Below are 57,671 nucleotides of genomic sequence, written 5' to 3' on the forward strand. Positions count from 1 at the left end.
TGTTATTCACATTCATCCAGATCAGGGACACCAGACCCACCAGTAAAATCAGCAATAGCAAGACACTATTGATACGGCTCACAACGAAAAATAGTTTTTCCATTTTTTCAAGGCAAATAAGTTAAACAAATAATTTTTCACAACATGCTCACCACATAATGAATGTGTACCAGGTTTTATTCATCTGACTAAATTTTTTCAAACTCTTACATCAGACACATGCTATTGATGTGCCTTGAAAACAAAAAAGCCCCGTAAGTTTTTACGGGGCTTTGATGGGCAGCAATGCTGAGAAATCTAACCAGCCTTTGCTTTGCCAGTGCGTTCTACATAAGCCATCAATTCCCCCACAATCCCGCGCCTGAAAGCCAGTACGCAGACGATGAAGATCAGGCCAGTAACGATGGTGACTGAATCACCTATGGTGCGGAACCATTCTATCGTTGTGATGTTTGCCAGCAGGTTGCCGAGGTCGCCCAGTTTGTTTTCCAGCGCGATGATGATGATGGCACCAACTATAGGGCCCACCAGCGTGCCCAGACCGCCCACCAGGGTCATCAGGACTACCAGACCAGACATGGACCAGTGTACGTCAGTCAGCGTCTCAAAACCCAGTACCAGGGTTTTGGTGGCACCTGCCAGACCGGCCAGTGCAGCTGACAGCACGAAGGCCATGAGCTTGTAGCGGTCTACGTCATAACCCAGCGAGATCGCGCGTGGTTCGTTTTCCTTGACGGCTTTCAAGACCTGGCCAAACGGCGAATGCACCGTACGCATGACGATGGCAAAGCCGGCAATGGCAATTGCCAGCACAAAGTAATACAGCGTCAGGTCAGAACTCAGATCCACCGCGCCCAACAGTTTGCCGCGTGGCACACCTTGCAAACCATCTTCACCACCAGTGAACTTTGCTTGCAGGAAAACGAAGTACAACATCTGCGCCAGCGCCAGCGTGATCATGGTGAAGTATATGCCCTGGCGGCGTATCGCCAGTGCGCCCATCACCAGGCCTATCAAGGCTGCTGCCCCTACTCCCAGCAAGATGCCCAGCTCGGTAGGCAAACCGGCATCACGCAAGGCCCAGCCAGCGATATAACCGGCAGCACCAAAGAAGGCAGCATGGCCAAAGGACAGCAAGCCGGTGAAACCGATGAGCAAATTAAAGGCACAGGCAAACAGGGCGAAGCACAAGAGCTTCATCAGGAACACCGGATAGACAATAAACGGTGCCGCCAGTAACAGGGCAAAAGCAATGCCGTAACTGATTTTCTTATTCATGGTGGCTCCGTTTATTTTTCTTTACCGAACAAACCGGCAGGGCGGATCATCAGGACTATCGCCATGACAATGAACACGACCGTCGCCGACAGCTCAGGATAAAACACCCGCGTCAGACCCTCGATAATACCCAGGCCCAGACCTGTCAGTATCGACCCCAGGATAGAGCCCATGCCACCAATCACCACCACTGCAAACACCGTGATAATCAGGTTGGAGCCCATCAGCGGCGACACCTGTATGACGGGTGCTGCCAGCACACCGGCAAAGGCCGCCAGTGCCACACCAAAGCCATAAGTCAGCGTCACCATCAGCGGCACATTGACACCAAAGGCTTCGACCAGTTTGGGGTTTTCAGTACCGGCACGCAGATAGGCACCCAGCTTGGTTTTTTCGATGACGAACCAGGTGGCAAAGCACACCACCAGTGAAGCGACAACCACCCATGCACGGTAATTAGGTAGAATCATGAAGCCAAGATTGGTCGCCCCTGTCAGCGCTTCCGGCACCTGATACGGCTGGCCAGATACGCCATAAACCGAGCGGAACACACCTTCCAGCATCAGCGTAATACCAAAGGTCAGCAACAAGCCATACAGGTGATCAAGCTTGTACAGCCAGCGCAGCATGGTCTTTTCTATGATGATGCCAAACAGCCCCACCAGCAAAGGCGCAGCAAGCAGCATGACCCAGTAATTGATCCCAAAATAATTCATGCCCATCCATGCGAGGAAGGCACCCATCATATACAGGGCACCATGGGCAAAGTTAATCACATTCAGCAAGCCAAAAATCACAGCCAGCCCGAGAGACAGCATCGCGTAAAACGAGCCGTTGACCAAGCCCAGCAAAAGCTGGCTCAGCATCGCTTGCAGCGGAATACCAAATATTTCCATGGCACGCTAAATAAAAATGGATGGAAAGGTGAAGACCTCTCAACACAGAGGCACGGAGACACAGAGAAAATCAAGAGAAAAGCCGCTATTTCCTGGCTGATCAGTAAGCAATTTTCTCGTGAAAGCCCCTGAACTGAACGGCATTCATTTTTTCAAACAGGAAGGTCGCGACAAAGTCCGCGACCTTCCCCGTAAAACAACGGCAATGCTGAAATTCAATTATCGGGATGCAGAGCAAGGCGCAAAACGCAGCAATACATAAGTATTGCGAGGCTTTGCAACACAGCTATGCGCCCGAGAATTGGATTTCAATCATTTCCAGAGGGCGCACTTGGATTCGGATTTAGTCGTGAAAGCTTGCTCACCCGGAATAGTCTGCGCCACTTTGTAATAATCCCAAGGCTCTTTGGATTCAGCACTGGTTTTCACTTGCATGAGATACATGTCATGGATCATGCTGCCATCGCCGCGGATGTAACCGTTTTTCGCGTAGATGTCATTGATCTTGGCAGCCTTCAACTTGGCCATGACTTTATCTGTGTCATCACTACCTGCTGCCTTGACCGCATTCAGGTAAGCCAGGGTCGCAGAGTAATCAGCGGCTTGCAGGCTGGACGGCATTTTCTTCATTTTTTCGAAGTAGCGGCGTGACCATTTGCGCGCTTCTTCGTTCTGGTTCCAGTACCAGCTATCGGTCAGGTACATGCCTTGCGTGGCATTCAGGCCCAGCGAGTGGATGTCGTTGATAAACATCAGCAAGCCAGCCAGTTTCATGGTTTTGGTAACACCAAATTCATTCGCTGCTTTTACGGCATTGATGGTGTCGCCACCGGCATTTGCCAGACCCAGGATTTGTGCCTTGGAAGCTTGCGCCTGCAACAGGAAAGAAGAGAAATCAGATGCTGACAAAGGATGTTTGACGGACCCGGATACCGTGCCGCCGTTGGCTTTGACGACATTGGCAGTATCACTTTCCAGAGAAGCACCAAAGGCATAATCGGCCGTCAGGAAATACCAGCTTTTGCCACCCTGTTTGACGACGGCAGAACCCGTGCCCTTGGCCAGGGCCACGGTGTCATAGGCATAGTGAATTGTGTTTGCTGTGCATTCTTCATTGGTCAGGCGGGCAGTACCAGCACCGATGGAAATGAAGATACGTTTCTTTTCAGCAGCTACTTTGGACATGGACAAGGAAGTACCAGAATTGGTACCACCAATCAGCATGTCGACGCCATCGCGGTCAAACCATTCACGTGCGCGGCTGGCGGCAATATCTGCCTTGTTTTGATGGTCAGCTGTGACCAGTTCAATTTTCTTGCCCAGTACCGTGCCGCCAAAGTCGGCAATCGCCATCTTGATGGCTTCAGCACCACCCTGGCCATCGATATCTGAATACAAACCAGAAATATCGGTAATGAAACCGATCTTGACCGTGTCGCCAGACACTTGCGCATTTGCATTCAGCGCCAGGCCTGTCAGTGCAGCGGAAACAGCAAGACTTGCTACTTTTAATTTCGTGAATGTTGCTTTCATGCGTCTTCTCCAATCATATTTTTATTCAAACCTGCTTCGCCAAGACAGCGAGGCAGTTACTCATACATGCCAACCAAACACACTTAAATTACACACCCAATAATTCATTCAGAACCGGCATTTTTTCCTGCAACTGCGCAGACGCAAAACTCTCGACGATCTGCCCATGCTCCATGACATAAAACCTGTCCGCCAGCGGAGCAGCAAAGCGGAAATTTTGTTCAACCATGACGATGGTATAACCCTTGGATTTCAGCATCGTGATCATGCGTGCCAAAGCCTGCACGATGACCGGAGCCAGGCCTTCGGAAATTTCATCGAGCAGCAAGAGACGGGCGCCAGTGCGCAAGATACGCGCGACTGCCAGCATCTGTTGTTCACCACCAGACAGGCGTGTACCCTGGCTGTTTTTACGTTCTGCCAGATTGGGGAACATCTCGTAAATTTCAGCGACTGACATGCCCTGCTCATCTTTCGACACCGAGGGTGGCAGCATCAGGTTTTCTTCTGTGGACAAGGATGAAAATATCCCCCGTTCTTCCGGGCAATAGCCTACACCCAGATGAGCAACCTTATAAGTTGGCAGGTGGATAGCCTCTTGCCCATTGATCCTGATCGAGCCTTTGCGTGCACCAGTCAGGCCCATGATGGCGCGCATGGTCGTGGTACGCCCGGCACCATTGCGACCGAGTATGGTCACGACTTCACCCTGGTTCACTTTCAGGTTCACGTCATGCAGGATATGCGATTCACCATACCAGGCTTGCAGGCCGGTAATTTCCAGTGCAGGGTTTGTACTCGTATTTTTACTTGTGGCACTCATGCATGCGCCCCTTCCAGCTCGCCACTGGTGCTGCCCATATAGGCTTCCATGACTTTGGGATTGGTGGATACTTCCTTGTACGTACCTTCAGCCAGCATGGCACCACGCTGCAAGACCGAAATCTTGTCGCAAATACCCGACACCACGTTCATATTATGTTCCACCATGAGGATGGTGCGGCCCGCCGACACCTTCTTGATCAGCTCGGTCACGCGGTGCACATCTTCATGGCCCATGCCCTGAGTAGGTTCATCAAGCAGCATCATTTCAGGTTCCATCGCCAGAGTGGTGGCGATTTCCAGCGCACGCTTGCGGCCATAGGGCAGATCGACGGTGACGGTATCGGCAAAGGAAGTCAGATCAACTTCAGCCAGCAATTCCATGGCGCGTGCATTGAGCTGGTTCAGCGACTGTTCGCTTTTCCAGAAATGAAAGGATGTGCCCAGTTTTCTTTGCAAGCCTATACGCACATTTTCCATGACCGTCAGGTGCGGGAACACTGCTGAAATCTGGAAAGAACGTATGATGCCCTGACGCGCAATCTGAGCTGGTTTGGCCGAGGTGATGTCGCGGCCATTGAACAGGATTTGTCCCGAAGTCGGGACGAGAAATTTGGTCAGCAAATTGAAACAGGTAGTCTTGCCGGCACCGTTAGGGCCGATCAGGGCGTGGATATGCCCACGCTGTACCTGCAAATTAACATCGCTTACAGCGGTAAAGCCCTTGAACTCTTTGGTCAAGCGCTTAGTCTCCAGGATGACGTCGGTCATCTCTTCTCCTTATTGTCTGGCTTATGGTTTGTACCACTACGTCCAACGCGACAACACTCCCTTATTTTTTGAGAGTTTTTATATTAGCTTTTTATAGTACCCAGCAAAGCGATTTCTAAACAATACGGTATAACTACTGTATGGGGCGTGCTGACCTCTATTTTAGGATTGCGAATGGGTCTAAACAGGCACAGGGCTAGGCGCAGCACGCGCCGCAGTGCGAGCACTTCAAGCGGGTTGCAACAACGCCATGTACCTGTTTAGACCCATTCCCTCCGGGTTCACACTACCACGTGCGCTGGACTGCGTTGCGCGTCTTGTCAGGGGCACCAGCCCTGACTGCACCGCACGCCTTGCCAGCCCACGTGGTAGTGTGAACGCATTTCCTAAAATAGAGGTCAGCACGCCCCTGTACCACGCAAGAGCTGGAAGTTTTCATTTTCCCAATATACTCTGCGCCGCCTTTTCTGCAATCATCACAGTAGGAGAGTTGGTATTACCTGAGGTTATAGTCGGCATGATGGACGCGTCTGCCACGCGCAGGCCAGCGATGCCTATGACACGCAAGCTGCTGTCGACCACCGCCAGTGCGTCATCTGTACGTCCCATCTTGCAAGTGCCTACCGGGTGGAAAATCGTCGTGCCTATATCCCCTGCTGCTCTCGCCAGTTCTTCTTCCGTCTGGAACTGTACACCAGGCTTCATTTCCTCCGGCTGATATTTTTGCAGGGAGGGCGCGGCGATGATCTTGCGCGTCAGCTTCAGCGAGTCGGCAGCGATCTTGCGGTCTTCAGGCGTAGTCAGGTAGTTGGGCACTATCTTTGGTGCTGCTGAAGCATCATTGCTGGCTATGCGCACATGACCGCGTGAAGTAGGGCGCAGGTTGCAGACACTGGCGGTGAAAGCCGGAAAATCATGCAGCGGGTCACCAAATTTCTCCAGCGACAAGGGTTGCACATGATATTGCAGATTGGGTGTCGCCTGACTGGCGTCCGAGCGGGTAAATGCGCCCAGTTGCGAGGGTGCCATCGACATCGGACCACTCTGGAACATCGCGTATTCCAGCCCTATGCGCGCCTTGCCTATCAGGCTGTTGGCCATCTTGTTGAGCGTCCTGGCACCGGTGATTTTGAAGGCAGAACGTATCTGTAAATGATCTTGCAAATTGGCACCAACGCCGGGCAATTCGTGCACCACATCAACTCCAGTCTGTTGCAAATGTGCCGCATCACCTATGCCAGACAATTGCAGTATCTGTGGAGAGCCTATGGCTCCTGCGGCCAGCACGGTTTCTTTCATGGATTCGGCAAACCAGTTGCGGCCTCCGCCTGTGAATTCCACACCCGTGCAACGCTTGCCTTGTTCATCGTTCCGGATAACCAGCTTTTGCACATGACAACCCGTCATGATGGTCAGGTTCGGTCTGCCTGCTGCCGGTTTCAGAAAAGCCTTCGCAGCATTCCAGCGCACTCCACGTTTTTGATTCACATCAAAATAACCACAGCCTTCATTGTTGCCGCGGTTAAAGTCATCACTTTTAGGGATACCGACTTCGGCTGCTGCATTGCGGAAGGCATCGAGGATCTCCCAGGACAGTCTTTGTTTTTCCACCCGCCATTCACCGCCCTTGCCATGGAATTCTGCATCACCGCCATGGTGGTCTTCGCTCTTCTTGAACAGCGGTAAGACATGTTCCCAGCGCCAGCTATCGTCACCCGTCAGCTCTGCCCATTGCTGGTAATCCCTTTCCTGGCCACGCATATAAATCATGCCATTGATGGATGAACTGCCACCCAGCACCTTGCCACGCGGATAAATCAGGCTGCGGCCATTCAGGCCTGCTTCTGCCTCGGTACGTAACATCCAGTCTGTGCGCGGATTATTGATGCAATACAAGTAACCCACAGGGATATGTATCCACACATAATCATCCTTGCCGCCCGCTTCTATCAGCAAGACCCGGTTATCAGGATTCCTGCTGAGGCGGTTTGCCAGCACGCAACCTGCAGTACCGGCACCGATGACGATGTAATCAAACTGTCCTGCTACTTCCATACCATTTCCTTGTTATTTATTAAGCCTGCATTTCTGCAATCAATGCAGTCATCAGTTCTGCTACGCTCATATCCCTGGTCGCTGCCATACCCTGCCCGGCCCACATCGACATCAGTTCAGTATTTGCTGCCTTGGCTGCTGCTGCACGTATGGAACCCGTCAGTGCATTCTGTATCGGATAAGCAGGCACTTTGTCAGCCACTGCATCCATGGCTTGCATGAAATGATTGTCAAGGCCACGGGCAATACGGCCAGAAAAAGCACGGGTCTGGCGTGTGGTGTCGCTGCTGCTGTCCAGCAGGCGTTGTTTGTAAGCCGGGTGTATCGCTGATTCTTTCGTCGTCAGGAATGCAGTGCCCATCTGCACCATCTGCGCCCCCGACTGCAAGGCCTGTTTGATCTGCCTGCCATCCATAATGCCGCCAGCGACGATGATGGGCACCTGCATATGCGGCTTGCAGGTTTCCAGCAAGGCAAACAGGCCCAGGGTCGACTCTTTTTGCGCACCGATGAAAGTCCCACGGTGACCACCCGCCTCTACCCCTTGCAGGCAGACAGCATCTGCCCCCATGGCTTGCCAGACGATGGCCTCCTGTAAGTTGGTGGCTGTACCCACCACTTTTATTCCCGCGTCATGCAGGCGTTGTAGCTGGCTGCCGTGCAAGACATCAAAGGTAAAGCTGGCGACGGCAGGACGGGCCGTGATCAGGGCATCAAGCTGGGCTTCAAAGTCTTCACACCAGCGGGTTGGAGTCGGCAAGTTGTCCCAGCCCAGTTCTGCACATACGGACTGCAGCAAGAGCTTGGCCGCTTCAAGGGCAGCGAAATCGACTTGTGGGCGGGTTTGTACGAACAGGTTGATGGCGAAGGGTTTGTCCGTCAGTCTTCTGATGTGCTCAGCCTGTTCTATGATGGCCAGCGGGGTCAGCAAGGGGGCTGCCAGAGAGCCCAGGCCGCCTGCATTGGACACTGCGGCCACCAGTTCCGGGGTAGTGGCGCCACCGGCCATGGGGGCCTGGATGATGGGGTGGGGGCAGAGGGTTGGCAGGCCAGGCATATTGGGGCTCCAGTCAAAAAGTTTTTTAAGTGAATCGCTAGAAATAAGGAAATCAAACTTTCTTAAATTTTTGTGCTTGTACGCTAACTCATTTACTTACTTCTGTCACTGTATTGCGATTGCAGGTCGGGGGTAGCCCGACAGCTACATTCTTTTCTTGTCTCGCCAAGAAAAGAACGCAAAAGAAGGCGACCGAGGCGTCGCTGCCCCCTAAAGGGGGTTCCCGTTTGTGCGGTACAAAAAATGGGAAGGTCCGAAACTCGCTGCGCTCAGACAGCGGCCCTTCTTTTTCCATTTTCTGTACCGCACAAACGGCATCGACACATCGGAACGGCAAAATTCAAAAACAACGGCAACCCCAAAAACACGGGTTAATTGACCATGCACAACTGCATATGCATAACGGTCCCATTGACGTTGCTTTTGACTCTGTTTTTGATCTTCAACCGCTTGGGACGATGTAATTTGTGCGCCACAGAAAATGGATCAGAAAGCTTCGTTGTTTGAGGTGTAGCTGGGGTTTCGAGATGCATGCATCTCGCCAGCGTAACGGCAATCGCTTGCAAGCGATTGTGCGCCCTGCAAGGGGAGCGAGTTTCGAAGCTTTCCCATTTTTTGTGACGCACAAATTATGCTGGAGCGTAGCGTAAGCACCCGAAGGGCGAGTCTGCGGTCGCCTTTCTTTGAATACTTTCTTTGGCGAAGCAAAGAAAGTATTTCGGCCGCCGGGCCGAGACCCGGCTTGTGTCCACGAAGGGCGATCGTTTTAATAAAGACTCAAGCAACTGGACTTCAGCAAAAAAATAAATACGTACTTGGAAAGCCCAGTGTTGGGCTGATAAAACGTAGCCCAACCTACGCGATGACATGATTGCTGTTTATCGCCAGAACCCCATCCTCATCCCAACCTTCTCCTTGAAGGAGAAGGAGCCCGCTCGCCGCTACTTCGCCACCGGCATCGTAAACTCCGCCCCTTTATCTATGCTATCTGGCCACCTCTGCATGATGGATTTATAGCGGGTATAAAAACGTATACCCTCTTCGCCATAGGCATGTACATCACCAAATAAAGAACGTTTCCAGCCACCAAAAGAATGCCAGGCCATGGGTACGGGGATAGGCACATTGATGCCCACCATGCCTACCTGGATGCGACGTGAGAATTCGCGTGCAGTGTTGCCGTCCGAGGTAAACAAGGACACGCCGTTACCAAATTCATGGCGGTTGATGAGTTCGACAGCAGAGGCAAAATCAGGAACGCGGACTACGCACAAGACAGGGCCAAAAATTTCTTCGCGATGTATTTTCATGCCCTCTTTGACATGGTCAAACAAACAGCCTCCAAGGAAGAAACCGGACTCATGACCAGGCACTTTGAGGCCACGACCATCAACCAGCAATTGCGCGCCTTCGGCTATGCCTTCAGCGATATAAGATTCGATTTTTTCCTTGTGCTGGGCAGTTACTACCGGGCCCATTTCGGCATCAGACTCCATGCCGTTTTTGATCTTCAGGGCCTGCACGCGTGGTACTAAAGCTTCAACCAATTTATCAGCCACATTGCCAACGGCAACAGCAACCGAGATCGCCATGCAGCGTTCACCGGCAGAGCCGTAAGCTGCGCCCATCAGGGCGTCGACAGCTTGTTCGAGGTTGGCGTCGGGCATGACGACCAGGTGGTTTTTTGCACCGCCCAGAGCCTGAACGCGCTTGCCCATGCGGGTGCCTTCGCTATAGATGTATTCGGCAATCGGGGTAGAGCCAACGAAAGAAATTGCCGACACATCGGGATGCTGAAGCAGTGCATCGACAGCCACTTTATCGCCCTGCACGACATTGAATACTCCATCCGGCAAACCGGCTTTTTTGAGCAAGTCAGCTATCAGCAAAGAGCAGGAAGGGTCGCGCTCAGATGGTTTCAGGATGAAGGTATTGCCAGTCGCTATCGCCAGCGGTGCCATCCACATGGGCACCATGAAAGGGAAGTTGAAAGGCGTGATGCCAGCCGTCACACCCAGCGGTTGACGCAGATTGTAATTGTCTATGCCACCGCCGATATTGTCCGAAAATTGTGACTTCAACAGTTGTGGCATACCACAGGCAAATTCAACGATTTCTATGCCGCGGGTGACTTCACCCATGGCATCCGACAAAACCTTGCCATGCTCGCGGGTGATCAGGGTCGCCATTTCCTTGTGATGCTGGTCCAGCAATTCCTTGAACTTGAACATCACACGGGCGCGTTTAAGCGGCGCGGTTTCTGCCCAGGCGGGCGCGGCGGCCTTGGCGGCGGCGATGACAGCATGTACTTCTTCAATGCTGGCAAGGGCAACACTGCCCGTCACTTCGCCAGTCGCAGGATTGAATACATCTTGCTGGCGGCCACTTGCAGAAGCATAGGCCTGGCCATTCATATAATGTGCGATTGTGGATGTCATAAGTAAACCTTGTGGATAAGTTCCATCATATGGAAAGATGTGCACCACAATAATCGACTACCCACTTTAAATCCAATGAGTTATTATCAAGAGCAATATAAGGATTGCTAATAATGGACTTGACACAATTGCGTGCTTTTGTTGCTGTCGCCAGGGAAGCCAATCTGACCCGGGCGGCTGAGCGACTGCATGTAACCCAGCCCGCAGTCAGCCTGCAAATCAAATCCCTGCAAGAGAGCTTGCAACTGACTTTATTCACACGCAGTGCCAGCGGCATGCGCCTGAGCAATGACGGTGCCAGGCTATTACCCCTGGCAGAAAAAGTCATCGCCAGCATGGGTGAGTTTCGCCAGACGGCGCAAGCCTTGCACAGTACGGTTTCTGGTGAACTGGCGATAGGGACGATACTGGACCCGGAGTTCACCCGCCTGGGGGTATTGTTGAAGCGCCTGGTCGAGACTTATCCACAGTTATCCACAAAATTGCAACAAGGCATGTCGGGATCAGTCTTGCAGCAAGTGCGGGCTGGCAGCCTGGATGTGGGCTTTTACCTGGGCCAGCCCCCCGATGATGGCAAAACGCCCTGCCATAGCCTGGTGCTGACAGCATTTACCTATCGCGTGGTAGCACCAAATGGCTGGAAAAACCGGGTGGCAGGCCAGGGCTGGGCCAGTCTGGCAAAATTGCCGTGGTTGTGGACACCGGCAGAATCGGCACATCATCGCCTATTAAGCAAAATCTTCGCCGAACATGGCGTCATCCCCAATAAAGTTGCCCTGGTAGACCAGGAACCCAGCATGCTGGATCTGGTCAAGTCTGGTGTGGGCCTGAGCCTGATACGTGATTCCATCGCCATACGCGAAGCCCATGCCCATGGCCTGGTGATTGCGGATGCCGTCAGCGTCACTACTGAACTGAGTTTTATCTGCCAGGAAAAGCGTCAAAACGAAGCCATGATTGCGGCAAGTTTTGCCTTATTGAAAACGATCTGGGCTTAAACACCACTCTGCATGCGCCAGCATCAGAAATAACTGCCCTAATTGGAAATTCAGCGGTATATTTCCACAAATTATCTCTATCGGAAACCTGAGTCGTGAAATTCTTGAAATCCAGTTTAGTGTTATGTCTGGCCACCGTTCCTGCGCTTAGCCACGCAGAAACGATCAAACTGCTGATACAGGAATTTGCACCATTTACCCATACCGATGTCAGGAGCGGGGAAATCCAGGGCGCACTGACAGAAAAGATACAGGAAATCCTCAGGCGTGCGGGGGACAACTATACGATCAGCAGTACCTCGCTGGCACGCGGCCTCAACTCCACGCTGAATGACGACAATACCTGTTTATTTGGCTTTCGCCGTACACCTGAGCGTGAAAATTCGTATAAATGGGTAGGCCCCCTGGTCACCGATAACTGGGTGTTATATGGCCGCAAAACCGATACCCGGGTATTGAAAAATTTTGAAGATGCCAAGCCCTATTCCATAGGTTCGTATAAAAATGCGGCAACAGGCTTGCAACTCCATGAGCAGGGTTACAGGATAGAATTTTCCAACCAGGATGAGGATAATCCACGTTTGCTGATCAACAGCAGGCTGGATTACTGGATAGTTTCAGAATCACATGGCATGGCCATCGCCCAGCAGCAAGGCTATGCCAATGACATAGTGCGTGCCATCAAATGGAAAAGCATAGAACTGAATATGCTGTGCAATATCCGCATGGACAAGCAGCGTATAGAGCTCTATAACAAAATCAATAAAGAACTGGATAACGACGGTACCATGGAAAAAATCATGCGCAAATACGGGATTAAATAATGGCCAGATCAACCAAGGCCGCCCATGCCGTCAACCGCCTGCGCGAACGTAGCAATAATGCCCCCTATTCCATGGTCAGCCTGGCCGATGGCCGTTTTTCCCTGACCCTGGCCAATCTGGAACAGCCGGATGAATTACCTGCCAGCGTCAGCGAGGCCATGGAAATCGATGAATTTGTTGCCTACGTCAACAGCCTGCAAAAACTGGCTCCTAAAAAAGCCAGTAAACTGGATATAGCCTTCGAGAAAAAAATCCAGGCAGCCAAGCAAAAATAATCTGCACCACCCATAAGGAAACCGAATGAAATACAAAAGCATTACAGCACTGCTGGCCAGTGTCCTGTTCACCAGCATCTTGCCAGCTTCAACAGCCCTGGCCCAAACCAAGGCGCAGGCACCTGACAGCGTAGTGATCAGCAGACTCACAAAAATCGATGAAAAAGTGGGTACTGGCAAGGAAGCCATTGTAGGCAATACTGTCTATGTGCATTACACAGGCTGGTTGCATGATCCCTTTGCCTACAGGGAGCGCGGCAACAAGTTTGACAGCTCGGTAGGCCAGCAGCCCTTCTCGTTCTCCCTCGGTGCAGGCCGTGTCATCAAGGGTTGGGAACAAGGTGTGGCCGGCATGAAGGTAGGCGGCAAACGTACCCTGGTCATCCCCCCTGAACTGGCCTATGGTCCGGCAGGAGCTGGCAATGGCATGATACCGCCCAACTCTTATCTGATTTTTGATATTGAATTGCTGGATGTCCGATAGTTAAACTGAATTAGTCGAGCTGCATTAGTTGAGCTGCATTACTTAAACTGAATTAGTCGAACTTTATAAGCTGCATCCGCCCTGTTCAAAGCTGATTTTTGGCTTTGCTTTCCTGTGTTCCCATCCATGCGGCATCATAGGAATACATGGCATAAAAGAACACCGAGATCGCCAGCACCGTTGCCAGAGTCCCTGCAAAAAACAGGGCACTCAGGCCAGCCGGGAAGATGTATTCATACCAACCCAGCAGGCTGGCAGCAACCATGGCAAAAAAAGCCAGTATGAGCAAGCTGCGGCTTTTACGCATGGTGCCAAAAGCCATCAGCAGCAGTACCAGTAAAGACAAAGAAAAATTGATTAATCCTGGCACAGGTCACCTTTCTTGCATAGTAGTAAATATTAATTAATAATCTACTATAACAAATTCAACTTTGTTTATCAGTACGCTGCAGTCTTTATTTGTAACCAGACGTCAGTATCAGGCTGAATGTTTTTGACTCTGCCTCTTTTTCCAGCACGCATCAGGACTTTTTTATGACATATCTGCTTGCACTAGACCAGGGCACATCCAGTTCGCGCAGTATCATCTTCAATGAGCACGGTGAATTGATCGCCACCGCCCAGCAAGAATTCCGCCAGATTTTCCCCCAGCCGGGCTGGGTAGAGCATGATGCCCTGGAAATTTGGCAAAGCCAGTTTGCCACTTGCCAGCAAGTCATGGCGAAAGCCAGTTTGCAGGCAAAAGACATCGCCGCCATAGGCATTACCAACCAGCGCGAAACTACGGTATTGTGGGACAGAAAAACTGGCCAGCCGCTCTACCATGCCATCGTCTGGCAAGACCGCCGGACAGAAGCTTATTGTGATGAATTGCGCCAGCAAGGCTATGCCGGGCGCATACAGGCCAAGACCGGCCTGATACTCGACCCCTATTTTTCTGCCACCAAACTCAAATGGTTGCTCGATAACATCCCCGATGCACGCCGTCGCGCGCAGGCTGGTGAACTGGCTTTTGGCACCATCGATAGCTGGCTGGCCTGGCAACTCAGCGAAGGCGCGCTCCACGTCACTGATGTCAGCAATGCCTCGCGCACCATGCTGTACAACATCCACGATAACAAGTGGGATGAAGAATTACTGAGCTGGTTTGATATTCCGAAAACCTTGCTGCCCGAAGTTTTACCATCCAGCCACAAGTTTGGCCAAAGTACATTGCTGGGTACTGCCATACCCATCGCCGGCATAGCCGGTGACCAGCAAGCTGCCCTGTTTGGCCAGGCCTGCTTTACTCCTGGCATGGCTAAAAATACTTATGGCACGGGTTGCTTCATGCTCATGCATACCGGTGATCAGTGCCCGCATTCCCACAATGGCCTGATCAGCACGGCTGCCTGCCAGACTGATAGCCATGCCCAATATGCACTTGAGGGCAGTGTCTTCATTGGTGGTGCGGTGGTGCAATGGCTAAGGGATGGCTTGAAAGCCATACAGCATTCCACCGATGTTGAACAACTGGCAGCCAGCGTGCCGGATTCTGGCGGTGTGGTCTTTGTTCCTTCCTTCACCGGCCTGGGCGCACCTTACTGGGTACCTGGTGCCAAAGGTGCCATCCTGGGTCTGAGCCGTGGCAGCACGGTAGCGCATATTGCCCGCGCCGCACTGGAATCCATCGCTTTCCAGAGTACCGCCTTGCTGCAAGCCATGCAAAAGGATGCGGTATTCCCTATCCGGGAATTACGTGTCGATGGTGGTGCAGCAGCCAATAATATGTTGCTACAATTCCAGGCAGATTTGCTGGGCATACCCGTGATACGCCCCAAAGTCACAGAAACCACAGCCCTGGGAGCAGCTTATCTGGCTGGCCTGGGTGTTGGTGTCTATCAAAATATGCAAGAATGCGCAGCTCTATGGCAAATGGACAGAGAGTTTACGCCAGCCTTAAGCCGTGACGAAGCAAATAATCTCATGCAAAACTGGGAAGTCGCCATAGGAAAAGTAAGATAATTCGCAGTGGATATCCATTGTATTGATAGCTGAAAAAATAGCTGAATAAAAATAGCTGAATAAGACAGGAGAATAAAAATGAAAATCATCAAATGGTCAGCAGGCATACTGGTTACCGCAATTGCATTGATACTGGCAATTGCCTACTCTTTGCCCAATGAATATAAAGTCAGCCGCAGCGTGCTGATACGTTCTACCCCGGCGGTACTTTTCCCCCTTATCGCCACACCCAAGGAATGGAAAAACTGGTCAGTCTGGAATCAGCGCGATCCAAATATGAAGATGGAATTTTCCGGCCCTGAATTTGGCACGGGTGCAGCATGGGACTGGAAAAGTGCAAGCCAGGGCAATGGCGGCATGAAACTCACGCATGCAGGCCCAAACCGCCTGGTGGAATATGAACTGCATTTTGAAGGCATGGGCAAGCCATCGACTGGCAATTTCACTCTGGTAGCCGAGCCAAATGGCACGAAAGTGACCTGGAATATGGAAGGCAACAGTGAAGGTAATTTTATGATGAAGCTATTTGCCCCGTTTATGGATAAAATGGTGGGCCCCGATTTTGAAGCTGGCTTAAGTAATTTAAAACAACTGGCAGAGAAAAAATAATTGCCTGAATAAGCGCACAGGTGTCAGCCTATATTGAGCTGACACCTCGCGTTTCACCTGAAACATCACCCGATTGCATTAATGAAACTCAAGTATGTCCTGATCCTGGCTTTGCATGTGCTGACGGTATTGCCAACGTCTTCAGTCTTAGCCGCTGCGAGCAGCAGTGCCGCAGCCACTCCGGCCCAGGGTTCGCAGGCGGTATTTGTGGTTGCTCCACAAGACTTGCCCAAACAAAATGCTGGCGTGCAAATTGACACTCCCAAGCAGGCTGCCATTGAAAAAAGCAATAAGCCAGAAGTTGCCATACAAGTCTGGTCAGGGCCAGTGCCCCTGGCAGGTGGCTTGTGGATACTGGTAGCCTCTATGCCGGTACTGGCATCGCTGTATTTTGCTTATCAGTTACTCATGTTCATCAGAGCCAGACGCCGCCGCTTATCCACAGAGCACGCACGTTAATTGAACTCTGAATTTAAATAAGAAAAAAGACTACAAAAGGGGACTCATACAAACTCGTCCCAGCAAGGCCTTGCTGAGGAAAGCATCCTTGCAAGGATGCTTCGTTTCGGCGGCGGACAACATATTGTCCGAAACCCCGCCTACACCGTAGCGACGAAGACAGTACTTTAGTACCTAATTTTCAAACTACCGGAGCTGCAACGCAGCTGGGGCGAGTTTTTATAAGTCCTTATTTGTTTTTCATATAATCTTCATCAAACTGTCACCAAGCTGTCACCTCAGCGTCCTAAAGTCTCCCTTAACCTACAACACATAAGCGGAGACCAGCATGTCCAGCAAAGCCCTGATAGACAGCGCCGTTTTCAATTCCACCACGTCTGGCCGCAAGGGTCTGGCAGACAAATTGTTTGCCCACTGGTTCAGTCGCCTTGTGTATGCCCAGATCTGGGAAGATCCACAAGCTGACCTGGATGCTTTGCAACTCAAACCAGGCGCAAATATCCTGACCATTTCTTCCGGTGGCTGCAATGCCCTCGCTTATCTGTCTGCTGAGCCAGCTGCTGTCCATGCCGTGGATTTGAATGCTGCCCACCTCGCCATGCTCAATATCAAGCAAACCGCTATCAAACATTTGCCTGATTACGATGCGGTACTGGCTTTTCTGGGCAATGCCGACAAGCCTGATAATCTGAAACGCTATAAACGTCATATACGCATGCAGTTATCAGACGATGCCAGCAACTTCTGGGAAAGTCGCTCTTTGTCTGGCAAGCCGCGTTACCATTATTTTACCAACCAGGCTTATCAACATGGCTTGCTAGGTAACTTCATCAGCTTTGCGCATTTCTTTGTCCGCATGATGGGTGGAGACATGAGCAAACTCCTGCAGGCAAAAAATCTGCAGGAACAGGCGCAATTATTTGAGCAATATGTCGCCCCAGTCTTTGAAACTCGTTTGTTCCGCCTCATTGCCAGCCAGCCGCTGGCCCTGTATAGCCTGGGCATACCACCCTCACAATTCGCAGAATTGAAACACGAAGCCAAAGATGGCTTGCATCTCTTGTTCAAGGAGAGAATGCGTCACCTGGCCTGTGATTTTCCGCTGGAAGAAAACTGTTATGCGCAACAGGCATTTGGCCGTCGCTATGACACCAAAAAACAGGCTGCCTTGCCCATGTATTTGCAGCAAGAACATTTTCACACCCTGCGCCGCAATATAGACAGGTTGCATCCCCACCATCAAACCCTGACTGATTTTTTGCAGGGACAACCACGGGCTTCGATGGATGCCTATCTCTTCCTCGATGCCCAGGACTGGATGGACCAACAGCAATTGACCAAACTCTGGCAAGAAGTGAACCGCACCGCAGCGCCAGGGGCCAAGGTGGTTTTCCGTACAGGTGGCAGCAGCTCACCGCTGGAAGCCAAACTGGCACCAGAGATACTGGCGACCTGGCATACCGATACTGCCCATAACCGCAGCCTGTATGCCACTGACCGCTCAGCCATCTATGGCGGCATGCACCTGTACACCAAGATGTAAGTACCAAATTGCATACTTCTTTACCGCCTCGTGTGGTGGCAGACGCCCTGTGGCTGTTGACTGCGCGTTCGCGTGGTGGCCAGCACTGGCTTAACAATGCCACTTGCACTGTGAATGCCATAGAAATCGCCGGGCAAAGCCAGCCAGTGAGCCTATTGGAGCATCAAAGCAAATGGCAGGAAAGCTATGTTGCCAGCCCGCGTTCTACCTGGTTGCGCTATCCACGCCAGGAAATACTGCGTCAAGTAAGTCCTGCATGGGCGCAAGCCATCAAGCTAGGCAGTTGCGCCATACTCGGCCCACTTTCGGCCCTGCTCAAAGCCAGCAAACTGGACCAGGCTGCCATCGTCGCCAACCATCTGGTATCGACCAATCTTTATACTGACTGGTCTGCAAATGAGATCAGCACTGCCACCGATAAACTGCAGAGCACTTATCCACAGCATCCCTTAATGATGCGCAATATTTGTCCACAGGTGAACCCTGAACTGACAGAAAGCCTGCTCAGCACAGGCTGGCAATTATTTCCCAGCCGCATGATTTATCTCTGCGATCCACAGCAAGCCAGCGCCTGGAAACACAATCACGTCAGGCAGGATGCCCGCCTGCTGGACAATACAGAAGTCGAAGTACTGACCCACGAAGCATTGCAAATGCAGGATATTGCGGTATTACAAGAACTCTACCGCCAGTTGTTTATCGATAAACACTCATATCTCAATCCCGATTTCAGTGCCGCTTTCTTTGAACTTTGCCTGGAAACCCAGTTCCTGGAAATGCATGCCCTGCGCTGGCAAGGCCGTCTGGTAGGTGTCATAGGCATGTATACCCATCATGAAAATGGCTGGCTGACCACACCTCTGATAGGTTATGACACCAGCCTGCCCAAAGAACTGGGTTTATACAGACGTTTGATGGCTTTATTACTCAAGACAGCCAGAGAAAAGAAGCTGAAACTGCATTACAGCTCAGGTGCCAGCCAGTTCAAACGCGCCCGCGGTGGTACTCCTCACCTGGAATATACCGCTATCTATAATCGTCACTTATCCACAACTGCAGTACAAAGCGCCAGGATATTTGGCCGTTTACTGTCCACTTTTGCACCAGCCTTATTGAAAAAAGCTGACGGCATTTAAACTGGCAGTATGTAAATTCTCATAGCACAATAACCATACAATTCTCTGTGGATAAGCCTATGCATATCCACAGGATGAACTGTGCAAAACCATGCAAAGCTGTGGAAGAAGATTTTTTATCCCAAAACCGTCCTTTTTTCATACAGGACTTATCAGCACATCTATACATGAACTAAGTATTTGTTTTTGTGGATAAATTAAGACTTATCCACAAAAAATCGCGACGTTAACTACTATTACTATGTATATATAAACTAATTATTTAATTAAACCCTTTTCGGAAAATGCTGGAAAATTTCCTGAAAGACCTGGTTTTGATCGAAATAAAAAAATTTTGAAAAATATCCAAACTTCAAAAAAAGAAGCACGTGTTACAAACGAACTTTCCCAAAAAAAATCCATCCATCAAAACAGACGCTCGGTTTTTTTATTGCAAGCGCCGTTGAATTTTTTAAGATCACTCAGCTTAAAAAATCTCTTGCAAACTTTGTCTTAAAAAAATGAAGCTCATCCATCAACACAAGAATGCTTTTTTTTGATGCAAGCCATTTTGAATTTTTAAAGATGGCCTCAGGTTAAAAAGCAGCAGACTCTGGTTTGCCAGCCTTAAAAGCCAATTCTTTCCGTCTTTTCCTAAAAATTTTTATCTGCAAAGCTGAAAACAGGTGTTTTCCTGGGATTTTTCAGTGAAAAACAACATTTTTTAAAAAATCTTTGTGGATAAGTCTGCTGATATCCACTGTATCTATTGTGCGTAACTCAAAAATTACTCACGACAGCGTTTACTGTTCAGATTTTGTCCTGTGGATATACAGACTTTTATCACCGCCTTATCATTGGCCTAAATGCTTGATCCTGTGGATGTTTACTGACTTATCCACAGCGACATGCCTGCGTTAACAACTACTACTATTTATATATAAACTTATTCAATCTAAAGGTATCCACAGCTCAAAAAATGCAAAAAAACAAAAGCAAAAAACTGTCGTAGAATCCGTAACTCGTACAAAACCTGAGAGGAAATACCGATGAAGCTATGGTCAACTTTGCTGTTTGCGACCTTGCTGGCATGTGGTTCTGCACATGCAGAAAAACCTACGGCAGCCTCGGTTAAAGAATTGCTGGTGTTGACGAATAGTCAGCAAATGCTGAAAAGTACAGAAGTCCAAATGGAACGCGTCATGAAAGACATGATGAAAACAGCCATGAAGGACCAGCCTGTTAATGCAGAGCAGCAAAAAATCATGGATAAATTCCGGGATAAAGTCATGGATATCCACAGATCAGAAGTTACCTGGGAAAAACTCGAGCCTATTCTCGTTGAGGTTTATAGCAATTCCCTGAGCCAGGAAGACGTTGATGGCATCAGCGCTTTCTACAGATCTCCGGCTGGCAGGTCTTTTGTCAGCAAAATGCCTGTTGTCATGCAAGAAAGTATGAATGCCATGCAAAAAGTAATGACACCCATGATGGAAAAAATGTTTGAAGCAGCAAAAAAAATGGGTGAAGAACTACGCGAACTGGCGCAAAAAAAATAATCTTGCAAAGCAAACGCGGCTTCAGATAGCGCCATCTGGCTCTCCCTATCAGCAAAATGAGCAAAATCAGCAACTATGGAAAAATTTTGACGAAATTGCCTTTGCAAGCAAATAAAGCATCATGACCAAAGCCAGGCATTACATTTTTCTTGGCATGGGTACACTGGGAGATATATTCCCTTTCCTCAGCCTGGCAGTTGAAATGCAAAAGCGCGGACATGAAACCACCATGCTGCTGGCTCCGGTTCATGCCATTCATGCACAAAAAGCAGGTATTACCTACAAGATATTGGGGACCCAGGCTGACTATGATGCGGCCTTAAGCCATCCAGATATGTGGGATATACGCAAGGGCATGGGCGTCGTGCTTGAATCAAGTAAGTCAGTGCTTACTGAAATGCCAGGCTATATTGCTTCTTTACCTGTTGAACAGGATTACATCCTGGTCGCCCATCCACTGGGTTTGCCTGCAGCAGATATTGTGCGTAGTTTCAGGACTGATATCCCCATCGTCGCTGCTTATCTCGCGCCCTCTAATTTACGAACTGTGCATAACCCCCTGGTGATGGGGGATTTATTCATACCGCAATGGCTGCCAGTTTGGATGCGCAGATGGCTATGGACTTATGCAGACAAGAATTTTATTGATCCAGTTGCCGTACCCATCATCAATCAAGCCAGGCAGGCCAGGAATTTATCGACTATCAGCAGCCTGGCAGCGCATATGTATGCCGTCCCAGATTTAAGTATCAGTTTTTTCCCTGACTGGTTTGCACCAGCCCAGCCAGACTGGCCAGCTCCTTTGGCCATGGGCGAATTCCAGCTCTATGACAGCAGCACAATTACAGACTTATCCACAGAGCTGGAAGAATTTCTTGCTGCGGGCCCTGCACCAGTGATTTTTACGCCAGGATCAGGAAATATTCAGGCCGGTCATTATTTTCTATGCGCGCAACAGGCCGTGCAAAAACTGGGTTTGCGGGCGATATTCCTTACCAGCCATCGTGAACAGATCGCTGCAGCTTTACCTGCCAACATACTCTGGCAAAGTTATTTACCCCTGCGCAGTATTTTGCCGCGCGCATCTGTACTTGTTCACCACGGTGGCATAGGTACGACAGCAGAAGCATTGAGGGCAGGCACACCACAACTGATAACGCCGCTGGCATTTGACCAGTTTGATAATGCTGCACGCATTAAAAAATTGGGTACAGGTGATTTCATACGCATGTCGCGCCTGACTGGCGGCAGACTCACGCGCAGTCTGCAACAACTGCTGGCTTCAGAAGTTATAAAAAACAACTGCACGCAAGTTGCCGGGAAATTCAAGAAAACTGGCTATGCAGATTCTTTATGTGATGCTATCGAAGCACTGCAGTCAAAACAAAAAGCCTGAGCGATCAGCTCAGGCTTTAGAGCATTAATCAAAATAAAGAAACTTATCCACAGCTTATTATTGTCTTCAGGTTTTTGCACGCCTTAACATTCGCAAACTTCAGTTGAAACGCGAATATTTTGCGTGCCCATTCAGAAAAATAATAAAGAAATTCCAGCAAAGCCCCGTCCTGTATAGCTTTGCGGCCTGTCTTATATAGCCGCTATTACGCGACTATTCGATGTCAATGAAGACTTTTATCATATCCAGCATCAATTATTTTTTATGTCTGGAGTCTATCTGTGTCTTTATCTTCTCAATCTTCAGCGTCATTGCAGGCTGCAAATGCGGCAAATCCAGCAAAGGCCGTTAATGTTATTCTTAAGCTGCTGCCACTTACTCTGGCGGTTTTCATCGGTTTCCTGACCATGGGCATGCAGTTGCCGGTGCTGCCTCTTTACCTGCATGACAACCTCGGCATGAGTACCCTCGTCGTCGGTACGGTCATCGGTGCACAGTTTGCTGTTGCCCTGTTGTCACGCGCATGGGCTGGTAATTTTGCGGACAGCCGTGGTGCCAAACGGGCAGTAGTGGCTGGCCTGCTCATCATCGCAAGCTCAGGCCTGGCTTATCTTGCCTCGCTGCCTTTTGTTTCTGTACCAGTCACGTCAGTCTGGATATTGCTGAGCGGACGTGTCTTGCTGGCCATAGGTGAAAGCCTGGTCGTCACAGGGGCACTGGGCTGGGGCATAGGGCTGGTGGGGCCGCAAAATGCGGGCAAGGTCATGGCCTGGGTTGGCATCGCCCTTTACGGCGCAATGGCGCTGGGTGCACCAGCAGGTGTTGCCCTGAATACGCAATGGGGCTTTGCCGGTATTGCAGCCAGCACCATATGCATACCATTCCTGGCATTGCTGATCGCTTTGACTATCACTGCAATTCCACCCATGGGAAGTACCCGCATGCCTTTTTATAAAGTACTGGGCATGGTTGTGGCGCCTGGCATGGGTCTGGCACTGGCCAGCATAGGTTTTGGCGTGATTACGGCATTCGTTGCCTTATTGTTTGCCGCCAGGGGCTGGGGTAATTCTTCCATGGCATTTACTTCCTTTGGTTTGGCTTTCATCGCTGCGCGCATTTTCTTTGGACATTTGCCAGACAAGCTGGGTGGTGCCAGGGTGGCGCTTGTCAGCGTCATCATAGAAGCTGCCGGACTGCTGCTGATCTGGTGGGCGGATACTACAACGATGACTTATCTCGGCATCGCCTTCACAGGTTTTGGCTATTCGCTGGCCTTCCCTGGTTTTGGCGTCGAAGCCGCCAGACGTGCACCACCGCAAAGTCGCAGCGTAGCCATGGGGGCATACGTAGCTTTCCTGGATATCTCACTGGGTATTGCCAGCCCGCTGGCAGGTGTTATCGCCGGGCGCTGGAGTGTGGATACGGTATTTCTTGCCGGTGGCGTGGCCGTAGGTTTATCCATACTGGTGGCCATGCGTTTGCTGGGTAAAACCTCTCCTGCTGCATAAAGTCTAGAACAGGCTGGTCATCAAGCCTGTTCATTTCTGTTTTTCAGGCTGCTCAGATAAGCACAAAACATATCCGCCATGGCATTCGCATAATCATCTATCCTGGTCGCAGGATAAGTACTTGCCGAGACATGTTCACCGGCATTGCTGAGTGTAGTGGAGAGCAGTTCTTCGACGATGGAACGGCTTGCTGCCGAGGCTGCAGGCAGCAATTCTGCAATGAATACCTTGACGGTGTGGTCCCAGTATAGCCATGCCTCCTGTGCCTGCGGGTCATCGTTATATAGCGGAGCAATATCTGTCAGGGCACTACGGATTTGCGCCTCTTCACATTCTGAACGGATGAAGGCATGGACGAGGGTGCGCAGACGTTCCAGCGGTGCCTGCTGCGCATCCTGCAGTATCTCGCGCAACATTCCGCCCGTCTGCCGCCATTCATCGCTCTGCAGGCGGAACAGGATGGCTGCCTTGTTAGGGAAATACTGATACACAGATCCTACGCTGACACCTGCTCTTTCTGCCACCCGCGCCGTAGTAAATTTTTGCGCGCCTTCCCTTTGCAAAACCTGCAATGCAGCTTCCAGTATGATGGCCACCAGTTCTGCAGAACGGCTTTGCTGAGGCTGCTTTCTTGAAGAAATACTGAGATTCTGGCGTTTGCTCATGAGCGTGAAAAAGGGTGGTGAAAAAGGGCAATGAAAAAGGATAGTAAAAATAAGCACAAGCAAAAAATGAAATGGCAGGTGCTCTTGCAAGTATTTTAACCCGACCTTATTTTTCCAGGCATTCCTTCATGAGCACCTGGCCTGCAAGAAATGCACGGCTGGCTTTTGCGAAACAGCCAGGTGCTGTCCATAGTATGAAATGCGGGGCTTCTTTTACAGTGACGAGTGTCAGCTTGCCGGTTAGCTTGCCGGTTTTTTCCAGGCTGGCGATATGCTCTACTGCGCCTTCATAATGAGTTTTCGGATCCCATGTGCCTTGCAGTACCAGGCTGGGTGGCAAGTTCGCGGGCAGTTTTCCAAAGTACTGGTCTGGCTCATAGGCGGGTAAACCGGTATTGACGAGCAAGCCTGGCAAGGGGCTGGTAAACAACAGGCTGGCGTTCTCCTGCTGTATGACCTCATGCGTCAAGCCCGGGCGCAAATTGTTTTCTGACTGGCTGATGATGCTCACCAGTGGTATCGATGGCGGCAACTGTGGATAAGTACCAAATTCAGCATAGCTTTTACCCAGTATGCCCAGCACTTTTTGTAATTCGCCTGTCTGCTTGCCTTGTTCCATCTCTCTGATCAAGGCTGGCAAATGCTGGCGTGCTGCAGGTACATCCAGCAATCGGCCAAAAAACTGCCTGACTTCCCCTCCGGGGATATCTTTTGCCAGCGCAGGATTTGCTGCCAGCCTGGCCAGCAGATTTTTATAGGAGGTTTCGGCAGGACCAGCCAGCACTTTGCGGCCTATATCATCAAGCACAAAAGAACGCTGGCTAAGATCCCATTTACCTGCTGTCTGCAAGGGCACAAGAGAATCAAGGATAAGACCATCCAGCGGCAATTCGGCGATCTGCAGAGCGCGCAGTATTAATTGCGTGCCATACGATACTGCGTATACATAAACGGGTTTGCCATCCTGGTTTTGCAGGATTAAATGCCGCAAATCATGTGCTGCATTTGTCAGGCTGAACTGGCGCGCATAGTCAGGATGTTGCTGAAGATAGCTGAAGCAGCTTTGCCATTCCTGCGCCACCAGTGTCGTGCCGCCGGGGCTGTCCACGGCTTCTTCCTGCGGACACAGACGGCTGGAAAAACCCGTCCCACGATGATCGGGTACCAGCAAATCGAAGCCGGGAAAGCTGTCACGAAAGCGCTCAACAAAAGAATAAAGTGAAGCACCTGATTCTCCAGGGCCACCGGCTATCAGCCATAGCTGGCCTTTTGCTAGGCCTGTTGCTGGAAACTTGCGGACAAACAGGCTGATCACCATATCTGGCTGTTCAGTAACAGGCTTGCCTTGTGACAGTGGCATATTCACGCGTGCACACATGCTGCCTTTCAAATGTGCATCATTCCCGGCATCGCTACAAAGAGAAAACTCTGGCTGGTATTTGTTACCGTCTTGTCCTGAAATCACGGCAGCAAAACAACTGTCGTTGAAGCTGGTGGCGAGCAGAAATAATATAAGCAGAAAACGCATTTTTCTCCCTTGATGAAATCCATGGCATGCAAAAAATGCCAGCATATCCACAGCAATGACGAAGCTGTGGGGTGACGCGCCAGATTGAGAAAATAAGGGTGTGAAATGAGGATATGCGCACATCAAATCTGCTAGCTGCGGACTAACAAAAAAAAAGCCCCTCCGTTTCCGGAGGAGCTGATTCTGGTGCAGCTTAAAGATAATGAGTTTTAGTTAGCCAGTGTCATCAAGCTGGCATTGCCACCCGCAGCCGTGGTATTCACACACAGCGCACGTTCAGCCATCAAACGCCACAAAGGTATTTCTGCATGGTCATGGGTTTCGACGACAGAGACGATGGCTTCATCCATACCGGCAAACAAGAGTTTGTAATGCGACAGCAAACCACCTTCCACCAGGGCCAGCTGGGCACCGCAGTCTTCAGCTTCCGCGGCAATCAGCAGCTTGCTGACCTCGGCTGGCAAACCGGCAGGCAGGATAGCCATGGTTTGTGCAGGCAAAACTGGCAGGTTGCCGGTGGCCAGCGTTGCCGCCAGTTGATTGACGAGACAGTTGACCGTAGTCGCGGCGCAGAAGATACGGCCACGTGGCGCAAATGACAGGGTATTGCGTTCGCCTGTCGGGCCGGGCAAGACCTGGGTCACTTTATAAGGGCTGTTATGGGCATAGTGTTCACCCAGCTCGGCAATTTTTTGATGACCCTGTTTTTGTGCCCAGACCAGCAAGGCTTCCAGCGCTGGTGGTGACTGGCGTTCATACACAGTATGTCCACCCAGGCCGGTGACAGGCGTGCGTTGCAGGCGTTTCAGGTACAGCGGGCCGCCAGCTTTTGGGCCGGTACCGGATTTGCCTTCACCGCCAAAGGGCTGCACACCCACTACCGCACCGACGATATTGCGGTTCACATAGATATTGCCGACGTGAGCGCGCGAGATGATGAAATCGATGGTTTCATCAATGCGGGTATGGATGCCCAGCGTCAGGCCAAAACCGGTGCCATTGATCTGGTCTATCAATGCAGGCAAGTCGCTGCGCTTGTAGCGCAAGACATGCAGTACCGGGCCGAAGACTTCTTTTTTCAGGTCGGCCAGGTTGGCAATTTCCATGACAGTAGGCGCAACAAAAGTACCGGCACGGCAAGTGGCTGCCAGGTCCAGCGTATAGAAGGACTTGGCCTTGTTGCGCATGCCATTGATATGATTCATCAAATTGTTTTGTGCTTCAGCATCGATGACGGGGCCGATATCGATGGCCAGGCGGTCTGGCTGGCCTATGCGCAATTCCTGCATGGCACCGTGCAGCATTTCTATGGTCTTGTCGGCGATATCTTCTTGCAGACACAGTACGCGCAACGCTGAGCAACGCTGGCCTGCACTGTCAAAAGCTGAGGACATCACATCATTGACGACTTGTTCAGGCAATGCACTGCTGTCAACGATCATGGCATTCTGGCCGCCGGTTTCAGCAATCAGCGGGATATCGATGCCTTCCGCCACCGCACGTTTTGCCAGTGTGCGGTTGATGATTTGTGCAACTTCAGTCGAGCCAGTAAAGATCACACCCTTGACGCGGTGATCAGCTACCAGCTGAGCACCAACGACTTCACCCGTGCCGGGCAAGAATTGCAGGGCACCACGTGGCACACCTGCTTCATGCATCAGTTGTATGGCGCGATAAGCGATCAGCGGGGTTTGCTCTGCCGGTTTGGCCAGCACCACATTACCTGCGGCCAGCGCTGCACTGACTTCACCTATGAAGATGGCCAGAGGGAAATTCCATGGGCTGATACAGACGACAGGGCCCAGCGCCTGGGTATTTGCCTGGCTCTCTACCTGGGCGGCGTAATAGCGCAAAAAATCTACTGCTTCACGCACTTCTGCCAAGGCATTTGGCAGTGATTTGCCGGCTTCACGTATTGCCAGCGCCATGAAATCCAGGGTTTGCGCCTCCAGCAGATCAGCCGCTTTTTTCAAGGCTGCAGCACGTTCTACCGGTGCTGTAGTTTGCCAGTCCATGGCATATTGTTCTGCCGCATGCAGGGCAGTTTGCACATCCTGGGCATCGGCTTCTATCACTTCACCAACGATATCAAGCTGATTTGCCGGGTTATTCACAGGACGGGCTTGCGTTGCAGATACCTGGCCATGCAGGATAGGCGTGGCTGTCAGACTTTGCTGGCTGCTTTCGGCAAAATGGGCACTGATTTTTTGCAGTTCCAGCTCATTTGAAAAATCCAGTCCAGCAGAATTTTTTCTTTCCTTGCCAAACAAATCCTTGGGCAAGGCTATGGCTGCATGTGGTGCGCCACCCAGTTCACGCGAGACTGCAATAGGATCAGCCAGCATGGATTCTATAGACACGCTTTCATCAACGATCTGGTTGACGAAGGATGAGTTAGCACCATTTTCCAGCAGGCGGCGTACCAGGTAAGCCAGCAAGGTCTGGTGTGAGCCTACCGGGGCGTAGATGCGGCAAGGTTTGTCCAGCTTGTCTTTACCAACCACCTGGTCGTACAAGGTCTCACCCATGCCATGCAGGCACTGGAATTCATAATCAGTGATACCGGCTTTTTGTGCCCAGGTATAAATCGTGGACAGGGTCAGGGCGTTATGCGTGGCAAACTGTGGATAAATCACGTCCGTCGCGGCCAGCAGTTTTTGTGCGCAAGTCAGGTAAGACAAATCGGTGTAGACCTTGCGGGTGTAGACCGGGAAGCCACTCATGCCATCGACTTGCGAACGCTTGATTTCTGCATCCCAGTAAGCGCCCTTGACCAGGCGTATCATGAACTTGCTACCACTGCGGCGTGCCAGGTCAACCAGGTAATCGATCACAAACGGGCAACGTTTTTGATAGCCTTGCACCACGAAACCTATACCTTCAAAACCTTTGAGGTCAGCATCAAAAGCCAGTGCTTCCATCAGGTCCAGCGACAATTCCAGCCTGTCGGTTTCTTCTGCATCAATGTTCAAACCGATGTTGTATTGTTTCGCCAGCACCAGCAATTTTTTCAGCAGGGGCAGCAATTCATTCATCGTGCGTTCACGCTGGGCGCGTGAATAACGCGGGTGCAGGGCAGACAGTTTGACGGAAATACCAGGGCCATTCTTGATACCGCGGCCATTCGATGCCTTGCCTATCGCATGGATGGCAGTTTCATAGGCCTTGTAATAGAAGGCTGCATCCTTGGCAGTCAGTGCCGCTTCACCCAGCATGTCATATGAATAGCGATAGCCGCGCTTTTCATTATCCTGACTGTTTTTCAGTGCTTCTTCTATGGTTTGTCCAGTGACGAACTGGTTGCCCAGCATGCGCATGGCCATGTCAACGCCCTTGCGTATCAGTGGCTCACCGCCCTTGGCGATCAAACGTGTCAGGGCAGAACCCAGGCCTTGTTCGCTATTTGTGCTGACCAGCTTGCCCGTCACCAGCAAGCCCCAGGTGGCAGCATTGACGAACAACGAAGGTGATTCACCCAGATGCTTGCGCCAGTCACCCTTGCTGATCTTGTCGGCAATCAGGCGGTCGGCAGTTTGATGGTCGGGGATGCGCAGCAGGGCTTCGGCCAGGCACATCAAGGCTACGCCTTCTTCTGAAGACAAGGAGAATTCATGCATCAGGGCATCAACACCAGAAGCGCGGGTGCGTTGCTGGCGTACATTGCTGACCAGACGGTGTGCCAGTTCTGCAACACTCTTTTGCTGATCTTCCTGCGGATTGATATTTCCCAAGAGCCATTGCACAGCATCTGGCTCTGATCGGCGGTATGCTTCTGTAATTGCAGTCCTGAGAGGGCTGGCAGGGGCGAGCAGCTCTGCCTGCAGGGCAGAAAAAGGCGAGTTATTGGTTGGCACGGTGATCGCAATCATATAAAAATAATCAAAACAAATATGATTTCATTGTATAGATGCTCTTCGAGGATTAATTCTGGAAATCAGAACATATATCGAAATTTTCTATTTTGTGAGAAAATTATGCCGAATATTATTAACCACTACACTGACGATTTTTGACTTCTTATGCTCGACAAAATCAGTAAAAGAATTCTGGCCGAATTGCAAAACGATGGCCGTATCAGTAATGTAGAGCTGGCAACCAGGGTAAATCTCTCCCCTGCTGCCTGCCTGGAACGCGTGCGCAAGCTGCAAGAATCCGGCTACATACTAGGATACACAGCCCAGCTTAATCCTCATCTTTTAGATGTGGCTTTGCTGGTGTTCATTGAAGTTGTGCTCGACCGCACGACCCCAGACGTGTTCGACGCTTTCCGGCGTGGCGTACAAGCCATCCCTGAAGTGCTGGAATGCCATATGGTGGCGGGTGGTTTTGACTACCTCGTCAAGGCGCGTGTCAAAGACATGAATGCCTATCGCGATTTCCTCGGTAAATCGCTGCTGCAATTGAATGGCGTGCGCGAAACGCATACCTATGCAGTGATGGAAGAAGTCAAGAATACCAGCTGTCTGCCTATTAAATAAACCTGCTGTCGATATCTCCCTGGGGAGTTGGTCATGGAAGCGCGCCTGGAACGCCTTGAAGCCGTTCAATCCATGGTGCTGGAAATCAGCCAGATTTCTGTTTCTTCCCGCGATGTCACAGGATTCCTGCAAGCAGTGCATCAGGCATTGGGCCGCATCATGTATGCGGCCAATTTCTATGTCGCCCTCTACGATAAACAGCAGCACGCCGTACGCTATGCCTACCGGGTTGATGAAATTGACGCGCCCGTGGATCCGGCTGCCTGGTTTGTGCTGGCCTCGCCCGACCAGTCGCCTACAGCCTGGATCATACTGAATCGCAAGCCCTTGCTGATGACGGCGGAAGAAGATGCCGCCAGAGAAAACGCCGTCATCGCTGCCGGTGGCGAAGCCTGGGGCACAGGCGCCCGCGCTGAGCACTGGATGGGCTACCCGCTGCTGGATCAGCAAAAGCAGCCGCTGGGAGCGATGGTCATACAAAGCTATGAGGTATCGCATACCTATAGCGAAGAAGACCAGGCCTTGTTTGCCCTCATCGCCAATCATATTTCCACCTCCTTGCAGGCCGTGCAAAGTCTGGACCGCCTGGAACAGGCCGTGGCCGACAGGACTGCTCTGCTGGAACATGAAGTGCAGGAAAGACGCCGTGCCGAAACCCTGCAAAGAGTCTTGTATGAAATCGCCGAGCTATCCATCACCGTCACTGAAACCGAGCTGAAATTCTCGCGTCTGCATGACATCGTCAGCCAGCTATTGCAGGTGCCAAATTTCATGGTGGCCCTGTACCTGCCTGAAGAAGATGAATTCAGCATACAGTATATGCGGGATGAAAAAGACGCCGACCTGAAGGGCCAGCGTTTCCCCATGGGGGCAGGCATGACTTCCTATGTGGTTCATCAGCGCCGTGCGCAACTGATAGACCAGCAGCGTTTGCAACAGCTGGTCAGTGATGGTGACATACAGGTACTGGGCAGCAGCGACCTGGTCAGCTGGATGGGGGCACCCATGCTTGCCGATGATTGCATACTTGGCGTTATCATCGTCCAGAGCTACAAGGCCGACATCATCTATACCGAGGCCGATCTTGACCTGCTGGCCTTCGTTGCCAACCATGTTGCCTCTGCCCTGGCGCGTATCAAGGCCGACAGTGACATACGCGAGGCCTATGCCAGGCTGGCACAACAAAACGAAACCCTGAACCATACCCTGGCGGCCCTGCAAACTGCACAGGCTGAACTCATCAGCCAGGAAAAACTGGCTTCGCTGGGACGCCTGGTGGCAGGCGTTGCACACGAAATCAATACCCCGGTAGGCATATGCGTGACAGCCACGAGCCATATGGTCGAAGAGCTGGCCTTGATACGCAAGGACTTTGAGGCAGGTCATCTGAGCAAGGATGGCTTGCAGCAATTTTTCGATATCATGGACCAGTCCCTGCGCATCATGACAAGCAACTGCCAGCGCAGCGCTACCCTGATACGCAGCTTCAAGCAGGTGGCGGTAGACCAGTCTTCAGAAAGCATGCGCGAATTTGACCTGCGTACTTATCTCGAAGAAATCCTGCTGTCTTTGCATCCCAAGATCAAGAATAAAAACATCAGCGTCAAGCTGGAATGTGGCAAGGGCGTGCTGGTCAGGAATTACCCCGGTGCGCTATCGCAGATCATCACCAATATGCTGATGAATGCTATCCATCATGGCTTTGACGGACGTGAGCAGGGCTTAGTGACTATCCGCGTGCAAGTTGTGCAGGATCAGGTGGAGCTGGAATTTGCCGATGATGGCATAGGCATGGATGAAGCTGCCCTGAAAAAATTGTTTGAGCCATTTTTTACGACCAAGCGTGGCCAGGGTGGCAGCGGGCTGGGGGCGCATATTGTGTATAACCTGGTGACTGGGGCTTTGCATGGCACGGTCAGGGCGACCAGTGTACTGGGGGAAGGGTTGCGGTATCAGTTGCGGTTTCCGCAGAGGAGGAGTTTGCCAGTGAAGGAGGGATAGTTTGTCACCCTTCTCAATATGCTTTTGGACATGATTTGAGATAGCAGGCTGGTGATAGGTGGGTTATTAAACTCGTATACTTAACAACGTCATTCCACTGGGCTGGCGCTCCAGCGTGTTTTTGGCTGAAATCCAGGGGCGTTCTTGGTATGCTGTCAGAGATATTAATTTCAGATTCGTATCGTGTTACGTGCTTGATTTTCAAATACCTGTACACGTAAATTGAGATTGCCGGCCGGTGGTAGACCGGCAGCTACATCCCTTTTTGCTTCGCCAAAAAGGGATGCCAAAAAGGCGACCGAGGCGTCGCTGCCCCCTAAAGGGGGTCCCCTTTGCTGCAAGTCAAAAAATGGGAAAGCCCGAAAACTCGCTGCGCTCAAACATCGGTCTTTCTATTTCCATTTTCTGCCTTGCAGCAAAGGCATCGACACATCGGAACTGCAAAGATCAACAACAACCCCCAAAGTCAAAAGCAACGTCAATGCAACCGGGATTCATATTGCATTAAACGTGGTTGATCAACGAGATGTGGTGTTGCTTTTGACTTTGGGTTTGCCGTTGCTGTTGTTGTTTTTGACTTTGGCAGTTCCCATGTGTAGCCGCCGTTTGTGCAGTACAGAAAATGGATTAGAAATGCCCGTGTCTGAGGTGTAGCAGGGGTTTCGAAGTGCATGCACTTCGCCTGCGTAACGGCAATCGCTTGCAAGCGATTGTGCGCCCTGCAAGGGAAGCGAGTTTCGGGCATTTCCCATTTTTTGTACAAACAAACGGGTACCCCGTAGGGGCGGCTACGCCTGGGTCGCCTTCTTTGGCTTACTTTTCTTGGCGAGACAAGAAAAGTGAGTAGCCGCCGGGCTACCCCCGGCCTGCAATCTCAAATGACGTGTATAGGTAACGAATAATATGACTTAAAACAAGGTCGACGATATGTTGAGAAACACCTGCTAAAATCTCAATCCGGAAACCTCGCATTCACCATCAGCGCCTCATCCACATTGGCAATCATCAAATCCACATAACGCGGATCAAGGTGGCTGCCGCTGATGCTTTGCAGGTGGGTGAGGACGGCGTCGAGTTCCCAGGCGGGTTTGTAGCAACGGGCGTGCATGAGGGCGTCGAACACGTCGGCGACGGCGACGATGCGGGCGTAGACGTGGATGTTTTCTCCGCTCAGGCCCTGTGGATAACCACTGCCATCATATTTTTCATGATGCTGGTGGGCGATAATGGCGGCGGCTTTGAGTATCGGTCTTTGTGAACCTTCCAGTATCGATGCACCTACATCGGGATGCTGCTTCATGATTTCCCATTCAGCGACATCAAGCTTGCCGGGTTTCAGCAAGACGGCGTCAGGTGTCGCTATTTTTCCTATGTCATGCATGGGGGCGGCTTGCCGCAGAATATTCGCTTCATCCCTGGGCATGCCGGAGGCAACTGCCAGCAGATACGAAACTTCAGCCATGCGCTGGACATGGTTGCTGGCTTCATGCGAGCGCGATTCCACCACGTCGCCAAGGCGCAGTATCATTTCACTCTGGGTATCGGTGATTTCCTGGTTGAGTAAAATATTATCGAAGGCGATGGCTACGCCAGAAGAAAATACTTCCAGCAATTTTGCATCGATCTCGGCAACATCATGCACGCCCCGGAGTATCAGTAAAGAGGCCTTGCCGCTGCTGTTCGGGAAATAGCCTACATAGGTATCACCATTCAGGAGCGAGATGCGATTGGCGCAGGCTTCGTGTAATTGCTGGACCAGTTCATCGGTAAAAATCTGGCTGTCATCGTCGAACTCGCCTATCTTGGCCAGCACTTCATAACTGTCGGCACCCGAGATGCCACTGGCACCGCGCAGGCGCACCAGCAGGCTTTGTTCCAGCCGCAACAGGGCGACTACCTGCTGTAGCAAGCCATTGGCAAAATCATGCAGGTTACGTTGCTTGAAGATATGGGCAGAGGCTTCGATGACACGTTCCAGGCCTTCGCGATAAGTAGCCTGGAAACGTCTGGCCTTTTCCACATCCATGATATCGCGGTAGGCACGCAGGGCGGCGAACGTGGTGGTGAATAATTTCTTGCGGTCGAGTTCGGTTTTTTCCTTGTAATCATTGATATCGTAATCAACGATGACATTTTCTTCCGGTGCCTGGCCGGGCTGGCCTGTGCGCAAGACGATGCGGGTGAACTGATTGCCCTGTTCCTGACGCAACCAGCGGGCTACTTCGAGGCCGCTGTCTTCTTTTTCCATGACCACATCAAGAAATACCAGAGCAATATCCTGATGGCTGGCCAGCATGGTTTTGGCTTCTGCACCACTGTAGGCATCCAGAAACAGCAGCGGTCGCCCATCCATGCGAAAGCGGCTCAGCGTCAGCTTGGTGACATCATGGATATCAGGCTCATCATCAACCAGCAAGACTTTCCAGGGTGGCAGTGGCTTAGTGCTTGATGACAAGAAAGACATGACGTATATCCCCTCAAAAGCTGCGTGGATGAGTCTGAATTAATTCGGTCTGCTTATGCTCATTATGTATGTATTTTTGTTATCTGTCACAAGAGGTATTTTTCTTGTTTTCAATTTTTATTCGACAAGGCCAGCTTGATACCAAAAGAGACAAACATCAAACCAATGAAGCGGTTCAGCCACAGCGTGACAGCCTGGTTGACTGCCACGCGCTGTCTCGCAAATGCCGTCGACACTGCGAGGATATGACACCAGATCATGCCATTGAAATTAAAAATGCAACCCAGGAAGATCAGGGCCAGCGGCTTGTTGCTGGCATCAGCAGCAATAAACTGCGGCACAAAAGCCAGGAAGAAAATCGCGACCTTGGGGTTGAGTACATTCGTCAAAAAGCCCTGCATGAAAATCTTGCGGTGGCTGAGCAAGGGCTGGCTGGTCGTGCCAGCCTGAACTTGTTCAGCAGATTTTGCCCGGCTTAACAGCATGGATACGCCGACGTACAGCAGATAGGCAGCACCAGCCAGTTTAACGATGGTGAAAGCAGTTGCAGAAGTTGCCAGCAAGGCCGACAAACCCAGTGCCGCCGCCATGATATGTACCATGGTGCCCGCACCTACACCCAGCGCCGCTGCCGACCCGGCACGCCAGCCCTGCGTTGCACTACGCGTCATGATGAGGATGGAATCAGGACCAGGGGCGATATTGAGTAAGATGCCTGCGATGATGAACTGGATGAGGTCTTGCGTGCCTAGCATATATACTCCGGTATGGGATGGGGCGGACAAGGCCTACATTATAATTGGTAATTGGAAAGTGATTATCTCTTGCAAGTTTGAGCCGACTTTTCAGGACGAAAATTTTATAGATACTGCTTAAGCATTACTAATGCCAATACACCCCAGTGTAAAAAAACTTTTGTTGAACATCATGAAGACCTTTCCTGATGTTGCCATACATATGTTGCGGCTGGCCAGGACGCACCGCAGCATCGCACTTTGTACAACAGAAATGGTAGGAGAATTTGCCAGGCTGACTACCCAGGCCATGCGTGATGGCAATCAGGCAGTCGTGCAATCGCATCTGAAGTTCATGTCCGGCTTACTCAGAGTTGCAGACGAAAAAACCAGAGAATATATAGATGTCTATTATGTCGAAGAGTTATTTTTTGGGTTGACTCTCAAGCAAAAGAAAACGGCCTGGTCATGGTTGCCAGCGAATTTGAAACAATTATATGTTGCGATGTGGGGCGAGCTTGAGTGAGACGAATTCCCACGCGCTCATTGAATGCAGCTGTTGAGGATTTTTACAAATGAAGCAGTTTTGGAATAACTTATCCCCCATTTGGAAAACAGTGCTCGCATGCCTGGCGATGGAAACAGGTTTGTTTCTCTTGCTACTCATATTCAGCCGTTCATTGATCATTTCACTGATGGTACAGATAGTGTTATTTGGTCCACCTACCCTGTTCTTCGCTCCCTTTCTCTATAAAAAATATAAGAAACTGGCAGAGAAGAAAAAAGGCTTATTGAGTGAATAGCAAAAAAATCGACTATGACTGGGTCTGTCATGCCTGCTCAGCAGAAAACAGCAAGCAAATCCAGCAGTGCCAGGTTTGTGGCTGCGAAGCTTTTGCCAGCGTGAAGACTATGCAAAAACACACGAACCAGCAGCCCAAAGTTGAATTTCAATTCTCACGTGAGATTGTGGTGGAAGCCTTATCCTGGATAGTGGGAGGCGTTCTTGCGCTTTTATTTAAATATGCTCTCTTAGTGTGGATGTGAAACGAGCATTTTGTGCCCTCGCAATAGCTTATTCCCTATTTGTTGCATAATGACGCTTTTAGTCGGCATATTCGTGTAAATACGAACCAAGTTTTCCCGGGTCCGGTTGAAAACTTGCTGCTGGCTTGTTTAATTTTGCTTCGCATTTCATGTCTATCTCTGCCCAAACAGTAACAACTTCTGACTTATCCACAGTGCAAACCCTGGCAGAATTATTTGCCTGGCGGGTAGCACAAACCCCTGATGCAGAAGCCTACCGGCAATTCGATGATGCCCAGGGCCTGTGGATATCTTATTCATGGCAACAGACGCAAGAGCGCGTCCAGGGTTTTATCAAGGCCTTGTCACCATTGGCGCTGGAGCATGGTTCTCGCATCGCTATTTTGCTGCCAAATGGCTTGCATGCAGTCTGCATGGACCAGGCCGTGCAGGCTTGCGGCTTTGTGCCTGTGCCCATGCATGCGATGGATAACCCGGCCAGTATTGCCTACATCCTCAGTGACAGCGATGCTGCATTCTTAATCGCCGCAAGCGACAGACAATGGAAAGACATCGCCAATGCTGGTCTGGAATTGCCAGCCCTGCGTCAGGTCGTTGTGCTGGAAAAAGAGCTGGATGCTGCAGTCTTGCCAGCCAGTGTTCCTGTCATACAAATCGATGAATGGCTGGCCAGCGCAGCACATCTGCAAGCCAGTGCAAAAGGCCCGGCAGCCGATGATCTGGCGGCGCTGGTCTACACTTCGGGCACGACAGGCAAACCCAAGGGTGTCATGCTGACGCATACCAATGTGGTGTCTAACGTCAAGGCAGTTGTCCACAGGGTGTCGCCGGTTATTAGTGATGTGTTTTTATCCTTCCTGCCCTTGTCGCATACCTTTGAGCGTACTGCAGGTTATTACCTGCCGATAGCTGCTGGTGCCTGCGTCGCCTTCTCGCGCTCGGTCAAGCAATTGCCACAGGATTTGCTGGAAGTGCAGCCTACGATTTTGATTTCTGTGCCGCGCATTTATGAGCGTGTGTATGGTGTGATTCAGACCAAGCTCTCGGCATCAAAATTGCAGGCGAATTTGTTCAATCTGGCGATTGCTACCGGCTGGCGTCGTTTCAGTCGTGAGCAGGGTTTGCTCAAGGGTGATGGCATGACCGCCTTGCTGGACAGCCTGCGCTGGCTGGTGCTGGAACCACTGATCGCCAGCAAGCTCAAGAACCAGTTTGGTGGTCGCTTGCGGGTGGCTGTCAGTGGTGGTGCGGCTTTGTCGCAGGCAATTTCGCAATGCTTCCTGGGCTTGGGCATACCTATCGTCCAGGGTTATGGCATGACCGAGACCGCCCCTGTGGTTTCCTTCAATGCGCCTGATGATAATGATCCCGCCACGGTAGGCCGCGCTGTGGAAAAGGTAGAAGTGCGCATAGGCGAAAATGCAGAATTGCAGGTTCGTGGCCCGAATGTCATGCGTGGTTACTGGAAGCGGGAAGAAGATACCGCCAAGACTTTTATTGATGGCTGGCTGCGTACCGGTGACCAGGCATCCATCGTTGACGGGCGCGTGCGCATCCTGGGCCGCGTCAAGGAAATCATCGTCACCTCTACCGGTGAAAAAATTGCTCCTGTAGACCTGGAACTGGCGATCATGAATGATGCCGTGTTTGAGCAGGCATATGCCTTTGGCGAGAACGCCCCCTTCATCGCCTGTGCCGTGGTGCTAAGCCGTGCCTACTGGCTGGATCTGTCCAGCTCACTGTGCCTGAACCCGGATGATGCAGCCAGCCTGAAATCACCGCAGGCGCAAAAAGCGGTAGTGCAGCGTATCAAGGGCCTGACAAAAGGCTTTCCTTACTATGCACAACCACGCGCGGCGATTCTGACACTGGAACCATGGACGGTGGAAAACACCCTGATCACCCCTACCCTGAAACTCAAGCGCAATAATTTGCTCGCGCATTTTGCTGCGGATATCGAGGCTGTGTATAAGCGCTAACTTATGCACAGAGCTTGGCCAGGTGCTGCAAACTTGCAGCACCTGTGACTTTGTTTAGCCGAACGGAATGAAATCTATGCCGTTCTGTATCTTGGCAACCACCTGTACCTGGTTCTCGGTACTCTCGCTAAAACTGGCGAGTATGTCGGCTCTTGTCATGCCCTTGCTGACTTGCCCATTCCAGTAATCAAAGCCTGCCTGGTCTGGTGTCCGGTGCAGCACATTACTGTACAGGGCAGTCAGGAAGGCATTGTCAGAGATATTTGCCCCATACAATTGCTTGAACTCGGCGGAAATGACAAAGCTGGCAGCAACCTGGTTCAGTGTTGATCCCTTGTCCATCTGCCCTATCCAGTAACCCAGGCCAGGCAAATCCGGGGTGCGGTTGAAGGCAGCCTGGTAGATACGGTAAGCTACACCCGCCGTGCTATTGATATCCAGTGCCACGCTCATGTCAGCAAATTGCAGTCGTTCTACCTGATTGACAGTATCCGTACCCTCAGCCCCGGTTTTATCCTGGACAGTAAAATTGGCACCGGATGCAGTGATGTTGAAGTCACTGCGCTTGCCAGCATAGATGGCAATGTCCAGGCCTGCGCCACCATTGATGATGTCATTTCCGGCCAGTCCATTGAAACTGTCATTACCTGCAGTACCGCTGAGGCTGTCGTTACCCGCCGTACCGACGATGCCACCCGGTACCGCCTTGACGGCGGTAGTGAAAGAATAGCTGCTCGTGCCTATGTAGTTGTTGCCAGCAATATCCTTGATGGCGCCTGAAGGGATATTGAGCTTGTAAGTGCTGCCATTATTGAGGTCATTGGTCGGGTTGATGGTGACCGTATTGCCGCTGATAGTGACATTGCTGCTTTGAGCAATATTGTAGCTGGCGACTGTACTGCCATCGGCGTTTTGCAGGCTGATGGTGCCGCTGCCAGCCTTGACCGGTTCGCTGAAGGTCAGCACGATATCGCTATTGGTGGCAACGCTGCCAGCCAGCGTTGCCGGGCTGAAACTGATTACTGTAGGCGGTGTGGTATCGCCAAAAAAACTCAGCAAATCCAGCGTATCCTGGCCATTATTGAATACCAGTCTTTCCATGTTGAACAGGGTGGCATGCAATTCGCCGCTTGCTCCGGACAGAGTATCGATGTGCACAGAGCCATCAGCTGCCTTGGTAATGGTATAACTGGAGCGCAGTGAAGTACCCAGATTGAGGGTGTCTATACCGCCCTTGCCATCGAGTGTAAAAGTCGATGGATTAATGACGGTCCAGGTATTATTGCCATCGTCGCCGACTACGGTAGTCATGATAGATACTCCTTAAATTCTCTGTTCAGGCTGTAGCCTGAGTATGTACTCTGCCCTGCTGGTCAATCGCCAGGAAGCGCAAGCCGGTTTGCTGTAAATATGCCAGCGCATTTGCTTCTTTCAACATGCCTATGGTGGTGCAACTGCCAGCCAGCGCGGCCACAGGTGCCAGTACGCTGATACTGCGCCACTGCCTGACCGGCATGCCGGTCTGCGGGTTCAGGATATGGCAATAACGTTGTCCAGCCACTTCCATATACTTTTCATAATCACCACTGGTTGCCAGCGCCCCTGTCGTCAGGGGAATGCTGGCAATAATCTTGTCTGGCTGGCGTGGGTCTTGTATGCCCATGATCCAGGCCTGGCCATCCGGCTTGGGGCCCAGCACCCGTATATCACCACCCAGATTGACATAGCCATGCGTGACGCCTGCTACCTGTAATACGGATGCTGCCCGGTCTGCTGCATATTCCTTGCCAAAGCCACCAAAATCAATCTCCATGCCTGCCAGCGGCAATCTCAGCTTGTTATCTGCTCTCTCCACCTTGTGCCAGCCTATACGCTGGCACAAAGCCTGCACTTCATCTTCTGCCGGCAAGCGCTGGTTCTTGAAGTCCCAGGCCTGGCGCAGTATGCCTGCCGTGATATCGAACAAGCCATCGCTGGCCTGGTACAAGGCCTGGGCATAATCAAACAAGGCCACAGTCTCTTCATCACAGGCTATTGCATCCCCGCCCGCCTGAGCATTGATGCGTGAGACTATGCTGTCCGGTCTATAACGCGAATACTTGACTTCTATCCTTCTGACTTCCGCAATCGCTTCCTGTGCTTTGGCAAACATCGCCTGTTCATCATCGTCTGCAATGACAACTTCACAAGTGCTGGCCATGGCCTTGAAAGGGATGCGGTAAATCTGCATAAATCTATCAGTACACCAGCACTAAAATTGCCGTGACAAACCCAGCTGTACAGTCCTGGCATCAAAGGGCAACAGCCCCGGGCTGCCGCTGCCAAACAAACGCCATGAAGCGCGTTGCTGGTATTGCTCATACTTCACATCGACTTGCCAGTCTTCATTGATTTGCTTCGCCAGTTTGATACCCACGGTACGTGCGCCATACGCCGACACGCGCTGGTCCTCAGAATAATGCTGCGCACCATCAGGCGGGTTGGGGGCAAACGGATACATTTCCGGCCTGGCATCAACGTAGAAACTGGCGGCACTCTGGCTATAGATGCGCAATATCGGCGTGACACTCCAGCCCAGGCCTAAGGGCTGGGTATATTCCAGACCGAAGGTATGCGACCTGATCTTCCAGCTATCACCAAAATAGCGGTAACTGAGACGGGCACTGCCGCCTGTTGCATCGAAATGATGGTTCCAGCGCGTCAACAAGGTATAGCTGTTGCGTTCATCCGGGCGCTTGTCAAAAGCCTTATAGGGGTCAGACAAATAACCTTTGGCATGGGCCAGGCCCAGATTGACCTGCACGATATCATTTATGCTCATGACCTGGGTCAGGCCCAGCAAGGCATCGCTCACCTGCTTGTTTTCACCTTTGATCCTGCCGGTCGAGGCACTGACGGTATCATTGGCAAACCCCAGGCCCGCTGTCCATGTGGTATTTTTATCTTCGCTGAACTGGCTGCCCTGTACTGACATGCCGCGCGAAATATAGTCTGCCTCGCTGGATGCCGTAGCACCCAGGGTCAGTGTGTGATGCGGGAAATAACGGGTGACTTCGGCATCCAGTGCCCGGCGAAAATCCCTGAGCTTGACCAGGCCATAACTATGAAAGGCGGGCGAGGCACCAGAAATACTATCGGTGACATAAGTCGCACCAACTGACCATTCATCCGACAGCGGTGCCATGATCTTGAGGGCGCTGGCCTGTACCTTGACGCGTTCTTCGCCTGGCTGGCTGTCCTTGTAATCAAGTAATTTCAGGCTGATCAGGCCCTTGTCCGGTGCTGACTCCGCATGTGCAGCCTGCATCATGGGCAGTGCCAGTGCAGCAGCCAGCAAAGTGCTGGCCAGATTGTCAGGGGTCTTGGGGATGACTGGTTTCATGCTTTTTCCTGAGCCTTGTCCTTACTTATTCATGCTTTTACTTACGCTTGTTTTAATCTTTAGTTGCAGCCACAACCGCCGCCACCCACACCTGTGCCACCAAAGGCAGATTCCTTGCTGGAATAAGTATGTTCGGCGAATTTGTTTTCCAGCGCATCATGGGTAAAGGTCATTTCCTTCTTGGCCAGCTTGCCTTTTTCCCAGGGCTGTACGGCCTGCACCAGTTGCATATTGCCGCAAGCACTGCAGGAAAGCACCAGGCCCAGCAAAACCAGTTTGCGCACATATGTACCATGTATGAATTGCATCATCATTTATTCCCCAGGCCTGCCTGTATGGCTTGTTCAATTTTTGTCTTGCTGGCTTCAGTAAAGCCTGCGTGCTGGTACAGTACCTTGCCATCCCGGTCTATCAGTATGCTGCTGGGCATGCCCTTGATTTCATACTGACGCGGCATGACTCCCTTGGGATCATAGGCGATATGAAAATTGCCGGGTGTGGATTTCAGGAATTCCTGCGCTTCTTCCGGCTTGCTGTCGAGGTTGATGGCTACTACCTGGAAACCTTGCGCACCGTACTTGCTTTGCATGGCATTCATCCACGGGAAGGATTGTTTGCATGGCCCACACCAGGATGCCCAGAAATCCAGATAAACGACTTTGCCGCGATAATCAGCCAGCTGTATATTGCCCTTGCTGCTCTGGGCGCTGAACTCAGGTGCGGGTTTGCCAGTTTCCAATGCAAGGGCAGGCATGTTCCAGCCTGCCAGAACGATCAAGGCAGTCGCCAACGACTTTAGCTTCAGATTCAGAAATACCATGTTCTAGCCTTGCAGGAAAAATGATTGCCAGCCTTGCATCAGCAAAAAGTAGCTCGCGTTTTACATCCATCATAAGCCCTGTGCAGCGCAAATAAATCCCGGCTTTAGTAAAGATAGCGCGTTTTCTGTAAAGAACTGTAACCAATAAAGTGTGAAAGACAAGTCTGCACTCAAACAAGTTGTCTTATAAATATATTTCTCCTGGAAAAGGGTAATGCAACCTAAAAACAACAAATCGCTTTGCTGTTTTGACCCTCCCGCACTATCTGGCTAGCATGCCTTAACAGAAAAATCACATTGAGTCTAACTGAGCTTAACAAGGAGTCTATATCGCAATGGATAAGCAAACCGACCAGCAATTTCAGGATGGCCTGCATATACGCAAACAAGTCATGGGTGATGCCTTTGTAGAAAAGGCCTTCAGCAATACCGATGCCTTTACCGCACCGTTGCAGGAATTTGTCACCCGCAATGCCTGGGGTACGGTCTGGTGCCGTGATGGTCTGGATTTAAAGACGCGCAGCCTGATCACCCTGTCCATGCTGACCGCTTTGGGACGGGCTCACGAGATCAAGGGCCATGTTCGTGGTGCTGTCAATAACGGCGCCAGCATGAAAGAAATACAAGAAGTACTATTACATGCCAGCGTGTATTGCGGTATGCCGCTGGCCATCGACGCCTATCGCTCTGCTCATGAAGTCTTGCTGGAGATGGGCAAGATAGACATAGCCTAAATAATAGCCACCTGATATTTCCAAGGAAGCAGATATGACAGAGAAAAGAAAAGCCATCGCACTCACGGAGGACGGGATAACCCGTCCGTTTGTGGTGGAGGATGTACCCTGGGATGAATATTCCCACGGCCAGAGTTTTGGTTCACGTTACCGTCAGTTAGGCCAGTATGGCGGTTGCCAGCACATAGGCGTCAGCATGGAAGAACTGTCACCCGGCAAACTTGCCTGCCCCAACCATTATCATTATCTGGAAGAAGAACAATTGATGCTGCTCGATGGCAGCCTGACCCTGCGCATGGGTGAGCAGACCTATATCATGAAAGCGGGCGATTACATGGTATTCCCGGCCGGACAAAAGGTGGGGCACAGTCTGTACAATCATACCGATGCGGTATGCCGCTACCTGATCATAGGCGAGCGTAATCCGCATGACGTGATTGTCTATCCCGACACCAATCGCATCAGTGTCGTGCTGGCCGGCGAGGGCTATGACAAGGCAGCCACGCTGCAATACTGGGAACGTGAGAAAGATTGAAAGGGGCTGTAAGGTATCAGGCAGCGGTACAGGCTTTGCAATTAAGTCCTCTAATTCCTCATTTGGTGTCATCACAGTGGCTGTCCGGCAAAAATTGCCGGATACTCTGCATGGTCTTGATTGAATGAAAGGATAAGTGATGCGCCGCTTGTGGCTTTTTTATACCCTGGCCTGGCTAGCGTATTCCATCTTGATTGCGATGGCGATACAGGTCGACGGCTTGTCCAAAGGCCAATTTGACTTGCAACTGGCGCTGTATTCTGAAATCAATACTTTGCCGGCGGCGCTGACCCTGGCCTTTATCTGGCCCCTGACTGGCGTGATGGAACGCAAGGCTTTGCGCCCCATCACTATCGTGTTTGTCCACATCCTGTTGTCAGTGGTATTCGGCTTTTTCTGGCACTACATGGTCAGTGGATTCATGCAATTGATAGTGCATATCAAAGAAATCATAGAAGTACGCCCCCTGAGTGCCTATATCTGGCCCTTCCTGTACAGCCTGATGATGTATGGCGTGGTTGCCGCTATTTTTCATTCCGTGCGTTCCAGCGAGGCGCGTCGCATGCAGGCCCTGGCTGCATCCCAGGCTCAGGGTTTGCTGGTGGTGGCCGAGCTGGCCAGCCTGCGCAATAAACTCAATCCCCACTTCCTGTTCAATACCCTGCATTCCATCATTGCCCTCATGCGCAAGGATGGCAAGGCGGCTGAGGCGGCCCTGTTCCGCTTCTCTGACATGTTGCGCTATGTGCTGGATGCAGAAAAAAATGGCACTACCCATGTTGCCCTGGAAGATGAACTCAATTTCGTGCGTGACTACCTCAACCTGGAAGCGCTGCGCCTGGGTCACAGGCTGAATGTGGACTGGCAGCTTGATGAAATGGCAGGTGGCTTTGGCCTGCCGCCGCTGACAGTCCAGCCATTGGTGGAAAACAGTATCAAACATGCCTTCAACCCACGCGCCCAGCCTGGCAAGCTGCTCATCAAGACCAGGCTCAAGGCCTTGCATGGCGAGCTGGAAATCACTATCCGCGATGATGGCCCCGGTGCTGAACTGGCCGATGTACATGCTTCCAGCGGTATAGGCGTGAAAACCGTAGAACGACGCCTGCATCTGGAATATGGCGGGCGTTCCAGTTTCAGCATAGATACTGCACCCGGACAGGGTTTTCAAATATGTTTGACCATACCTATTTCTTCAGTCTGATCTGGCAGCCAACATGACTAAAATTAAAACCGCCTTTATTGCAGAAGATGAACCACTGGCACGCGAAGTCTTGCGCGATGCCATCAGTGACAGGCCAGAGCTCAGCCTCATCGGTGAAGCTGCCGATGGTGTCACGGCTCTGGCGCAAATCAATTTGCTGAAACCTGACGTGGTGTTCATGGATATACAAATGCCCGAGATGACTGGCCTGGAAGTCTTGCGCCGTCTCAGCCATTTGCCTGACATAGTCTTCACGACGGCGTATGACCAGTATGCGGTGACGGCCTTTGAATTGCATGCAGTGGATTATCTGCTCAAGCCTTTTTCACGCGAGCGTTTTGATGCGGCGGTAGACCGATTGCTGGATGCGCCGCCTTCCATGCAGGCGATGGAACATGCCTTGAACCTGGCGGCAGGCCGTGACACCGGGCGGCTGGAACGCATACTGGTGCGTGACCGTGGCCATATCTTCCCGGTCAATGTGAATGACATCGCCTACCTGAAGGCCGATGCCAAATACACCGCCATCATCGTTGGCGACAGAACCCACCTGGTCAGGCTGGGCATTACTGAACTGGAAACCAGGCTGGACCCGGCGCGCTTTATACGGATACACCGCTCCTTGCTGGTGAACCTGGATTTCGTCGAATCCATGAAAGCCGATGAGCAATCGCAATTGCGTCTGCATATGCGCGATGGCAGTGTCTTGCTGGCAAACCGCGAAGCATCCAGGATGCTGCGCGATATGTCGATCTGATCAATATTGAACCTGCAGATTTATTGCACTTGTGGATTGCTGAAGGTATATTCAAAATACGCAAACACTTCACGTGTCAGCGAATAGGCATCCCGTATTTCGTAGTCGGTGGAATGCACGTGCCCCACGGGTTCGACACCAAATTTTTTCATCGCCAGTTGAAAGCGCGCTATATGAAAAAACTGGCTGACCAGCATGCTGGACTTCCAGTTTTTCTCGTGCATCAGCGTGGCCGCTGCTCTGGCTGTGGCAAAAGTATTGATGCCCTGATTATCGGTATACACAGCCGCCACCGGTACGCCGTGCTCAACCAGGTAATTTTTCATGACTTCGGCTTCATCATGGCCTTCTTCACCTGTACCACCGCTGACCAGGATAGCCTTGCACTTTTGTGCCATATACAGGCGCAAGGCGGCGTTCAGGCGGCCACGCAAGCGGTCGGATGGTTTGCCATCAGGGTTGACAGTATTGCCCGGCACGATGGCCAGATCGGCCACCACGATCTGGTCACGCAAACCCAGGGTGGAAATGGCTGCCGCCATGAACAGGAGGCAGATCAGCAGCGCCAGGCTGAACTGTTTTATTTTCTTTTGCAGTGTATAAGGCATGTAAGCATGGCGAATAATGAAGAGGAACCCGCATGCTAAGCCTTTTCAGGTATGAATGCAAAATCATGCTCAGGCTAGCTGCATTCTTCCGGTCTCAGGCAGATAACATGGCACGCCGGTTGATCTGCCAGGACCTGGCCCATTGGCTGAAGACATCGGCAGGCATGGGTTTGCAGAAATAATAGCCCTGGCCAGTATCACAGCCCATCTCCTGCAGTTGCTGCTCGGTTTTGGCACTTTCTATGCCTTCGGCTACTACCTTGAGGTTGAGGTTATGCGCCAGTTGTATGGCTGACAGCACAATGGCACGGCAACTGGCATCAATCGCCATGGTGCGCATGAAACTCTGGTCTATTTTGAGTTCATCTATCTTCAGGTTTTTCAGGTACGACAGTGAAGAGTGACCCACACCAAAATCATCAATAGACAGACGGAAGCCCAGTTTATGCAAACCCAGTATGGTTTGCGTGGCAACTTCTGTTGAATCGACAAAGCCGGTCTCGGTCAGTTCCAGCACCACATATTCTGCGGGCAAGTTGAATTCTTTCAGTAGTCCGTGCAGATTATTCACAAGCTCACCATCCATCAGGCATCTGGCGGAGAGATTGATGGAGACGTTGAGGTTCAGGCCCTCGCCACGCCATCTGGCCAGCTGACCAAAGGCTTCGCGCATGACCCACAGGGTAAAGGGTTTGATAAGGCCGGATTTTTCTGCAATCGGTATGAATTCAGCAGGAGCGATAGGGCCAGCTACCGGGTCTATCCACCTTGCCAGGGCTTCGGCGCCGGTGACGGCACCGGTTTTTAAATCGATCTGAGCCTGGTAATGCAGGCTGAGCCCGCCTTTTTGCAGGGCCTCATGCAATTGTATGAAGAGCTGTTGCTGGCGGCTGAATTGCTGTTCTTGTCTTTCATCAAAAAAGGCCAGGTTGTGATTGGCAAACTGGGCTTGCAGCATGGCCTGGGTTGCCTTGCGTAGCAGGGTATCAGCATCTTCGCCATGTCTGGGGAAGCTGGCGATACCTATCGTATGATCGATGTGGATGGCATAGTCATTGATTTTATACTCAAGACGAAAAGCCAGGATTTCCCTGATGATGTCAGTGGCAGTGATATCTTCAGAATGCTTGCGGTAGATACAGACAAATTCATCACGCCGTATGCGTGCAAAGATGCCACGTGAACCTACTGCGGCTGTCATGGTGTTGGCAATATTGCGTATCAGTTTGTCACTGGCATCGGTACCGATGATATTGCTGGTCTCAAACATTTTTTTGAGACGTATATGCGCTACCAGCAGGGTATGCCCGCGTTCCTGGGCCAGGCTGATTTCGCGGTTGAGTATGTCCAGCAGACGCAGGCGATTAGGCAAGCCAGTGACGGTATCCTGGTATGCAGCCTGTTCCAGTTTGTTGGTGTAGTCGCGGTTTCTGGCCTGTATGCCTTGTTCGCTGACATACAGTTTTTCTTTCAACAGACTGTGACTGAAGTTGTAGGCCAGGGCGATGCCGGTATACAACAGCATGGCCACACTGGCCTGCACCATGAATTTTTCATCATAGACATAAGCGAAGGAAAATTCGCGGACGCCCCAGATGCTGAGCAACATGGACATCAGCCACAGCAAACTCCAGCGCGCACCCTGGCGCTGACCCTTGAGCCACAAGGCCAGGAAGGGGAAAGCATATATCCACACTACCCCGCTGCCAGCGATGCCACCCAGCACCACCAGTGCCACGCAACTTCCCAGGCCAAACAGCAAGAGCAAGGATTCAGCCATGGTCAGCAACTGGTCCTTGCCTGACAACAGGAATGCCGCACCCAGTACCAGCACGGCGCTGAGTGCCAGGATCAGGCCAGGCAGGCGGTAGCCAGACTGCAGGTAATTCGCCAGGCCTAGCAGCAAAGCGCAGGGTAAAGCCACATACACCAGTTGCCGCACATGGGGTTTGCGTTCACTGGCACTCATCTCATGTGCTGCCAGCATGCCCAGCATGCCTTTCAGAAATCCGGAATGTAGCATCTGTTGTCTCATCGCAAAGCTCTCCTCTGCAATCAATACCGTCCATATTGACGCAGCTATCAGGTGATAGAGGCAATGCCAGTTTCAGGATTTATTAATGGGCGGCAAATATTGGCAGAAAGTCTGCGTCAGGAAAATCTGCCATTTACGTGACAGCGCCCTTGCCTGCTGGCTATGAGATTAAAGTTTAGTGCATTTTTTACAAAGTTAAAGTATTTGCAATGTTATTTTTGAAATAATTTTTCACCTGTTGGAAAATGCACACCTTTCCTTTAATTTTCTTTAATGAAATGCGTGAGATGTGATTTGGCTACATGCAGCCTGGGTTTAAGTTGCCTGCAATATGTTTTGCGGATTGCCATTAGCAAAATCGACGATGTTCTGGAAAGCAATGCGGAAATACAGTTCATAGCTACCTTGCTCTACATAACCCAGATGCGGGGTGGCCAGGACATTTTCCCTGTGCAGCAAGGGATGATCCCTGGCAACGGGTTCGCTCTCGAAAACATCAATCGCAGCAAAGCCGGGGCGGCCAGCATCGAGTGCTGCTTCCAGGGCACCTTGCTGCACCAGTTCGGCACGGCTGGTATTGACGAACAGGGCATCCGGCTTCATCAGTGCCAGGTCAGTCTGGCTGACGATGCCACGGGTAGCATCGTTGAGGCGCAGATGCATGCTGATGATGTCGCATTCAGCAAAAAAGGCTTCTTTGGAGTTTGCTACCAGCAAACCATCTGCGGCTGCCTGCGTAAGGCTTGGTTCACGTCCCCACACCATGACCTGCATGCCAAAGGCCCTGGCATAGCCAGCGATCATCTTGCCTATCTTGCCATAGCCCCAGATACCCAGAGTACGTTTCTTCAGGACACGGCCCAACTGGTTGTGTGCTGGATCGAGGGAAGAGGTTTGCCAGACACCATCCTGCAACAGTTGAGCGTAACTGGTCAGCTTGCGTGACGCCGCCATGATCAGGGTCCAGGTCAGCTCAGCTGGCGCAGTAGGGTCACCTATGCCTTCGGCGATGGCAATACCCAGTTCATGGGCGGCGGCAATGTCGATGTTGCCTGCGACTTTGCCAGTCTGGGAAATGAGCTTCAGATTCGGCAGCTTTTGCATCAGGGCACGGTTCAGGCGGGTGCGTTCACGTATAAGTACGACAGCGTCAAAAGCCTGCAGACGTATCGCCAGCTGGCCTGTACCCACGGCAGTATTGTTGAAGACTTTGACTTCATGGTCCTTCAATAATTCAAAGCAAGGCAGTTGCCGGACTACGTCCTGGTAATCATCAAGTATGGCTATTTTCATGGTTTATCCTCATTCGTCCTTATACATTCTTTAAAATCCGGGAAAATTCGTATTCCTGCTTTTATTCAGATTTGCGTTGAAAAATCTTCACTTTCATAAAACGTAAAACAATGATAATGAAACTGAGGCAAAATTCGCTTCCTGCCAGACTCGCGTGTACAATGTCCGCCTACGTAGCTTTTAGATTCTTCCGCCCCGCGCCATCCTGCCGGGCGCAAGCCAGGAGCCAAGACACCCTCTTGTCTTCGTATTATCCGACAGAACCGCCGCTATGGTGTTCGCCTTGCTTGAGCGCTCCTGCGATCGCATCGCCACAATCTAACGACGATCCTGCCGTGCCGCTACACCGGTTTTTTTATTGAAATGGCATTGGAGGTAGTATCGTGAATCAACCCATCATGAAAGGTGTGGCTGCATTAAACGCACCCGCTTACGTGAAACATCAGAAATTGATCAACTGGATCGCCGAAATGGCGGCCTTGACCAAACCTGACAATATCTATTGGTGTGACGGCTCGCAAGAAGAGTATGACCGTCTGTGCGCACAAATGGTTGCCGCTGGCACCATGAAGAAGCTCAATGAAGCCAAGCGCCCGAATAGTTACCTGGCCTGCTCCGACCCATCGGACGTGGCCCGTGTCGAAGACCGCACCTATATCTGTTCGACCAATAAGGAAGACGCAGGCCCGACCAATAACTGGATGGCCCCCGCAGAAATGCGCGCCACCCTGAACCCCATGTTTGATGGCTGCATGCGTGGCCGCACCATGTATGTCGTGCCTTTTTCCATGGGCCCGCTGGGCTCACCTATCGCCCATATAGGCGTGGAATTGTCTGATTCCCCTTACGTTGCCGTCAACATGCGCATCATGACGCGCATGGGCCAGGCGGTATATGACGTACTGGGTACGGACGGTGATTTCGTTCCTTGCGTACACACAGTAGGCGCACCATTGGCAGAAGGCCAGGCCGATGTGGCATGGCCATGCAATAACACCAAATACATCGTGCATTATCCAGAAACGCGCGAAATCTGGTCTTTTGGTTCCGGTTACGGTGGCAATGCACTGCTGGGCAAGAAATGTTTTGCCCTGCGTATCGCCTCCACCATGGGCCGTGACCAGGGCTGGCTGGCAGAACATATGCTGATCCTCGGTGTAGAGTCGCCAGAGGGCAAAAAGCATTATGTCGCAGCAGCCTTCCCGTCTGCCTGCGGCAAGACCAATTTCGCCATGCTGATCCCCGCCATCAAAGGCTGGAAAGTCACAACGATTGGTGACGACATCGCCTGGATCAAACCTGGTGCAGATGGCCGTTTGTATGCCATCAACCCGGAAGCCGGTTATTTTGGCGTGGCACCTGGTACCAATACTGCCACCAATTCCAACTGCATGGCATCTCTTACAGCCAACACCATTTTCACCAATGTCGGCCTGACCGATGATGGCGATGTCTGGTGGGAAGGCATGAGCAAGGAAGCCCCAGCGCACCTGATAGACTGGCAAGGTAAGGACTGGACACCAGAAATCGCCAAGGAGACTGGCCGTAAAGCCGCCCATCCAAATGCGCGTTTCACGGTGGCTGCAACACAAAACCCTGTCATTGATGCAGCATGGGATGACCCGGCTGGCGTGCCTATCTCTGCCTTCATCTTTGGTGGCCGTCGCTCAACGACCGTGCCTCTGGTGACCGAAGCCCGTAACTGGGTAGAAGGCGTCTACATGGCAGCGACCATGGGTTCTGAAACTACGGCTGCAGCCGTAGGCCAGCAAGGCGTGGTACGCCGTGATCCTTTCGCCATGTTGCCTTTCATGGGTTACAACATGAGTGACTATTTCCAGCACTGGCTGGACATGGGCAAGAAGATAGAAGCAGCGGGCGCTACACAGCCAGCCATTTTCTGCGTCAACTGGTTCCGTACGGATGACAACGGCAAATTTGTCTGGCCAGGTTTTGGCGACAATATGCGCGTGTTGAAGTGGATGCTGGAACGCATAGAAGGCAAGGCCAATGGTGTGGAAAACATCTTTGGTGTTACCCCTACCTTTGCCGACCTGAACTGGGAAGGCCTGAACTTCACGCAAGCGCAGTTCGATACCATCACTTCCATCGACAAGGCAGCCTGGGAAGCAGAGTTGAAACTGCATGCCGAGTTGTTTGAAAAACTGGCTTACCATTTGCCAGCTGAGCTGGAAGCGACCCGCGTCGCCCTGGAAAAACGCCTGGCAGCCTGAGTTTCAGGCTTCATGCATTAACAAGAACGCGGCTACGGCCGCGTTTTTTGTTTTTTAGATAAGCTGGAAAAGCTTACCGAACGGGTGTATAAATATCGACTGGCTACTTCATTTGATGCTGGCCGACATTCCGACACTCCGGGAACCCCATGCGTCCATCTCCATCATGGCTGTTGCTGCTACTGCTGACTGGCAGCATCCTGCTTTCACCGGCTGAGGTGCTGGGACAGACACAGAACCGCGAAGAGCGAAGGCTGGATGTTTCGCTGTCTGATATCAACCGACCCAGTACCTTGATGGCTCAAAAAGTCTTGAGCAAGGCGTATGAACAACTGGGTATCAAGCTCAATTTCATCGCCACGCCGGCAGCGCGGGCGCTCAGCATGTGGACTGCAGGCAGGCTGGACGCAGTTTCTGCCAAGGTCATCGACACCGGTTTGCCGGATTCCATCAAGATAGACATACCCATCGTTTATGAAGAAGCGGTGGTGTTTGCTGTGAAAAAGAATGTCAGCGTGGATGGCTTCGACAGCCTGAAGCCCTATGTGGTCGGCTATGTCAGCGGGATTGCCTATCTTGAAGACAGACTCCGGAATGTGCCGCAAAAAGAACCAGCGCCCAGTCTGGAATCCCTGTTCCGCAAACTCGATGCCGGGCGCACCGATGTTGCCATCGACTCACGCTTCAGTTTTTGCCTGGTGCGCAAACTGGGTTTGAACCGCATACAGATACTGGAGCCATCACTGGAAAAAAGGCTGGGCTACCATTTCCTGCATACCAGACACCAGCAAATCGCCACTGCCCTGGAGCCGGTACTACGCAATATGGAAAAAGATGGCAGTATCAAAAAGATACAGGAAGAAGTCATGCAAGAGTATATGGAGCAATGCACAGAACTTTCTGATGCCAGAAACAAGAAAGCCGCAGGCTAGCTGCGGCTTTTCTTTGCATTGCTATTATTGATCAGCGATGTACTGGCAACATACTGGGTTTGCGACTCAGGCCACTCCTGGCTGTTGCTTGCTCTGAGGCTTGCATGATGGCAGTGGCTCCCAGCGCATGTTCAGTGGCAACTGGCTTGCTCAGGCGGCGTGTCAGTTTATTGATCAGGGGTTTGCTGATATAGGCTGCAGGAAAAGCGATTGGCCATACTGTCAGCCATGCTTCCATCCAGGCGCCCACAAAATCATGGCCCCAACCCATCCACATCAGGCGTAATACAGCAGTCGCTACCAGACTGACCAAACCTGTCGTCAGTATGGTAGGCAACATCGACGCCAGGCTTCTGGAGCCAGCCACTACACGCGGTTGGCGCTGTGTGGCTACCTGGCTCTGGACAGAAGCACCAGCAAGGGAATAAACAGAAGAATGTTGCATAAGACCAATTACTTATCTAATCGTGCTACTGTTAAGCCACGGGCGGTTAGCCACGGGCAGCCAGAGCGCGCAATTCAGCGGCCATGTTTGGCGATGTGCCATCGAGGTCGTTGGCGATGCGGCGGATAGTCAGCATGGTGCGCAGGTTGCGTGTTGCTGTTTTTTCTTCGCGGGATTGTTTTGGGCTGATGACCAGCAAGGCAGCACGGAACATACCCAGCAACATAGGTTTGAAAACGATCAGCATGGTAGCCAGGATACCCAGACCCAACAGAGGGCGGGCAGCACCGGCAAAAGCACTGATAGCGATTTGAGAAACTGGCAGGGCGCTGGCTGCTGGAAAGGCGATATTCAGGAAAGTCATGATTTACTCCACTCTTTAAACACTTTGTAATGACGTCATAATATTGCAGTGCATCATATAATTCTAATTTTGATTTACCATATCAATTATGCTGTTTATGAATAATTGTCAGTAAGTATTGGTCATTTATTAACCGGAGCAAATAACGTGAATTTTCTGACATTGGATTTGAATCTCCTGCGCGTCTTTGATGCCGTCATGATCGAGCAAAACCTGACCCGCGCTGCAGACAAGCTGGCCATGACCCAGCCTGCCGTTTCCAATGCCCTGAAACGCCTGCGTCATTCACTCGGTGATGAATTATTGATACGCACAGCCTATGGCGTGAAACCTACGCCGCGTGCAGAAATCCTCTGGCCAGCGATACGCCAGGCACTCTCCAGCCTGGAAACTGCAATTGCCCCCAGCAGCTTTGATGTATCACAGGCACAAACCACTTTCCGTATGGCGATGTCGGATGCTACCGCCGCCCTGTGGATGCCTACCCTGGTGAATGTGCTGGAAAAAGAAGCACCCCGCGTCAATGTACGCATGGTGCCGCTGACTACGCGTGAACCGCGCCCCATGCTCATGCGTGGTGATATTGATATCGCCATCGGTTTTTTCCCGGGTGTGGTCGCCCAGCTCACTGGTGGCCAGGGTGCTGCCAATAGCGCTATCCGCCATGAAAGGCTGTATTCCGGCCACTATGTCGTCGTCATGCGGCGTGACCATCCTCTGGCCAATAAAAAACTGACACTGGATGAATACTGCAATGCCAAGCACTTGCTGGTCAGTTTTTCTGGACGTGCCCATGGCCTGGTGGATGAAGCACTGGCGCAAATGGGGCGCGAAAGGCGTATCGTTCTCACCGTTAATCAATTCTTTACCAGTGGCCGCGTGGTTTCAAATTCTGATTTGCTGACGGTGCTGCCACGCCACCTGGTTGCCGCCACCGGCATGACCGAAGCCCTGGTCTGGAAAGAACTGCCTTTCGCCATGCCTGACGTACACGTAGACATGCTCTGGCATGAACGCGATAGCCGCAACCCTGCCCATCAATGGATACGTCGCAACCTGGTCGACATGACGCATTCGAACTTGATCACGGAACTGGAACATAAGCTGGGACATAAGCTGGAACATGAGATAAAACTCGATACCTGAAGTGAAAATAAGTCACCGCTGAATCGGCAAGCTGTGTATATGCTGTCGGCACGCGTGCATGGCCTAAAAACAACACTGCGTAATACTAGGTAGCGATGGACAACAATCAGGCTTAAAAGCGAGTCTTTCTGCTATTGCTGCGCTAGCAAAAACTTGCTAGGCTAAAAGCAGGGGTTTCTACAGGAATTTTACTTTCACATTTCGGCATGGCTGCAACGCATGATATTTCCACTTTAACATGACCGAAATCCACGCTTCCTGTTTGCGCTTCCTGTTTTTGTTTGCATGGTGCTGCGGTCTCTGCAACACGGCAGCGCATGCAGGTACTGTCAGACTTGCGGCAGGCCAGCAAGAAGTTTCCTTAAGCTCGGCCTGGCAAGTCTACGAAGACAAGAGTGCCAGCTTGCAGGCTGCCGATGTCGCTGATCCTGCACATGCCCAGCTGTTCCGGCCTTTGCAGGGTAATCTCAGTGCTTCCTTTTCTTCTTCCGTATTCTGGCTGAAGCTGGACATACAGCGCAGCCAGGCTGGCCAAAGCAAGCAATGGCTGCTGGAACTCGCGCCTGTCATCCTCGACGATATCCGCCTCTACCATTTTGCTGCAGATGGCAGCATGACGACGCAGCGTGCTGGTGACCGCCTGCCATTTTCCGCACTGGAAATCCGCCATCGTTATCCACTCTTCATGCTGGAGTTGCCGGATACTGAAGTCCATCATGTCTACCTGCGCCTGCAAAGCAGCAGCGCCCTGTTTTTACGTGCCAGCCTGTGGGAGCCATATGCCTTTATAGCGCACTCGAATCAGGTGTCGAATTTCATGGGCATCTACTACGGCATCATGCTGGCCATGATTGTCTACAACCTGTTGCTGGCCGTGTCTTACCGTGATGTTGCGCTACGCTATTACCTGTTGTTGTCCTGCATATCCCTGCTGGCAGGCATGAGTCTGAATGGCCATATAGGCATGTATCTCGCGCCGGACTGGCCAGAACTGGTGGATATCTTGCCCGGGGTCTTGTCGCCTCTGGTAGTGATGAGCACAGCCATGTTCATTGCCAGCTTCTTGCGCCTGCATGAAAAAATGCCACGTATCAATCGCCTGTTTGTGCTGGCCCAGATCATCTGTGTGTTTGCTGCACTGGCAGTGCTGGCCGGGTATTACCCGCTGGTTGCGCCCATCATGCAAATGACCGGCTTCGCCCTCATTTTGCTGATCTTGCCGGTGTGCCTCATCGTTGGCTTGCGCGGTTATCGACCAGGTTTCATCGTCATGCTGGCATCAGCCACCTGGATTACCGGGTTGTCGCTGGTGACCCTGCGCAATATGGGTGTGCTGCAACCTGGCTGGGCGACGGAATATGGTTTCCAGATAGGTTCTGCCGTAGAAGCCATCTTATTGGCGCTGGCGCAGGCTTACCATATCAGCCTGATGAAAATAGAACATGCCCAGACGCAGGCCAAATTGCTGGAAATTTCACAACGTACCGAGCAGGAGCTCGACAGCAAGGTCCGGCAACGCACGGCTGAACTGGCCGAGGCAGTGGCAAGGCTGCAAAAGCTGGACAAGGACAAAAATGATTTCCTCGGCATCGCTGCCCACGATTTGAAAAACCCTCTGACCAGCATCATAGGCATGAGTGATTTATTGCGTAAATTACAGCAAAGCATGCCTGAGCAACAGCGCCAGCATTATCTTGAACGCATCAGCAACAGCGGCCAGCGCATGATGCGCATCATCAGCAATTTGCTGGATGTGAATGCCCTGGAAACCGGTCACCTGCACTTGCAAATGCAAAGCCTGGATGTCAGCAAGATCTTGCAGGATGTGGCCCAGCAATATACCGAAATGCTCAAGGCCAAGGATTTGCAAGTCATCATGGATATACAGGACAAGGTTATCGTCAAGGCCGACTTTGATGCCTGCGTACAAATTATCGATAACCTCTTGTCGAACGCCGTCAAGTATTCACCGCTGGGCAAGCGCATCTGGCTCAGTGTCAGCAATACCGGCGGGGTAGGCATGTTCCAGGTCAGGGATGAGGGGCCGGGCTTGTCCGCCGAAGACCAGCAGCACTTGTTTGAGAAATTCACCAAGCTCTCCAGCCTGCCTACAGCGGGCGAACATTCCAGCGGACTGGGCTTGTCCATCGTCAAGAAACTTAGTGAAGCCTGCGGTGGCAAAGTCCACTGCGAAAGCGTGGTCGGCCATGGTTGCAACTTCATGGTTGAATTACCGCTGGCTGCATAGAACAGATGGCTAATCCCTGAATGGCTTACAATCACAGACATTCAAAGCTCATCACCAACACCCATCATGTTTACAGGCATAGTACAGGGCATAGCCCGCATCGCAGAACTCAAGGACAAAACAGGCTTGCGCACTTACCAGCTGGACTTCCCTGAGGGTTTTTGCAAAGATCTGGAAATCGGTGCCAGCGTTGCCGTCGACGGTGTTTGCCTGACAGTGACGGCCCTGCATGGCGACAATGCCGCAGAATTCGACGTCATGCAGCAAAGCCTGGCCATCACCACGCTGGGTGAATATGCCAAGGATGGCCGCGTCAATGTAGAACGCGCCGCCAAGGATGGTGCCGAGATTGGCGGCCACCCATTGTCTGGCCATGTCGACTTCAAAGCCCATATTGCCCAAATACGCGAGCTG

Annotated in this window: 51 protein-coding genes (2 of these 51 running past the window's edge); 26 read left to right on the plus strand and 25 right to left on the minus strand. The window is 51.5% G+C overall.

The features are described 5' to 3' along the window. The 9 genes from DFR42_RS07560 to DFR42_RS07600 all read right to left on the minus strand — a co-directional run. Positions 1 to 103: the 5' end (the start) of a hypothetical protein gene (locus DFR42_RS07560; protein WP_110254382.1), read on the minus strand. It extends 602 nt beyond the left edge of the window; the window shows 103 of its 705 coding nt (coding positions 1-103); its start codon is at positions 101 to 103; the stop codon falls past the left edge of the window. A gap of 194 nt (positions 104 to 297) precedes the next feature. Further along, positions 298 to 1,278 carry a branched-chain amino acid ABC transporter permease gene (locus tag DFR42_RS07565; RefSeq protein ID WP_110254383.1) on the minus strand — a complete coding sequence of 327 codons (981 nt, stop codon included), beginning with the start codon at positions 1,276 to 1,278 and terminating at the stop codon, positions 298 to 300. Positions 1,279 to 1,289: 11 nt separating this feature from the next. Further along, entirely contained in the window at positions 1,290 to 2,174 is an 885-nt protein-coding gene (locus DFR42_RS07570) for a branched-chain amino acid ABC transporter permease (protein ID WP_110254384.1), read from the minus strand. A 312-nt stretch (positions 2,175 to 2,486) separates the two neighbouring features. Next, complete coding sequence (locus DFR42_RS07575) at positions 2,487 to 3,707, minus strand: ABC transporter substrate-binding protein (RefSeq protein ID WP_110254385.1); 1,221 nt, start codon at positions 3,705 to 3,707, stop codon at positions 2,487 to 2,489. Positions 3,708 to 3,795: 88 nt separating this feature from the next. Beyond that, complete coding sequence (locus DFR42_RS07580; RefSeq protein WP_110254386.1) at positions 3,796 to 4,530, minus strand: ABC transporter ATP-binding protein; 735 nt, start codon at positions 4,528 to 4,530, stop codon at positions 3,796 to 3,798. Next, positions 4,527 to 5,300, minus strand: a complete 774-nt coding sequence (locus DFR42_RS07585; protein WP_110254387.1) for an ABC transporter ATP-binding protein — start codon at positions 5,298 to 5,300, stop codon at positions 4,527 to 4,529. Before DFR42_RS07585 ends, DFR42_RS07580 begins: the two co-directional genes overlap by 4 nt. Before the next feature lie 435 nt (positions 5,301 to 5,735). Next, positions 5,736 to 7,355, minus strand: coding sequence for a GMC family oxidoreductase (locus tag DFR42_RS07590; RefSeq protein WP_110254388.1), 1,620 nt, complete (start codon positions 7,353 to 7,355; stop codon positions 5,736 to 5,738). 19 nt (positions 7,356 to 7,374) lie between these two features. After that, on the minus strand, positions 7,375 to 8,412 hold the full coding sequence (locus tag DFR42_RS07595) for an NAD(P)H-dependent flavin oxidoreductase (protein ID WP_110254389.1): 1,038 nt from the start codon (positions 8,410 to 8,412) through the stop codon (positions 7,375 to 7,377). Positions 8,413 to 9,353: 941 nt separating this feature from the next. Beyond that, entirely contained in the window at positions 9,354 to 10,850 is a 1,497-nt protein-coding gene (locus tag DFR42_RS07600; protein WP_110254390.1) for a CoA-acylating methylmalonate-semialdehyde dehydrogenase, read from the minus strand. A 113-nt stretch (positions 10,851 to 10,963) separates the two neighbouring features. On the opposite strand from DFR42_RS07600, the gene DFR42_RS07605 reads away from it, so the two are divergent. The 4 genes from DFR42_RS07605 to DFR42_RS07620 all read left to right on the plus strand — a co-directional run bounded on the left by DFR42_RS07605 (position 10,964) and on the right by DFR42_RS07620 (position 13,431). Next, positions 10,964 to 11,848, plus strand: coding sequence for a LysR family transcriptional regulator (locus tag DFR42_RS07605; RefSeq protein ID WP_110254391.1), 885 nt, complete (start codon positions 10,964 to 10,966; stop codon positions 11,846 to 11,848). Positions 11,849 to 11,952: 104 nt separating this feature from the next. Continuing rightward, positions 11,953 to 12,672, plus strand: a complete 720-nt coding sequence (locus DFR42_RS07610; RefSeq protein ID WP_170133437.1) for a substrate-binding periplasmic protein — start codon at positions 11,953 to 11,955, stop codon at positions 12,670 to 12,672. Beyond that, a complete protein-coding gene (locus DFR42_RS07615) occupies positions 12,672 to 12,947 on the plus strand; it encodes a hypothetical protein (protein ID WP_110254393.1) in 276 nt (91 codons plus the stop codon). Before DFR42_RS07610 ends, DFR42_RS07615 begins: the two co-directional genes overlap by 1 nt. A gap of 25 nt (positions 12,948 to 12,972) precedes the next feature. Beyond that, positions 12,973 to 13,431, plus strand: a complete 459-nt coding sequence (locus DFR42_RS07620; RefSeq protein WP_110254394.1) for an FKBP-type peptidyl-prolyl cis-trans isomerase — start codon at positions 12,973 to 12,975, stop codon at positions 13,429 to 13,431. Positions 13,432 to 13,516: 85 nt separating this feature from the next. Here the strand turns inward: DFR42_RS07620 and DFR42_RS07625 are convergent, their stop codons facing one another. Continuing rightward, a complete protein-coding gene (locus DFR42_RS07625; RefSeq protein WP_146218801.1) occupies positions 13,517 to 13,801 on the minus strand; it encodes a hypothetical protein in 285 nt (94 codons plus the stop codon). A gap of 164 nt (positions 13,802 to 13,965) precedes the next feature. Between DFR42_RS07625 and glpK the strand changes: the two genes are divergently transcribed. The 8 genes from glpK to DFR42_RS07665 all read left to right on the plus strand — a co-directional run bounded on the left by glpK (position 13,966) and on the right by DFR42_RS07665 (position 23,624). After that, the gene (gene glpK / locus DFR42_RS07630; RefSeq protein ID WP_110254396.1) at positions 13,966 to 15,435 is read left to right on the plus strand and encodes a glycerol kinase GlpK; all 1,470 of its coding nucleotides are present in this window, start codon (positions 13,966 to 13,968) and stop codon (positions 15,433 to 15,435) included. Positions 15,436 to 15,513: 78 nt separating this feature from the next. Continuing rightward, positions 15,514 to 16,044, plus strand: coding sequence for an SRPBCC family protein (locus tag DFR42_RS07635; RefSeq protein ID WP_110254397.1), 531 nt, complete (start codon positions 15,514 to 15,516; stop codon positions 16,042 to 16,044). 81 nt (positions 16,045 to 16,125) lie between these two features. After that, positions 16,126 to 16,503: a hypothetical protein gene (locus tag DFR42_RS07640; protein WP_110254398.1), complete on the plus strand. Its 378-nt coding sequence runs from the start codon at positions 16,126 to 16,128 to the stop codon at positions 16,501 to 16,503. A gap of 328 nt (positions 16,504 to 16,831) precedes the next feature. Continuing rightward, positions 16,832 to 18,046, plus strand: coding sequence for a BtaA family protein (locus DFR42_RS07645; protein ID WP_110254399.1), 1,215 nt, complete (start codon positions 16,832 to 16,834; stop codon positions 18,044 to 18,046). Positions 18,047 to 18,054: 8 nt separating this feature from the next. Next, positions 18,055 to 19,182: a GNAT family N-acetyltransferase gene (locus DFR42_RS07650; RefSeq protein ID WP_146218802.1), complete on the plus strand. Its 1,128-nt coding sequence runs from the start codon at positions 18,055 to 18,057 to the stop codon at positions 19,180 to 19,182. Positions 19,183 to 20,210: 1,028 nt separating this feature from the next. Continuing rightward, the gene (locus tag DFR42_RS07655) at positions 20,211 to 20,720 is read left to right on the plus strand and encodes a DUF2059 domain-containing protein (RefSeq protein ID WP_110254401.1); all 510 of its coding nucleotides are present in this window, start codon (positions 20,211 to 20,213) and stop codon (positions 20,718 to 20,720) included. A 121-nt stretch (positions 20,721 to 20,841) separates the two neighbouring features. Continuing rightward, the gene (locus tag DFR42_RS07660; RefSeq protein ID WP_110254402.1) at positions 20,842 to 22,116 is read left to right on the plus strand and encodes a nucleotide disphospho-sugar-binding domain-containing protein; all 1,275 of its coding nucleotides are present in this window, start codon (positions 20,842 to 20,844) and stop codon (positions 22,114 to 22,116) included. A 281-nt stretch (positions 22,117 to 22,397) separates the two neighbouring features. Beyond that, positions 22,398 to 23,624 carry an arabinose transporter gene (locus tag DFR42_RS07665; RefSeq protein ID WP_425450871.1) on the plus strand — a complete coding sequence of 409 codons (1,227 nt, stop codon included), beginning with the start codon at positions 22,398 to 22,400 and terminating at the stop codon, positions 23,622 to 23,624. Positions 23,625 to 23,644: 20 nt separating this feature from the next. Here DFR42_RS07665 and DFR42_RS07670 read toward each other — a convergent pair whose 3' ends face one another. The 3 genes from DFR42_RS07670 to putA all read right to left on the minus strand — a co-directional run bounded on the left by DFR42_RS07670 (position 23,645) and on the right by putA (position 29,686). Next, entirely contained in the window at positions 23,645 to 24,289 is a 645-nt protein-coding gene (locus DFR42_RS07670; RefSeq protein ID WP_110254404.1) for a TetR/AcrR family transcriptional regulator, read from the minus strand. Positions 24,290 to 24,395: 106 nt separating this feature from the next. Further along, complete coding sequence (locus DFR42_RS07675; protein WP_170133438.1) at positions 24,396 to 25,817, minus strand: alpha/beta hydrolase; 1,422 nt, start codon at positions 25,815 to 25,817, stop codon at positions 24,396 to 24,398. 209 nt (positions 25,818 to 26,026) lie between these two features. Continuing rightward, positions 26,027 to 29,686: a trifunctional transcriptional regulator/proline dehydrogenase/L-glutamate gamma-semialdehyde dehydrogenase gene (gene putA, locus DFR42_RS07680; protein ID WP_110254406.1), complete on the minus strand. Its 3,660-nt coding sequence runs from the start codon at positions 29,684 to 29,686 to the stop codon at positions 26,027 to 26,029. 150 nt (positions 29,687 to 29,836) lie between these two features. On the opposite strand from putA, the gene DFR42_RS07685 reads away from it, so the two are divergent. Together DFR42_RS07685 and DFR42_RS07690 are read left to right on the plus strand one after the other, a co-directional pair. After that, on the plus strand, positions 29,837 to 30,295 hold the full coding sequence (locus DFR42_RS07685; RefSeq protein WP_110254407.1) for an Lrp/AsnC ligand binding domain-containing protein: 459 nt from the start codon (positions 29,837 to 29,839) through the stop codon (positions 30,293 to 30,295). Positions 30,296 to 30,328: 33 nt separating this feature from the next. Then, the gene (locus DFR42_RS07690) at positions 30,329 to 32,296 is read left to right on the plus strand and encodes a GAF domain-containing sensor histidine kinase (RefSeq protein ID WP_110254408.1); all 1,968 of its coding nucleotides are present in this window, start codon (positions 30,329 to 30,331) and stop codon (positions 32,294 to 32,296) included. Between the two features lie 952 nt (positions 32,297 to 33,248). Here DFR42_RS07690 and DFR42_RS07700 read toward each other — a convergent pair. Both DFR42_RS07700 and DFR42_RS07705 read right to left on the minus strand, forming a co-directional pair. Continuing rightward, a complete protein-coding gene (locus tag DFR42_RS07700; RefSeq protein WP_110254410.1) occupies positions 33,249 to 34,760 on the minus strand; it encodes a response regulator in 1,512 nt (503 codons plus the stop codon). 110 nt (positions 34,761 to 34,870) lie between these two features. Beyond that, positions 34,871 to 35,515 (minus strand): LysE family translocator, encoded by a 645-nt coding sequence (locus DFR42_RS07705; RefSeq protein ID WP_110254411.1) that lies wholly within the window; start codon positions 35,513 to 35,515, stop codon positions 34,871 to 34,873. A gap of 172 nt (positions 35,516 to 35,687) precedes the next feature. On the opposite strand from DFR42_RS07705, the gene DFR42_RS07710 reads away from it, so the two are divergent. The 3 genes from DFR42_RS07710 (at position 35,688) to DFR42_RS07720 (ending at position 38,520) form a co-directional block, all read left to right on the plus strand. Next, entirely contained in the window at positions 35,688 to 36,020 is a 333-nt protein-coding gene (locus DFR42_RS07710) for a DUF7674 family protein (protein ID WP_146218803.1), read from the plus strand. A gap of 269 nt (positions 36,021 to 36,289) precedes the next feature. Then, complete coding sequence (locus tag DFR42_RS07715; protein ID WP_110254413.1) at positions 36,290 to 36,541, plus strand: hypothetical protein; 252 nt, start codon at positions 36,290 to 36,292, stop codon at positions 36,539 to 36,541. A 149-nt stretch (positions 36,542 to 36,690) separates the two neighbouring features. Next, complete coding sequence (locus DFR42_RS07720) at positions 36,691 to 38,520, plus strand: AMP-dependent synthetase/ligase (protein ID WP_110254968.1); 1,830 nt, start codon at positions 36,691 to 36,693, stop codon at positions 38,518 to 38,520. 54 nt (positions 38,521 to 38,574) lie between these two features. Here DFR42_RS07720 and DFR42_RS07725 read toward each other — a convergent pair whose 3' ends face one another. Genes DFR42_RS07725 through DFR42_RS07745 form a run of 5 tightly spaced genes read right to left on the minus strand, consistent with a single transcriptional unit; the run spans position 38,575 to position 42,722 of the window. After that, positions 38,575 to 39,831, minus strand: coding sequence for a DUF4214 domain-containing protein (locus DFR42_RS07725; protein WP_110254414.1), 1,257 nt, complete (start codon positions 39,829 to 39,831; stop codon positions 38,575 to 38,577). A 25-nt stretch (positions 39,832 to 39,856) separates the two neighbouring features. Continuing rightward, a complete protein-coding gene (locus tag DFR42_RS07730) occupies positions 39,857 to 40,750 on the minus strand; it encodes an FAD:protein FMN transferase (RefSeq protein ID WP_110254415.1) in 894 nt (297 codons plus the stop codon). A gap of 21 nt (positions 40,751 to 40,771) precedes the next feature. Then, complete coding sequence (locus DFR42_RS07735) at positions 40,772 to 41,902, minus strand: DUF3570 domain-containing protein (RefSeq protein WP_110254416.1); 1,131 nt, start codon at positions 41,900 to 41,902, stop codon at positions 40,772 to 40,774. A gap of 59 nt (positions 41,903 to 41,961) precedes the next feature. After that, positions 41,962 to 42,213, minus strand: a complete 252-nt coding sequence (locus tag DFR42_RS07740) for a DUF4266 domain-containing protein (protein WP_245936877.1) — start codon at positions 42,211 to 42,213, stop codon at positions 41,962 to 41,964. Continuing rightward, complete coding sequence (locus DFR42_RS07745) at positions 42,213 to 42,722, minus strand: TlpA family protein disulfide reductase (protein WP_110254417.1); 510 nt, start codon at positions 42,720 to 42,722, stop codon at positions 42,213 to 42,215. Before DFR42_RS07745 ends, DFR42_RS07740 begins: the two co-directional genes overlap by 1 nt. A gap of 335 nt (positions 42,723 to 43,057) precedes the next feature. Between DFR42_RS07745 and DFR42_RS07750 the strand changes: the two genes are divergently transcribed. The 4 genes from DFR42_RS07750 (at position 43,058) to DFR42_RS07765 (ending at position 45,952) form a co-directional block, all read left to right on the plus strand. Continuing rightward, complete coding sequence (locus tag DFR42_RS07750; protein ID WP_110254418.1) at positions 43,058 to 43,456, plus strand: carboxymuconolactone decarboxylase family protein; 399 nt, start codon at positions 43,058 to 43,060, stop codon at positions 43,454 to 43,456. A 34-nt stretch (positions 43,457 to 43,490) separates the two neighbouring features. Beyond that, entirely contained in the window at positions 43,491 to 43,991 is a 501-nt protein-coding gene (locus DFR42_RS07755) for a cupin domain-containing protein (protein WP_110254419.1), read from the plus strand. Between the two features lie 139 nt (positions 43,992 to 44,130). Further along, a complete protein-coding gene (locus DFR42_RS07760; protein WP_245936878.1) occupies positions 44,131 to 45,195 on the plus strand; it encodes a sensor histidine kinase in 1,065 nt (354 codons plus the stop codon). A gap of 13 nt (positions 45,196 to 45,208) precedes the next feature. Beyond that, positions 45,209 to 45,952, plus strand: coding sequence for a LytR/AlgR family response regulator transcription factor (locus DFR42_RS07765; protein ID WP_110254420.1), 744 nt, complete (start codon positions 45,209 to 45,211; stop codon positions 45,950 to 45,952). A gap of 20 nt (positions 45,953 to 45,972) precedes the next feature. On the opposite strand, the gene DFR42_RS07770 is transcribed toward DFR42_RS07765, so the two are convergent. The 3 genes from DFR42_RS07770 to DFR42_RS07780 all read right to left on the minus strand — a co-directional run bounded on the left by DFR42_RS07770 (position 45,973) and on the right by DFR42_RS07780 (position 49,888). Then, positions 45,973 to 46,560 carry a YdcF family protein gene (locus DFR42_RS07770; RefSeq protein WP_110254421.1) on the minus strand — a complete coding sequence of 196 codons (588 nt, stop codon included), beginning with the start codon at positions 46,558 to 46,560 and terminating at the stop codon, positions 45,973 to 45,975. A 94-nt stretch (positions 46,561 to 46,654) separates the two neighbouring features. Continuing rightward, positions 46,655 to 48,583: a putative bifunctional diguanylate cyclase/phosphodiesterase gene (locus DFR42_RS07775; protein ID WP_170133440.1), complete on the minus strand. Its 1,929-nt coding sequence runs from the start codon at positions 48,581 to 48,583 to the stop codon at positions 46,655 to 46,657. A gap of 327 nt (positions 48,584 to 48,910) precedes the next feature. Beyond that, complete coding sequence (locus DFR42_RS07780) at positions 48,911 to 49,888, minus strand: D-2-hydroxyacid dehydrogenase family protein (RefSeq protein WP_110254423.1); 978 nt, start codon at positions 49,886 to 49,888, stop codon at positions 48,911 to 48,913. Between the two features lie 383 nt (positions 49,889 to 50,271). On the opposite strand from DFR42_RS07780, the gene DFR42_RS07785 reads away from it, so the two are divergent. After that, positions 50,272 to 52,122, plus strand: coding sequence for a phosphoenolpyruvate carboxykinase (GTP) (locus tag DFR42_RS07785; protein WP_110254424.1), 1,851 nt, complete (start codon positions 50,272 to 50,274; stop codon positions 52,120 to 52,122). 149 nt (positions 52,123 to 52,271) lie between these two features. Beyond that, on the plus strand, positions 52,272 to 53,054 hold the full coding sequence (locus DFR42_RS07790; protein WP_110254425.1) for a substrate-binding periplasmic protein: 783 nt from the start codon (positions 52,272 to 52,274) through the stop codon (positions 53,052 to 53,054). Between the two features lie 31 nt (positions 53,055 to 53,085). Here the strand turns inward: DFR42_RS07790 and DFR42_RS07795 are convergent, their stop codons facing one another. Next, positions 53,086 to 53,499 (minus strand): DUF2798 domain-containing protein, encoded by a 414-nt coding sequence (locus tag DFR42_RS07795; protein ID WP_110254426.1) that lies wholly within the window; start codon positions 53,497 to 53,499, stop codon positions 53,086 to 53,088. Positions 53,500 to 53,545: 46 nt separating this feature from the next. Next, a complete protein-coding gene (locus DFR42_RS07800) occupies positions 53,546 to 53,863 on the minus strand; it encodes a hypothetical protein (RefSeq protein WP_110254427.1) in 318 nt (105 codons plus the stop codon). Between the two features lie 147 nt (positions 53,864 to 54,010). On the opposite strand from DFR42_RS07800, the gene DFR42_RS07805 reads away from it, so the two are divergent. The 3 genes from DFR42_RS07805 to DFR42_RS07815 form a co-directional block, all read left to right on the plus strand. Then, positions 54,011 to 55,009 (plus strand): LysR family transcriptional regulator, encoded by a 999-nt coding sequence (locus DFR42_RS07805; protein ID WP_110254428.1) that lies wholly within the window; start codon positions 54,011 to 54,013, stop codon positions 55,007 to 55,009. Positions 55,010 to 55,247: 238 nt separating this feature from the next. Further along, the gene (locus DFR42_RS07810) at positions 55,248 to 57,257 is read left to right on the plus strand and encodes a sensor histidine kinase (RefSeq protein ID WP_110254429.1); all 2,010 of its coding nucleotides are present in this window, start codon (positions 55,248 to 55,250) and stop codon (positions 57,255 to 57,257) included. A gap of 66 nt (positions 57,258 to 57,323) precedes the next feature. Continuing rightward, positions 57,324 to 57,671 carry the 5' portion of a riboflavin synthase subunit alpha gene (locus DFR42_RS07815; protein ID WP_110254430.1) on the plus strand. It continues 360 nt past the right edge of the window, so 348 of the gene's 708 nt are visible here — the first part of the coding sequence; its start codon is at positions 57,324 to 57,326; its stop codon lies off the right edge, out of view.

The organism is Undibacterium pigrum, assembly GCF_003201815.1.
Taxonomy (GTDB): domain Bacteria; phylum Pseudomonadota; class Gammaproteobacteria; order Burkholderiales; family Burkholderiaceae_D; genus Undibacterium; species Undibacterium pigrum.

Coding starts and splice junctions, on each gene's coding strand:
- DFR42_RS07565 (WP_110254383.1), bottom strand. CDS start 1,278: ATGAATAAGAAAATCAGTTACGGCATTGCTTTTGCCCTGTTACTGGCG.
- DFR42_RS07570 (WP_110254384.1), bottom strand. CDS start 2,174: ATGGAAATATTTGGTATTCCGCTGCAAGCGATGCTGAGCCAGCTTTTG.
- DFR42_RS07575 (WP_110254385.1), bottom strand. CDS start 3,707: ATGAAAGCAACATTCACGAAATTAAAAGTAGCAAGTCTTGCTGTTTCC.
- DFR42_RS07580 (WP_110254386.1), bottom strand. CDS start 4,530: ATGAGTGCCACAAGTAAAAATACGAGTACAAACCCTGCACTGGAAATT.
- DFR42_RS07585 (WP_110254387.1), bottom strand. CDS start 5,300: ATGACCGACGTCATCCTGGAGACTAAGCGCTTGACCAAAGAGTTCAAG.
- DFR42_RS07590 (WP_110254388.1), bottom strand. CDS start 7,355: ATGGAAGTAGCAGGACAGTTTGATTACATCGTCATCGGTGCCGGTACT.
- DFR42_RS07595 (WP_110254389.1), bottom strand. CDS start 8,412: ATGCCTGGCCTGCCAACCCTCTGCCCCCACCCCATCATCCAGGCCCCC.
- DFR42_RS07600 (WP_110254390.1), bottom strand. CDS start 10,850: ATGACATCCACAATCGCACATTATATGAATGGCCAGGCCTATGCTTCT.
- DFR42_RS07605 (WP_110254391.1), top strand. CDS start 10,964: ATGGACTTGACACAATTGCGTGCTTTTGTTGCTGTCGCCAGGGAAGCC.
- DFR42_RS07615 (WP_110254393.1), top strand. CDS start 12,672: ATGGCCAGATCAACCAAGGCCGCCCATGCCGTCAACCGCCTGCGCGAA.
- DFR42_RS07620 (WP_110254394.1), top strand. CDS start 12,973: ATGAAATACAAAAGCATTACAGCACTGCTGGCCAGTGTCCTGTTCACC.
- glpK (WP_110254396.1), top strand. CDS start 13,966: ATGACATATCTGCTTGCACTAGACCAGGGCACATCCAGTTCGCGCAGT.
- DFR42_RS07635 (WP_110254397.1), top strand. CDS start 15,514: ATGAAAATCATCAAATGGTCAGCAGGCATACTGGTTACCGCAATTGCA.
- DFR42_RS07640 (WP_110254398.1), top strand. CDS start 16,126: ATGAAACTCAAGTATGTCCTGATCCTGGCTTTGCATGTGCTGACGGTA.
- DFR42_RS07645 (WP_110254399.1), top strand. CDS start 16,832: ATGTCCAGCAAAGCCCTGATAGACAGCGCCGTTTTCAATTCCACCACG.
- DFR42_RS07655 (WP_110254401.1), top strand. CDS start 20,211: ATGAAGCTATGGTCAACTTTGCTGTTTGCGACCTTGCTGGCATGTGGT.
- DFR42_RS07660 (WP_110254402.1), top strand. CDS start 20,842: ATGACCAAAGCCAGGCATTACATTTTTCTTGGCATGGGTACACTGGGA.
- DFR42_RS07670 (WP_110254404.1), bottom strand. CDS start 24,289: ATGAGCAAACGCCAGAATCTCAGTATTTCTTCAAGAAAGCAGCCTCAG.
- DFR42_RS07675 (WP_170133438.1), bottom strand. CDS start 25,817: ATGCGTTTTCTGCTTATATTATTTCTGCTCGCCACCAGCTTCAACGAC.
- putA (WP_110254406.1), bottom strand. CDS start 29,686: ATGATTGCGATCACCGTGCCAACCAATAACTCGCCTTTTTCTGCCCTG.
- DFR42_RS07685 (WP_110254407.1), top strand. CDS start 29,837: ATGCTCGACAAAATCAGTAAAAGAATTCTGGCCGAATTGCAAAACGAT.
- DFR42_RS07690 (WP_110254408.1), top strand. CDS start 30,329: ATGGAAGCGCGCCTGGAACGCCTTGAAGCCGTTCAATCCATGGTGCTG.
- DFR42_RS07700 (WP_110254410.1), bottom strand. CDS start 34,760: ATGTCTTTCTTGTCATCAAGCACTAAGCCACTGCCACCCTGGAAAGTC.
- DFR42_RS07705 (WP_110254411.1), bottom strand. CDS start 35,515: ATGCTAGGCACGCAAGACCTCATCCAGTTCATCATCGCAGGCATCTTA.
- DFR42_RS07710 (WP_146218803.1), top strand. CDS start 35,688: ATGAAGACCTTTCCTGATGTTGCCATACATATGTTGCGGCTGGCCAGG.
- DFR42_RS07720 (WP_110254968.1), top strand. CDS start 36,691: ATGTCTATCTCTGCCCAAACAGTAACAACTTCTGACTTATCCACAGTG.
- DFR42_RS07725 (WP_110254414.1), bottom strand. CDS start 39,831: ATGACTACCGTAGTCGGCGACGATGGCAATAATACCTGGACCGTCATT.
- DFR42_RS07730 (WP_110254415.1), bottom strand. CDS start 40,750: ATGCAGATTTACCGCATCCCTTTCAAGGCCATGGCCAGCACTTGTGAA.
- DFR42_RS07735 (WP_110254416.1), bottom strand. CDS start 41,902: ATGAAACCAGTCATCCCCAAGACCCCTGACAATCTGGCCAGCACTTTG.
- DFR42_RS07740 (WP_245936877.1), bottom strand. CDS start 42,213: ATGATGCAATTCATACATGGTACATATGTGCGCAAACTGGTTTTGCTG.
- DFR42_RS07745 (WP_110254417.1), bottom strand. CDS start 42,722: ATGGTATTTCTGAATCTGAAGCTAAAGTCGTTGGCGACTGCCTTGATC.
- DFR42_RS07750 (WP_110254418.1), top strand. CDS start 43,058: ATGGATAAGCAAACCGACCAGCAATTTCAGGATGGCCTGCATATACGC.
- DFR42_RS07755 (WP_110254419.1), top strand. CDS start 43,491: ATGACAGAGAAAAGAAAAGCCATCGCACTCACGGAGGACGGGATAACC.
- DFR42_RS07760 (WP_245936878.1), top strand. CDS start 44,131: ATGCGCCGCTTGTGGCTTTTTTATACCCTGGCCTGGCTAGCGTATTCC.
- DFR42_RS07765 (WP_110254420.1), top strand. CDS start 45,209: ATGACTAAAATTAAAACCGCCTTTATTGCAGAAGATGAACCACTGGCA.
- DFR42_RS07770 (WP_110254421.1), bottom strand. CDS start 46,560: ATGCCTTATACACTGCAAAAGAAAATAAAACAGTTCAGCCTGGCGCTG.
- DFR42_RS07775 (WP_170133440.1), bottom strand. CDS start 48,583: ATGCTACATTCCGGATTTCTGAAAGGCATGCTGGGCATGCTGGCAGCA.
- DFR42_RS07780 (WP_110254423.1), bottom strand. CDS start 49,888: ATGAAAATAGCCATACTTGATGATTACCAGGACGTAGTCCGGCAACTG.
- DFR42_RS07790 (WP_110254425.1), top strand. CDS start 52,272: ATGCGTCCATCTCCATCATGGCTGTTGCTGCTACTGCTGACTGGCAGC.
- DFR42_RS07795 (WP_110254426.1), bottom strand. CDS start 53,499: ATGCAACATTCTTCTGTTTATTCCCTTGCTGGTGCTTCTGTCCAGAGC.
- DFR42_RS07800 (WP_110254427.1), bottom strand. CDS start 53,863: ATGACTTTCCTGAATATCGCCTTTCCAGCAGCCAGCGCCCTGCCAGTT.
- DFR42_RS07810 (WP_110254429.1), top strand. CDS start 55,248: ATGACCGAAATCCACGCTTCCTGTTTGCGCTTCCTGTTTTTGTTTGCA.